A 56,336-nucleotide genomic window follows, 5' to 3' on the forward strand; every position below is an offset into this window, starting at 1 on the left:
CGGGAATGCAGCATGCTGGCCGGCGAAACCGACTTTCTGCTGAAGATCGTCGCCGCCGACTGGGACAGCTACCAGCGCTTCCTGACCACGAAGCTGACCGCGGCCCCCAACGTCAGCCACGTGAAATCGGCCCTGGCCATCCGCCAGTCCAAATACACCCCCGGTGTTCCCATCGACGTGGATGTGGGCCCCGAGGTGCTGGAGGATGAGGACGAGGAAGCATAATCCCGTCCCGCGTACCGTCCCCGTGATCGCCATGAAGAAAGGCCCCCGCCGGTTGTCCGGCGGGGGCCTTTCTTTAAGTGCCGTGATGCCTATGCCGGGGTGGCATGCCCGCGTCAGCGGAAGGCGATCTCGACGATCTCATAGCTCTTGGAGCCGCCGGGCGTCGTCACTTCGACATTGTCGCCGACATGCTTGCCGATCAGCGCGCGCGCCAGCGGGCTGGTGATCGACAGGAAGCCGTTTTTGATGTCGCTCTCGTCCGCGCCGACGATCTGGTACGTGGACTCCTCATCGGTGTCCTCATCCGCAAGGCGGATGGTGGCACCGAACTTCACGGCGTTGCCGGTCAGCTTGCTGACGTCGATCACCTCGGCCCGGCTGATCTTGTCCTCAAGCTCCATGACACGCCCTTCGATGAAGCTCTGACGCTCTCGGGCGGCGTGGTATTCCGCGTTTTCCGACAGGTCGCCGTGCTCGCGCGCCTCGGCGATGGCCTTGATCACGGCTGGCCGCTCGATGACCTTCAGATGCTTCAGTTCTTCCTGGAGGCGGGTGTAACCCGCAAACGTCATCGGGATTTTTTCCATAGCCTTCGATATTCCGTTACTCAGAACCCAGGGGCGTTGCCCCTGGGGCGAGCCCCTGGGGGCCGCATCGCGACAACGAGAAACCCTCCCGAGGGTGATCTTGATCCCGGGATGGCGGCCGGTCGGCCGTCATCCCCAGGTCGATCGATCACCCGCAGGTTAGTAAGTCCCGCTCAGATAGGACTGAAGCGGCGCAACCTCAAGGCTGCCGGTACGCAGCGCCGAGATGGCGTCCACGGCGGCGCGGGCACCCGCGACCGTCGTGTAGTAGGGAATGTTATTGACGAGTGCGGTGCGGCGCAAGCTGAAGCTGTCGGAGACGGCTTGCGCGCCTTCGGTGGTGTTGAACACCAGCTGGACCTCACCATCGATCATGGCGTCGACGATGTGGGGCTGGCCCTCCAGCACCTTGTTGATCTGGCTGACCGCAATGCCGGCCGCCGACAGCACCTTGGCGGTGCCGCAGGTGGCGACGATCTTGAAGCCCATGTCTACCAGGCGGCGGGCCACCGGAACCAGGGCCGGCTTGTCTCGTTCGCGAACCGAAATGAACACCGTGCCGGTGGTCGGCAGGGTCACGCCGGCGCCCAGCTGGGCCTTGGCGAAGGCCATGGCGAAGTTGGGGTCCAGGCCCATGACCTCACCGGTGGAGCGCATCTCCGGCCCCAGCAGGATGTCGACGCCGGGGAAGCGGTTGAAGGGGAACACCGCTTCCTTCACCGCCGTGTGCGGCGGGAAGGCGCCGCCCAGCTTGAAGTCCGTCAGCTTTTCGCCGGCCATGACGCGGGCGGCGATCTTGGCGATGGCGGTGCCGGTGGCCTTGGCCACGAAGGGCACGGTGCGCGAGGCGCGCGGGTTCACTTCCAGGATATAGATGTCCTGGCCGGCCGGGCCGTCGCCGTCGGGGTTCGCCTTGATGGCGAACTGGATGTTCATCAGGCCGACGACGTTCAGGCCATGGGCCAGCGCCTCGGCCTGGCGGGACAGCTCGTCCACCACCGGCTTGGGCAGGGTGTAGGGCGGCAGGGCGCAGGCGCTGTCGCCGGAATGGATGCCGGCTTCCTCGATATGCTCCATCACGCCGGCGACGTAGACCTGGGTGCCGTCGCACACGGCGTCCACGTCCACCTCGATGGCGTCCTGCAGGTAGCTGTCGATCAGCACCGGGTTCTTGCCCGACACCTTCACGGCATTGCCCATGTAGCGCTTCAGGCCGGCCTGGTCATGGACGATCTCCATGGCGCGGCCGCCCAGCACGTAGGACGGACGGATGACGACGGGGAAGCCGATCTGGTCGGCCACCTTCTCCGCCTCTTCCAGCGAGCGGGCCAGGCCGTTGGCCGGCTGGCGCAGGTTCAGCTTGTGCAGCAACTGCTGGAAGCGCTCGCGGTCCTCGGCCAGGTCGATGGCGTCGGGGCTGGTGCCCAGGATGGGGATGCCGGCCTCTTCCAGGTCGCGCGCCAGCTTCAGCGGCGTCTGGCCGCCCAGCTGCACGATGACGCCCAGCACCTCGCCGTTGGACTGCTCCGTCCGCACCAGCTCGATCACGTCCTCGGCCGTCAGCGGCTCGAAGTACAGGCGGTCGGCGGTGTCGTAGTCGGTGGAGACCGTCTCGGGGTTGCAGTTGACCATGATGGTCTCATAGCCGGCCTCGCGCAGGGCGTAGACGGCATGGACGCAGCAATAGTCGAACTCGATGCCCTGGCCGATGCGGTTGGGACCGCCACCCAGGATGACCACCTTCTTCTTGTCCGTCGGTTCGGACTCGCAGTCGCCGGGCACGCTGCCGTCACCCTCGTACGTGGAGTACATGTAGGGCGTCTTGCTGGCGAACTCGGCGGCGCAGGTGTCGATGCGCTTGAACACCGGGCGGATGTTGAAGGCCCGGCGCGCGGCGGCCACGGCCGCCTCGGTGCTGCCGGTCAGGGTGGCCAGGCGGGCGTCGGAGAAGCCCTGGGCCTTCAGCGCGGCGAAATCGCGCTTGGTCAGGCCGTTCAAACCCTTGGCTTTCACGCCAGCCTCGGCCTTGATGACCTCCTGGATCTGGCGCAGGAACCACGGGTCCACACGGCAAGCGGCGTGGATTTCCTCCACCGTCAGGCCGTGGCGGAAGGCTTGGGCGATGACCAGGATGCGGTCGTGCGTGGGCTTGGACAGGGCCGCGCGGATCTTCAGCGGGTCGACCACGCCGGTGCCGCCGGTCAGGTCCACCTCATCGAAGCCGGTCAGGCCGGTTTCCATGGAGCGCAGGGCCTTCTGCACCGACTCGGCGAAGCTGCGGCCGATGGACATGGCCTCGCCCACCGACTTCATCGAGGTGGTCAGCAGGGCGTCGGCGCCGGGGAACTTCTCGAACGCGAAGCGCGGCATCTTGGTGACGACGTAGTCGATCGTCGGCTCGAAGCTGGCCGGCGTGGACCCGGTGATGTCGTTGTCCAGCTCGTCCAGGGTGTAGCCCACAGCCAGCTTGGCGGCGATCTTGGCGATGGGGAAGCCGGTGGCCTTGGACGCCAGGGCGGACGACCGGCTGACACGCGGGTTCATCTCGATGACGACGACGCGGCCGTTCTCCGGGTTCACGGCGAACTGGACGTTGGACCCGCCGGTGTCCACCCCGATCTCGCGCAGCACGGCGATCGAGGCGTTGCGCATCAGCTGGTATTCCTTGTCGGTCAGCGTCAGCGCGGGCGCCACGGTGACGCTGTCACCGGTGTGGATGCCCATGGGGTCGATGTTCTCGATGGAGCAGATGATGATGCAGTTGTCGCGGCAGTCGCGCACAACCTCCATCTCATACTCCTTCCAGCCCAGCACCGATTCCTCGACCAGCACTTCGCTGACCGGGCTGGCGCGCAGGCCGCCGCGGACGATCTCGATGTACTCCGCCTTGTTGTAGGCGATGCCGCCGCCGGTGCCGGCCAGGGTGAAGCTGGGGCGGATGATGGCGGGCAGGCCGACAAAGGCCAGGGCGTCGGCGGCCTCGGCCTCCGACTTCACCATGCGCGACTTGGGGCTTTCCAGGCCGATCTTGTCCATGGCGTCGCGGAACAGCAGTCGGTCTTCCGCCTTCTCGATCACGTCGGCCTTGGCGCCGATCAGCTTGACCCCCAGCCGATCCAGCGTGCCGTCATGGAACAGCTTCAGCGCCGTGTTCAGCGCCGTCTGGCCGCCCATGGTGGGCAGCAGGGCGTCGGGGCGCTCCTTCTCCAGGATCTTGGCGACGACGGCCGGGGTGATGGGCTCGACGTAGGTGGCGTCGGCCAGGCCGGGGTCGGTCATGATGGTGGCGGGGTTGGAGTTGACCAGGATGACCCGGTACCCCTCTTCCTTCAGCGCCTTGCACGCCTGCACACCGGAATAATCGAATTCGCAAGCCTGGCCGATGATGATCGGGCCGGCGCCGATGATGCAGATGGACTTGATGTCTGTGCGTTTAGGCATGAGGGTCAGCCGCCATTTTTTTGAATTCTACCGCCCGGTCCGTCCGGCATCCGCAAGGGACGCTCCAAACTCCGGCCACACAAAACAATCCCCGGCCTGGAGTGATGGCGCGGGGGATTGTTCGGCTGAGCCGCTTATATAAAGGGGCGCCGCCCCGGGGGAAGCGCTGCATATGGGGTGGGGGGGTGCGCCTATCGCAACCCCAAGGCCGAAACCAGGGCTTGATCCGCGTCGAACCAGGGGCTTAGGGGGCTTGCGGGGGGCCGCCGGGGGGCGGGCTCGCGCCGGCCGGGTCCTTGCCATAGCCGCCGCCGGGCCCGTAGTACCAGGGCAGCAGCACGTCCTGCCGCGCGGTGTAGACGGTGCAGCGCGCCGTGTCCTGCTTGTCGAAGAAATAGACCGTGCCGGCCTCGCGCTTGCGGTCGGGGTCCACCAGGTTGATGGCCCAGGTGCCATAGGCCACGCCCAGCGGCGTCTCCTTGGGCCCGAAGGCGCGGTACAGCATGTTGACGCGCTGGGTGAAGCGACCCCGGCGGCAGGCGTCCGACAGCTCCCGCGACACCGTCATCATGCGCCCCGCCGGGCCGGCGAAGGCATAGACGATGCGCGGTTGGGTATAGCGCGGTGGCAGGGGCAGGGCGACCGCCGGCGGCGGGCTGGGGTCGTAGGGGCCGGCACCCATGTGGCCCGGCTGCGGCTGGGCCAGCTTCATCGGGTCGTGCGACGGGGTGGGGTGGACCATCCATTGCGCCGGGCTGCCGGACACGGGCGTCGCCTGCGGCATCGTCTGCGCATGGGCCATCGCCGCGGCCAGAAAGGCCGCCGTCAGGGCTACCGGTAAAAGACGAGAATAGACGCGCATCACTTAAGACTATCACCGATCGACCTTCGGCGGGAGTCGGCGCGTCAAATGATGAAAACTGTATTAGATGGATTTATTTAAAATTTTATCAGACTGCGTCAATCAACGGGACCGCAGATAGCGCGTCAGGAACCCCGCGACCTTCAGGCGGCGGGCCTCATCCAGGTTGACGAAGTTGATCTTGGCGTCCTTGCCCACCACCGCCGCCACCTGGCCATCGCAGATGAAGGCGATGTTTTCCTTGCTGTCCTTGAACGCCACCTTCATGCGGAAAGTGGCGCCCTGGCCCAATCCGCCGGCGCCGGTGGCGGTAAAGCTGTTCGCCGCCATGTTGTTGATGGCATAGGTTTTCGAGTTGATGACGACGCTGGCGGCCAACGCCGGCACCTTCACCTTCTCAATCACGTCCTTTTTCAGGAAGTCGAACACGCCCATTATTGGCCTCATGCCGCTGTCAAACGAAATTTATAGCAGCGGTTCGGAATTTTTACGAGGGGGTCGGGCGGGCGCAAAAGGTGAGGGCCGGTGAAGCTGGCTTCACCGGCCCCGCAACCCTAAACCCGTCAGTATTTCGGCCAGTATTGCCGGCTTAACGGGCGGCGATGTTCTCGATGAACCGATCGAACAGGTAATGGCTGTCCTCCGGACCGGGGCTCGCCTCAGGGTGATACTGGACGGAGAACACCGGCTTGTCCTTCAGGCGGATGCCCTCGTTGCTGCCGTCGAACAGCGACACGTGGGTCACCTCCACCGTGTCCGGCAGGCTTTCCGGCAGCACGACGAAGCCGTGGTTCTGGCTGGTGATCTCCACCCGGCCGGTGGCCAGGTCCTTCACCGGGTGGTTGGCGCCGCGGTGGCCCTTGTCCATCTTCGTGGTCTGGCCGCCCAGCGCCAGGGCCAGAAGCTGGTGGCCCAGGCAGATGCCGAACAGGGGCAGGCCGCTGGCCACGATCTGCTGGATCATGGGCACGGCATAGGTGCCGGTGGCGGCCGGGTCGCCGGGGCCGTTGGACAGGAACACGCCGTCCGGCTTGTAGGCCAGGATCTCCTCCGCCGTGGCGGTGGCGGGCACCACCGTCACGCGGCAGCCGGCATTGGCCAGGCAGCGCAGGATGTTGCGCTTGGCGCCGAAATCGACGGCCACGACGTGGTGCTTGGGCTCGGTCTGGCGGCCGTAGCCGCCGGCGATGGTCCAGGCGCTCTCATCCCAGGTGAAGGTCTGGCCGCAGGTCACGTCCTTGGCCAGGTCCATGCCTTCCAGGCCCGGCCACGCCTGGGCTTGTGCCACCAGGGCGTCCAGGTCGAACTTGCCATCCGGCGCATGGGCGATGACGCCGTTGGGGGCGCCGCCGTCGCGGATGCGGCGGGTCAGGGCGCGGGTGTCCAGGCCGCCCAGGCCCACCAGGCCGTGGCTCTTCAGCCAGGCGTCCAGGCCGCGCGTGGCGCGCCAGTTGGACGGCTCGGTGATGTCGGCGCGCAGGATCAGGCCGCGGGCCGCCGGGGTCACCGTCTCGATGTCCTCGTCGTTGGTGCCGACATTGCCGATGTGCGGGAAGGTGAAGGTGATGATCTGGCCGGCGTAGGACGGATCGGTCAGGATTTCCTGGTAGCCGGTCATGGAGGTGTTGAAGCAGACCTCGCCCACCGACTGGCCGGCGGCGCCGATGCCCTTGCCCCAATGGACGCTGCCGTCCGCCAGGACCAGCACGCCGGTGGCGCCCTCAGGCTGCGGGGGTCGGGTGGGGGCGGCTGCGGTCATCTCGTCAATCCATTCGCTGCGGGGCGCATTCCGGACGGCGGTCGTGGCAACCGCCCTTGAACGTGCCCTCTCAATCTCTTCCGGCTCGACCTTGTGGGCGCGCGTCTAGGCGGGGCGGGAACCGCCCCCTGGAGCGCGGGCATGCCCCATGGGCCGCCCCAATATCGTCGGAAATTCTCTGTGACATAAAGAAGGCGGGCGGCCGGGTCAAGCGATGGCCCCCATGCTTGCGGCGCGGGGGCGCCTCCGTCATCTGGGCGCTGGCGCTCAAGGGATAGGGCGGTTAAGGTTCGTCCTTCCCCATTGATTGGCTTCCGTCCCGTGCGCGCCCCGAACCAGGGTCACCGGGTGGGATGCCGGTTGCCGTGATGCCTCTTGAGGAAGCCGACCCATGCTGCGCGAACGTTTCACCCAGGCCATGAAGGACGCCATGAAGGCGAAGGACGCGCAGACGCTGTCCGCCGTCCGGATGATCATGGCGGAACTGAAGAAGCGGGACATCGATGCGCGTCCCAAGGGCCAGATGGACGGCATCCCCGAGGCCGAGATCGGCAGCATGCTGCAGAGCATGGTGAAGCAGCGCCGTGAGTCGGTGGCCCTCTACCGCCAGGGCGGCCGCGAGGAACTGGCCGCGCAGGAGGAGGCGGAGATCGCCGTCATCATGTCCTTCCTGCCCAAGCAGCTGACGGAGGAGGAGACCAAGGCCGCCGTCGCCCAGGCCGTCGCCGATACGGGTGCCGCCAGCGTGAAGGACATGGGCAAGGTCATGGCCGTGTTGAAGGACAAGTACACCGGGCAGATGGACTTCTCCACCGTCGGCCCGCTGGTCAAGGCCGCCCTGAACGGCTGAGTCCCGGCCGGGGCCGGCGGCATGCGTCCGGCCCCTTCCGACTCCTTCTGCTGATCAACGCAACATTTCCGGACCCGTCCACGTCCCATGGCCCTGCCGCCCCAATTCCTGGAAGAGCTGCGGAACCGGCTGACCCTGTCGGACGTGGTCATGCGGCGCGTGCGCCTGCAGCGGGCGGGGCGGGAATTCCGCGCGCCCTGTCCCTTTCACAACGAAAAGACGCCCAGCTTCTACGTCAACGACCAGAAGGGCTTTTTCCACTGCTTTGGCTGCGGCGCCCATGGCGACGTCATCGGCTTCGTCATGCGCCACGACAATCTGTCGTTCATGGAGGCGGTGGAGGCGCTGGCGCCCGACGCCGGCCTGACCGTGCCCAAGGCCAGCCCGCAAGAGCGGGAGCGGTTCGAGCGCGAGAAATCGCTGTACGACCTGGTGGAGCGCGCCACCCGCTGGTTCGAGGGGCAGCTGCGCGCGCCCGTGGGACGCCATGGCCTGGCCTACCTGCGGGGCCGCGGCCTGGATGACGAGGCCATGGCCCGCTTCCGCCTGGGCTATGCCCCCAGCGACGGCGCCGGCCTGCGGGCGGAACTGGTCACCGCCGGCTATACCGAGGCCGACATGGTGGAGGCCGGGCTGTTCAAGCGGCCGGACGACGGCCGCGCGCCCTTTCCCTTCTTCCGCAACCGGGTGCTGTTCCCGGTCACCGACCGGCGCGGCCGGGTGGTGGCCTTCGGCGGCCGCATCCTGGAGGGGGAAGGCCCCAAGTACATCAATTCCGCCGAGAACCCCCTGTTCCACAAGGGCGACATCCTCTACGGCATGAGCCGGGCGCGCCAGGCGGCGGCGGACGGCAAGCCGGTGATCGTCACCGAAGGCTACATGGACGTCATCGCCAGCGTCATGGCGGGGTTCGAGGGCGCGGTGGCGCCGCTGGGCACGGCGCTGACCGAGACGCAGATCCAGGCCCTGTGGAAGCTGGCGCCCGAGGGGCAGCGCCTGCCCATCCTGTGCTTCGACGGCGACAACGCCGGCCGGCGCGCCGCCTTCCGCGCGGTGGAGCGCGTGCTGCCCCTGCTGATGCCCGACCATTCCGTGCGTGTCGCCTTCATGCCGGAGAAGGAGGATCCCGACAGCCTGATCCGCGCCGGCGGGGCCGCCGCCTTCCAGGCGGTGCTGGACCGGGCGCGGCCGCTGACGGACGTGCTGTGGGACATGGAGGCGGCGGAGCGCGACCTAACCCAGCCCGACGCCCAGGCCGGCATGCAGGCGGCCCTGGAGGCGCAGCTGGAGCGCATTCCCGACGCCCGGGTGCGCAACGCCTATCACCGCGCCTTCAAAGATCGCCTGTACCAGTTGGGCCGTCCCGCCCGCCCGGCGTTCCAGCCGGGGGCGGGGGAGGCTACACGCGCGGGCAGCGCCCCGGCGCCCCGCCCTTCCCGGTGGCGCGGCAGTGGGACAAACGCTTCCGCACGCGTGTCGAGATCGGGTCGGCGCGCTGGCGCGAGCGCCTGCTGCTGGCCGTGGTGCTGAACCATCCCGTGCTGTTCGAGACCCTGGGCGAGACGCTGGCCATGATCAGTTTCGCCACCGAGGGGCTGGAACGGCTGCGCCAGGCCCTGGTCGAATGCCTGTCCCACGATTCGGGACTTGACGCGGCGGGTTTGCGACGCCACTTGTCAGCGTGCGGCTTTGCCGATGAACTGGATGAAACGTTGGGGGCGGACCTGCCCTCTTACGCCCGTCCGGAGGCGACGCCCGAGTCCGCCCGGGCGGGCTGGCAGGAGGTTTGGCTCAATTCCCAGGAGCTGGTGTTCCAGACCGAGCTGCGCGAGGCGGAGCGGCGCCTGGCCGAGGATCCGAGCGAGGAGACCCTGGCCCGGCTGATGGCCCTGAAACGGGAAGAGTTGATACGCCGGGGCCATGCCCTGGATCCGGAGGGTGAGGGCGTCTGACGCCGCCACCCGACGATTGTTTGATGTTGGCGCTGGGGAGCGACGATTACGCGAAAAGGCGATGCGGGTCCGGCCTGGACGGACGGTTAGGGATGTCGAGGGGGTGGCGTAACCGGGGATTTTGTCCGGTGCGGCGCCTTTTTTCGTCCCAAGCCCTGTTTTTGGTGGGAACGCGCGCTTTCTTTGGGTATCGGGTGTCCGCGGCATTGGCAGTGCCGGTTTCGTCGCCTTGTCGCGGCGACCGGCGCCGACGGGTTCAGGCCCTGGTTTCGAGTAAGGGGCCTGGTTTCGAGTAAAGGGTATGGGCCGGCGCCCATGAAGGCCGGCTGTCAGGGTTGAACCGGCGTTCAGTTGGTTTGCATTTCAGTTAGTCGGGGACATTGAGCGAATGGCCACGAAAGCAGCGCAGAGTGCGGACGTTTCCGAGGCGCGTGAGGAACAGTTGGACGGCCCGCTGATGGACGGCATGGGCCTCGCCTTCAAGAAGATGATCCAGCGCGGCAAGGAGCGGGGGTTCGTCACCATTGACGAACTGAACGCCGCCGTGCCCCCCGACCAGTCCTCATCCGAGCAGATCGAGGACACGATGGCCATGCTCAATGAGATGGGCATCAACGTCATCGAATCGGAGGAGCAGGACTCCGAGGCCGGCGGCGAAAGCGGCGGCGATGGCGAAGGCCGCGTCTCCGGCAACCTGGACGATGACGACATCGGCCGCACCGACGACCCCGTGCGCATGTACCTGCGCGAGATGGGCTCGGTGGAGCTGCTGTCGCGCGAGGGCGAAATCGCCATCGCCAAGCGCATCGAGGCCGGTCGCGAGATGATGATCGGCGCGATCTGCGAATCGCCCCTGACCATCCGCGCCATCATCCAGTGGCATGAGGCCCTGAACGAAGGGAAGATGCTGCTGCGCGACATCATCGACCTGGACGCGACCTATGGCGTCGATCCGGAGTCCGGTGAGCTGACCGAGGCCGTGCTGGGTGCCGAAGAGGCCCCGCGCGAGGAAGGTGCCGCCGAGGGTGGTGAGGGCGCCGGCGAGGGCGAGGGTGGTGAGCGTCCCGAAGGCGCCGAGGGCGGTGAATCCGGCGAGGGCGGCGAGGAAGAGGGCGGCATTTCCCTGGCCGCCATGGAGGCCGAGCTGAAGCCCATGGTGCTGGAGACCTTCCAGACCATCGAGGACACCTACGAGAAGCTGCACAAGATGCAGGAGCTGCGGCTGGCGGCCATCCAGCGCGGCGAGGATCCGGGCAAGGCCCAGGACAAGAAGTACGACAAGCTGAAGGCCGAGCTGACCGAGCTGGTCAACTCCGTGCGGCTGAACAACAGCCGCATCGAGGCCCTGGTCGAGCAGCTCTACGGCATGAACCGCCGCCTGATGGGCTTCGAGGGCAAGCTGCTGCGCCTGGCGACCGACTGCAAGGTCAAGCGCGAGGACTTCCTGCACCACTACTACGGTTCCGAGCTGGACCCGAACTGGCTGGACCGGGTGAAGGGCAACTCCAAGGCTTGGGCCAAGTTCGCGGAGCGCAGCGCCACCGAGATCGTGAAGGTCCGCGAGGGCATCAACGAGATCGCGGAAGGCGTCCGCCTGCCCATTGGCGAGTTCCGCCGCATCGTCTCCACGGTGCAGAAGGGCGAGAAGGAAGCCAGCCGCGCCAAGAAGGAAATGGTGGAGGCCAACCTGCGCCTCGTCATCTCCATTGCCAAGAAGTACACCAACCGCGGCCTGCAGTTCCTGGACCTCATCCAGGAAGGCAACATCGGCCTGATGAAGGCGGTTGATAAGTTCGAATACCGCCGCGGCTACAAGTTCTCGACCTACGCGACCTGGTGGATTCGCCAGGCCATCACCCGGTCCATCGCCGACCAGGCCCGCACCATCCGCATTCCCGTGCACATGATCGAGACGATCAACAAGCTGGTGCGCACCTCGCGCCAGATGCTGCACGAGATCGGCCGCGAGCCGACGCCGGAGGAATTGGCCGAACGGCTGATGATGCCGCTGGAGAAGGTCCGCAAGGTCCTGAAGATCGCCAAGGAGCCGATCAGCCTCGAGACGCCGATCGGCGACGAGGAAGACAGCCACTTGGGCGATTTCATCGAGGACAAGAACGCCGTCCTGCCGCTGGACGCCGCCATCCAGGCGAACCTGCGCGAGACGACCACCCGCGTCCTGGCCTCGCTGACCCCGCGTGAGGAGCGTGTGCTGCGCATGCGCTTCGGCATCGGCATGAACACCGACCACACCCTGGAAGAGGTGGGCCAGCAGTTCAGCGTGACCCGCGAGCGTATCCGCCAGATCGAGGCGAAGGCGCTGCGCAAGCTGAAGCACCCGTCCCGCTCGCGCAAGCTGCGCAGCTTCCTGGACACCTGATCCCCATCGGGGTTGGGCGCGTAAACGAAAAGGGCGGTCCCGCTGGGCCGCCCTTTTTGTATGCGACAAAATTAAATATGAATGCGGCTTCGCTTAGCTTAGGAACCTTCCAATAAGTCCCAATATGCCGGAGGCGATAAGATTCCCAACGGCGCCTTCACATGACGTACGGATCGATGCTAAGCTTTGTCGGATGAGGGAGCTATTAGGGCTCTGGGACTTGATCTCGGCCTCTATTGTGTTGAGCGCCGAGAGCGTGGGGGTTTGTATCTGATCAGGAAGTTGTTCTATTGATATTTTTATTTGTCTTATGGCTTCTGCGAGGTCGTTAAGGTCCGATGAATTGTAATTAGCGCTCTGGTTCGTGTGCACGTGCGATTTAGATACGTCTCCGAAGACCCCGATATTCCCATTTATATTATAAGTGTTGTTTGCCATATTTCGCACCTTCTCCTTTTCGTTTTGCGTAAAGCTCATTCCAATGCCCAATACACCGGCCTTCTCTAGCGATAAAGACCAATCTAATATTCTGTTCCTAACTGCATCAAGCAACCGAATCGCTGCTGAAATTGGAATGTGGACCTGGAATTGTGTATTAAAGCCAAACATATCTGACAAAATAAGCTGTTGTTGTTGATTTGGTGAATATGAGACGTATCCAATTCCCTTTTCTGTTCTTCTGATGGTATCTTCTATGGAGCTGATTGGTTCATTTGCTCGGCACGTTGAGACAATTTCTTCTAATCTTGAGTCTTGAATTACGGCTGGAATCCAGCCGCGGTATGGGTTTAAGGCTTTCAGGGTCCCGACCAGTCTTCGATATTCTGGCAAGTTGTTAAAGTCAGGGTATCCATTCATTTCGTGGTCTATCCACTCTCTAACATCAGCCAAGTCGAGCTTAACGGAGACTGTTTTCGCCATGCGAAGAAGGTCGGCAATCAGTGTCTCGCTATTCATTGCGGCAGCTTGTAGCTGTATGACGAGAGAATCCATGGGGGGCTCGCGATAAAGGGCGTCCCGCTAATAGTAGACGATTCTAATTTCGCTGCTAGATGGGTGTGGTCAACCTATGCGAAAACGACAAGTATTGCGGATGGTCCTACTCCAGCAGCATGTCCGCCAGGTTCTTCCTTTTCGCCGCCGCCGGTGCCCTGGCCTTCTTCGGCGCCTTGGCCGGCGCGCGCAGGGCGGCGTCGATCGCCAGGCGGGCCCAGCGTAGCAGCTCCTCGGGCTCGTCCATGGCGCCCTCGGGCGGGGTGTAATAGCCCAGCGAGCGGTGGGGCTTATCGGCCCAGGGGGCGAAGCGGATGCAGCCGGCGGCCTCGAAGGCCGGCTGGCTGACGGCGTCGGCCTTCAGGTACAGGGTGTCGTCACGGGTGATGAGGCCGAAGTTGCGGCCGTGCAAGGTCAGGCCCCGGCCGCCGAACAGGCGCGGCGCCTCGACCGGCCCTAACGGGGCAAGCAAGTCCAGGAGGTAGTCCAGGAAATCGGGGGAGACGGGCATTGGTCGCTGCTCCCCCGCGCAGGGCGGATTACTTCTTGCGGCCCTTACTTCTTACGAAACGCGTCCAGCGCCACGACGGTGCCGCCCTGCTTGGGCGCATCGTCGTCCTCCGCCGCAGGCGCGGCCTCTTCCTCGATGACCTCGTCCACCACCTCGTCCGCCTCCTCCTCATCGGGGGGCTGGAACTGCAGGGCGAAGTTGACCGAGGGGTCGGCGAAGGTGGTGATGGCGGCCATGGGCACGACCAAGCGCTCGTGACTGCCGTTGAAGCTCAGCGTCACCTCGATCCGCTCATCATTCACGTCCAGACCGTAGAACTGGTACTGCAGGACGATGGTGATCTCATCCGGGTATTTGGCGCGCAGGAATTCCGGCATGCGCACGCCCGGATACTGGGTGCGGAAGCTGATGAAGAAGTGGTGCTCGCCGGGCAGCCCATGCTCCTGCACTTCCTTCAGCGCGTCGCGCACGACCCGGCGCAGGGCGGCCTCGACCATACGGTCGTAGCGAAGGATATCGGTGGACATGGTAGGCAAAACGCTCCGATAGCGGGAAGACGACGCCACCAATAGACCCGCCCGGCGCGCGATTTGCAAGCCTGGGCGCGCGAACCGCCAGCGGCGGGGCCAGGGCGAGGCGATTGGTCGCCGATTCAGTGGGGGGCTTCTGTTGCCGGGCGCCCCCCGAACCCCGTTCTTAGCTTTCCGCTAACACCCCGTTGAGGGTATTAGGCGGCCATGCGAAGAGCAGGCGCCGAATTATCGTTGGCACCTATGAAACGGCCCGATAACGGCGGAACCATGCCGAGCGAAAACCATGCCTTTACCACGCACGTCGATCCTGATTCGCCCCCATGATGGTGGAGGCGCCGGGTACCGCCCCCGGGTCCGCAACGCTTATTCCGCAAGGCGTTTATCGCCATAGTCGGGCAAGCCCGACATTCCTAATATAGGGATGCCGCATCAAAAGTGAAAGCCCTTCGGGGAATGGCAGGGCCGCGCCCGGCCGGCCCCTGCCGTCACATGAGATATGGGGTTCCGGTGGCCCGGCCGCTCCATTATGTAGGGACACCGTTGATAGCCGGGCCGCCCGGCGCTCACCTGCGAGAGGGCCGCCATGGCGCATCCGGAACACCAGTACCTGTCGCTGCTGCGCCGCCTGATCGACCAGGGGGCGACGCGGGTCGACCGCACCGGCGTGGGCACCAAGGCGCTGTTCGGCGAGTTGATGCGCTTCGACCTGTCGGCCGGCTTCCCCTGCTAACCACCAAGAAAATTTTCCACCGCCAGGCCATCCACGAGATGCTGTGGTTCCTGTCGGGCGACACCAGCATCCGGCCGCTGCTGGCCAACAAGGTGCGCATCTGGACGGACTGGCCGCTGGCCAACTACCGCAAGAAGACGGGCGAGGACATCAGCCAGGAGGATTTCGAGGCCCGCGTGCTGGCCGATGACGCCTTCGCCGCCCAGTGGGGCGACCTGGGGCCCGTCTATGGCAAGCAGTGGCGGCGCTGGCAAGGGCCGGACGGCACGGTCATCGACCAGATCCAGGAACTGGTGGACGGCATCCGCACCAATCCTACCAGCCGGCGCCTGCTGTTCACCGGCTGGAACGTGGCCGACCTGCCGGCCATGGCGCTGCCGCCCTGCCACATGACCTATCAGTTCTTCGTGGCGGATGGAAAGCTGTCCGGCCTGATCTTCCAGCGCAGTGCCGACACCCTGCTGGGCCTCCCCTGGAACCTGTGCGAGGGCGCGCTGCTGATCCACATGCTGGCCCACCAGTGCGGCCTGGGCGTGGGCGACCTGGTGTGGCAGGGCGGGGACGTCCACCTCTACCTCAACCACATCCCCCAGGCGGAGGAGCAGCTGACGCGGGACCCGCGGCCTTTCCCCCAACTGGTGATCAAGCGCAAAGCCGACAGCCTGTTCGACTACCGCTTCGAGGATTTCGAAATCACCGGCTACGACCCCCACCCGCACATCAAGGCCGATGTGGCGGTGTGAGGGGGCGGTGTGAGGGCTGGCAGCCCGCCTCAGTGCCGGCTTGACGCGGCGCGCTGCGGCACCAGCACCAGGCAGGCGGCCACCAAGGCCAGCAGCAGGGCGGAGGCGGTGTAGCGGCTGAGGGCCAGCCCGCCCGCGTCCGCCGGCTTGTCCAGGAAATCGCCCACCACGGCGCCCAGGGGCCGGGTCAGGATGAAGGCCGCCCAGAACAGGGCGGTGCGCGACAGCGACGTCCAGGCAGAGGCGGCCGCCACCAGCGCCAGCAGGCCGGCGAACACCAGGATGCCGCCGCCATATCCCAGCCCCTCGCTGTCGGCCGCCCAATCGCCCAGGGCCGTGCCCAGCGTCTGGGAAAACAGGATGGTGACCCAGTAAAAGACTTCCGCCCGGGCGCCGGTGACGCTGGCGACGGAAACCGTGCCCAGCGCCAGCCGCCAGCCGGCAAGGCTGAGCGCCAGCAGGCCCGTCAGCAGCGCCGTGCCGCCGGCGTAGCCGATGCCCAGCGACCGGTCGGCGAAATCGGCCAGGGTGGTGCCCACCGTCGTCGTGGCCAGGATGGTCAGCCAATACAGGGCGGGATGGAAATGGCGGACGCGAATCTGCGCCGCCACGGCGGCGGCGAAGGCGACGGCGAAGAGGACGGTGCCCGCCAGATAGCCCAGGCCCATGGAGGTGGTGACGGCATCGCCCCCCGTTTCCCCCAGGGTGGTAGCGGCGATCTTGATGACCCAGAACATCAGGGTCACCTGCGGCACCTTGGCGCCGTCGTTTGTCTTGGGCATGGCGGTCACGGGCGGCGGCTTAGGCGGCGGTTATGGTTGCGCGCATGCAGCCTGAGCCCGGCGACCGGGACAAGGCCGGGGCAGGGGGTGCGGCATTTTAGCCTGCCGCGCGCCCGGCAATTTTTGCCCAGTGAAAGGGGCGGATTTTGCCGGCCCGACCTCATTTGCCCAGCCGGCTTCGCGTCTTGAAAGAGAGAACCGTCCCGTATTCCCCAGTGGGGCGGCGGGTCGCCGCCGTCTGGCACGGCGGGTGCTTGCACTTTTGTCATCACCGATAAAAAGGGGGCGAAAGTGACGGTCAGTTCGGTATCCAACCTGTACGCCGGCCTCGGTCAGATGGGTTTGGGCCAGATGGGCTTGGGCCAGATGGGCTTGGGCCAGATGGGCTTGGGTAAGGGGATGGTGCGGGGCACGCCGCTGGGCCAGGCGCCGGCGCAAAATGGCGCCGCGCCGGCCAGCGCGGCCCCGAAGGACGTGATCAGCCAGGACACGACAGCCGGCGGCGCCAAGACGGACGACAGCAAGGCCGTCGACTACCACCACATGACCCGCAAGCAGATGATCGCCGCCTCGAAGGAGCTGGCCAAGGCCGGCAAGATCGACCTGACCGAGCTGGGCATGCTGCAGATGGCCGGCCCCATCGGCAAGGTCGGCCCCAACGGCGAATTCGTCCCCTTCACCGCGGCGGAGCGCGCCCAGATCGACAACCAGCCTGTGGATTACGTCGATACGGCCCAGCAAGCCCTCAAGGGCCTGGAAAGCCAGGGGCGCAGGTCCGACCCCACGTCGGGTTATCAGGGATGGAAGCATATCCTGCTGGCCTTGCAGGAGGTCTGATCCGTTCGCTTTGTGTCCCGGGGCGGTCCGGGCGGATCGCGCCGGCCTTGGGGCCACCGGAGTGGCCCTCCGCACCCCGTCCCGCCCTTGCTAGCATGGTGTCCGCTGAGCGAACGATGCGGGGATGGATCATGTGCGCGAGGGTGGGGATCGCGGCGGTACTGCTGCTGGGGATGCCCATGGCGGGCCTGGCCGGCACGGGCAAGGCGGTGGTGGCTCCCAACCGGACGGCCCCGGCGCCTGCCATCGCCGATCCCCAGGGGACCCCGGTGGTGGCCGAGGTGGACGCCTTCCTGCAGGGCCAGATGCGGGCGCTGGGCATCCCCGGCCTGCAGGTGGCTGTCATCCAACAGGGGCGCCTGGTGCTGTCGCGCAGCTATGGCGTGGCCAACCTGCAGACGCCGGTGCCGGTGACGAACCAGACCATCTTCGCCGTCAACTCCATCACCAAGGCCTTCACCGGCGTGGCCGCGATGCGCCAGGTCCAGGCCGGGCGGCTGGACCTGGACGCGCCGGTGGGCCAGTACCTGGACGATCTGCCCGCCGCCTGGCGCCCCATCACCATCCGCCAACTGCTGACCCACATGTCCGGCCTGCCCGACATCAACCGCGCGCCGGGCGACCGGGATGAGCGGGTGGGGGGTGAGGCCATCTGGGCCTGGGTGCAGGCCCAGCCCCTGAAGTTCACGCCCGGGGAGCGTTTCGACTACTGCCAGACCAACTACACCCTGGTGCAGCGGGTGGTGGACAGGCTGACCGGCCAGGCGCCCGACACGCCCATCATCGACTGGGAGATCGAGGCGGCGGGCATGACCCACACCGCCTATGGCGACAGCAGCATGGTCACGCCCGGCAAGGCCGCCGGCTACCGCAACAGCTATGCGGCGGGGCCGGATGGCGCCCCGGTGGCGACACCCCACCCGGTCTATGAGCTGTTCCGGCCCATGCACCGCGCCTCCTCCGGCCTGGACAGCACGGCGGAGGATATGGCGCGCTGGATGATCGCCCTGTCCCAGGGCCAGCTGCTCGATGCCGACAGCCTGCGCCTGCTGTGGACGCCCGCCGCCTTCAACGACGGCCGCCCCGGCCAGTGGGGCCTGGGGTGGGAGGTGCTGGACCATGGCGGCCACCGCGCCCTGGGCATGACCGGCGGCGGCCGCTCCGCCTTCTTCCTTTATCCCGAGGATGACGTGGGCGTGGTCATCCTGACCAACCTGTCCGGCGCCTTCCCCGAGGACATGATCGACCAGGTGGCCGCCCTCTATGGCGCCAAGCTGGCCGGTCTGGCCGCCCTGCGCGTCGACATCCAGCGCCATGGCTTCGACCAGGTGCCAGCGCTCTACGCCGACCTGAAGGCGCGGGAGCCGGGCGTGACGCTGCCGGAGGCGGAACTGAACGACTGGGGTTACCGCCTGCTCAGCAACGGCCAACCCCGCAACGCCCTGGCCATCCTGAAGCTGACCGCCGACCTCTACCCCGACAGCGGCAACGCCCAGGACAGCCTGGCCGAGGCGCTGGCGGCCACCGGCGACAAGCCGGCCGCCATCCTGGCCTATCAACGTGCGCTGGAACTGGACCCGAAGAACAAGAACGCCGAACGGCGGCTGGGGACGCTGAAGGCGGGCGGCTGAGGATAAGTTCTTAGCTTGGGCGCGACCGGCTAATCAAATTTTGCACGACAGGTTGATAATTCTTAACAGATGGGTCTACAATGTTATTATACGACTGTCGCCTTTGTCGTTATTGATTCCTATACTCTATGTTGAGGCGCAAATAATTTTGGGAATAAATTCACCATGAATGAGTTAATTAGAATATTAATGAAGGCAACCGGTCGCGAATTTGCAATATATGCGGCATTCATTATTTTAATAACTGCCGCCCTAATCTATGGAGATAAAATAGGAAACGGAACAATTTCTATAATAATGGCATATGCTGGAATTATATTTGGCATTATTTTCTTTATAATTTTATTATATACTTATATGCAAAACGCGAGGAGGGAATCTATAAAAACCAGAGCCGTGTACACTATGACAGGTATTTCGTCTATCGATGGGGGTGGGGGGAGGTATATAGACCAAGAGAGAAGATTAAGAGATATTGAAAGCCATATGGGGAAATTTATTGAAAGATTCAATTCTTTTGAACGGGCTGCCAAAAATTTAGAAGATGGTATACCGAAAGAAATAGTTGAATCATTAGTAGATGAGATAAAGAAGATTTCTGCAGATAGTATATCGTCGGAGTTGGCGGATAGAATCGGGAAATCGTCCGTATTCGATAAATACATTGGACAGATAAGATTAATTTGTAGAAGCGCTATTTCTTCTCTTGAGGAGGAAATAGACTCCTTGAACTCTAGATCTAATTTGCAGATTGCTTCTGGCGCTACTATATCGGTAATTGGATTTTTGGTTCTTGGGTATTTCATATATAGCGCTGAGGGCGCTCCAAAAACATCGAATCTAGATTTGAGCCCAATGAGCTATATCATTCTGAGGGCTGGTTTGGTATTATTGATAGAGTTATTCGCCCTATTCTTCTTGAGGATGTATAGATATAGTGTTTTTGAGATAAAATACTTTCAGAATGAAATATCAAACATATACATGAAATCTATTGCTGTTGAGATGGCTTTCTCGTCAGGTGATGAAAAGCTGTTTTCTCAACTATCAAAGGAGCTGATATCGGCTGAGCGTAATATAATCATGAGAAAAGGCGATATTTCTCTTTCTCAATTGCGGGACATAGCTGAGCGAGACGGCGACGCTGTTTTAGTGAATTTCGTTAAATCGATACCTGAAAGCTTGGCGGGCTTATACCGGCAGCAAAGAATCAAATGATAAAATATTAGGACATGCCACTTAAGTCTGAACGGAGGGGCTAGCGCCCCGCCGGCTAACGCACCCCCGCCCCTTGATCTTCCGCATTCTCACCATCCCCCGTTTGCCGTAAAACCGCAGGCCTTGAGCGTTCATCAGCCAGGCTTTTTGATCCCATGCCCGAGTCCGCGCCCATTCCCTTGGCCCTCATCGCCGCCGTCTCCACCAACAACGTCATCGGCGTGGAGAACCGCCTGCCGTGGCGGTTGAAGGGGGATCTGAAGTATTTTAAGGAGATGACCCTGGGCAAGCCGGTGGTCATGGGCCGGCGGACGTGGGAGAGCATCGGGGCCAAGCCGCTGCCGGGCCGCACCAACATCGTCGTGACGCATAAGAAGGATTACCGCGCCCATGGCGGCGTGGTGTGTCACAGCCTGGAGGCCGCGATTGAGCAGGCCCGCCTGGTCGCGGCGGCCGACGGCGCGGCGGAGGTCATGGTCATCGGCGGGGAACTGCTGTTCGCCACCGCGCTGAAGACCGCGCACCGCCTGTACCTGACCGAGGTGCACGCCAGCCCGGAGGGCGACGCCTTCTTCCCCACTTTCGACCGCGCGGAATGGCGCGAGGTGTCGCGGCGTGACGTGCCCGCCCTGGAGGTGGAGGCCGACCCGGCCCCGGCGCACAGCTTCGTGGTGCTGGAGCGGGCATGATCCTCACCCCCATTCCGCTGGAGGAACTGCCGCCCATCCTGGCCGACCTGCGCGGCCGCCTGACGGGCGCCGACCCGCTGGTTGCCGAGGTGTTCGAGCGCATCGCCCGCACCCTGGACCTGGTGCCGCTGGGCGTGGACACGCCGCAGCATCGCGCCGACGGCATCGCGCTGGCCCATCGTTTTGGTATCGAAACCATCGATGAGCTGCCCATGCAGGCCTATAGCTGGGACGGCCGCGCCATCCGCACCCAGAGCGAGTCCTATGTGTTGATCCATGAGATTGGCCACTGGCTGGTGGCGCCGCCGGAGCGGCGCGGCCTGGTCGATTTCGGGCTGGGCGCCGGGCCCGAGACAGGCCGGGTGGATGAGGCCAACGCCGCCATCTGCGTCGACCAGGAAACCCAGATCGAGGAGGAGGCCCTGTCCTCCCTCATCGGCATCCTGTGGGAGGTGGAGCTGGGCCAGCCCGCCATCATGGCCTTCCTGGAGCAGAATTGGCTGGAAGGCTGGGACCGCGCCGCCTGCATCGACAATCTGGCCGAGAATCTAGCCACTTTGCATAGTCGCGGATTGATTGATGCGAATTACCGCCCAATTCCGCCAGAACATTTCGAAGTAAAGCGGCGCGTCGCAAGCTTGTAATATTTTGCGCTGCGGCAAAAGCAATAAGCCTTTCCGGCCGGCGTGATTGTGCCAGAGGTCTATACAGACGGGGGATTGCCAGCCCCCCGCCCATCGGTCACTGTTTTGCTTAACAAACAGACCGAGAGGGTTGCCCCATGTCGATCGCGCACGCGTCGTCCGCCCCCATTGCGTCAGTAGAGAACACCCCGGATGGCCCCGCCATCCTGTCCCTGATCGGCAACACGCCGCTGGTCCGCGTCACCAAGATCGATACCGGCCCGTGTGAGCTGTACCTGAAGCTGGAAAACCAGAACCCCGGCGGCTCCATCAAGGACCGCATCGGCCTCGCCATGGTGGAGGGGGCGGAGCGGTCCGGCCGGCTGAAGCCCGGCGGCACGGTGGTGGAGGCGACGGCCGGCAACACCGGCCTGGGCCTCGCCTTGGTCTGCGCGGCCAAGGGCTATCGCCTGGTGCTGGTGATCCCCGACAAGATGGCGGCGGAGAAGATCAACCACCTGCGGGCCCTGGGCGCCGACATCCATGTCACGCGCAGCGACGTGGGCAAGGGCCATCCCGACTATTACCAGGACATCGCCGAGCGGCTGGCGGCCGAGATCCCTGGCGCCGTCTACATGAACCAGTTCGCCAACCCCGACAACCCGGCGGCGCATGAGCGCTGGACGGGGCCGGAGCTGCTGCGCCAGATGGATGGGCGCCTGGACGCGATGGTGGTGGGCGTGGGCTCCGGCGGCACGCTGACCGGCCTGGGGCGCTATTTCCGGGAGGCCAGCCCGCGCACCCGCCTGGTGCTAGCCGACCCCCAGGGCTCCATCCTGCGTGACCTGGTGAAGACCGGCCGGCATGACGAGCCGGGCAGCTGGGTGGTGGAGGGCATCGGCGAGGACTTCGTGCCGCCCAACTGCGACCTGCAGTATGTGGCGGACGCCTACACCATCCCCGACGCCGAAAGCCTGAACGCGGCGCGGGAGCTGCTGCGCAAGGAGGGCATCCTGGGCGGCTCCTCCAGCGGTACGCTGTTCGCCGCCGCCCTGCGCTATTGCCGGGCGCAGACGACGCCCAAGCGCGTGGTCACCCTGGTCTGCGACACGGGCAACAAGTACCTGTCCAAGATGTTCAACGACGGCTGGATGGCCGACCAGGGCTTCCTGCCTAGCGAGCGCACGGGCGACCTGCGCGACCTCATGACCCGCCGGGTGGACAAGGGCCAGGTGGTGACCGTCTCCCCCGACGACACCCTGCTGACGGCGTACAAGCGCATGCGCATCTCCGACGTTTCGCAGTTGCCGGTGATGCAGGGCGGCCGGGTGGTGGGCCTGCTGGACGAGTCCGACCTGCTGCTGCATGTGGAGCCCGACCCCGCCCGTTTCCGCGAGGCGGTGCGCGCGGCCATGACCTCGCGCCTGGAAACCGTGCCGGTGACCGCCCCCATCAGCGCGCTGGACGCCATCTTCAGCCGCAACATGGTGGCCCTGGTCACGGAGGGGGACGCCTTCCTAGGATTGCTGACCCGCGTCGACCTGCTGAACCATCTGCGCCGGCAGCTGGGCTGACGCCCGCCGTCCTGCCCCGCGCCCCCGCTTCCATTCCCAAGGAATCCCTATGGCCGACCGCAGCCACAACCGTCCCCTCTCCAACCAACGGGCCTTCGCCACCCGCACCGTGCATGCGGGGCAGGAGCCGGACCCCAGCACCGGCGCCATCACCGTGCCCATCTACGCCACCTCCACCTATGTGCAGGAAAGCCCCGGCGTCCATAAGGGGTATGAGTACAGCCGCAGCCAGAACCCCACCCGCATGGCCTATGAGCGCTGCGTGGCGGACCTGGAGGGCGGGGCGCGGGGCTACGCCTTCGCCTCCGGCCTGGCGGCGGAGGCCACCATCCTGGAACTGCTGGACGCCGGCAGCCACATCATCGCCATGGATGACCTGTATGGCGGCAGCTATCGCCTGCTGGAACGGGTGCGCAAGCGCTCCATGGGCCTGACCTCCCGCTTCGTCGACATGACCGACCCCGCCAAGCTGGAGGCGGCGCTGACGCCCCAGACGCGGTTGCTGTGGGTGGAGACGCCGACCAACCCGCTGTTGAAGCTGGTGGATTTGGAGGCGGTGGCCGCCTTTGCCCGGCGGCATAACCTCATCTCGGTCTGCGACAACACCTTCGCCACGCCCTATGCCCAGCGACCCCTGGAGCTGGGCTTCGACATCGTCGTGCATTCGGCCACCAAGTACCTGAACGGCCATTGCGACATGGTGGGCGGCGTCGCCGTGGTGCGGGAGGAGGGGGAGCTGGCCGACCGCCTGGGCTTCCTGCAGAACGCCGTGGGCGCCGTGGCCGGCCCCTTCGACAGCTTCCTGGCCCTGCGCGGCCTGAAGACCCTGGCCTTGCGCATGGAGCGGCACAGCGCCAACGCCGCCGCCATCGCCGACTGGCTGGAGCGCCACCCGGCCGTGGCGGGGGTACGCTATCCCGGCCTGGCCAGCCATCCGCAGCACGCCCTGGCCAAACGCCAGATGCGCGGCGGCGGCGGCATGGTGTCCGTCAGCCTGAAGGGCGGGCTGGAGGCCGCCAAGCGCTTCCTGGAACGGACGGAGCTGTTCTCCCTGGCCGAAAGCCTGGGCGGGGTGGAAAGCCTGATCGAGCATCCGGCCATCATGACCCACGCCTCCATCCCGGCGGAGCTGCGGGCCGCCGCTGGCATCGACGACGGCTTGGTCCGCCTGTCGGTGGGCATCGAGGATGTGGACGACTTGATCGCCGACCTGGACGCCGCCCTCAGCACGACCCTGGTCTAATACCGGGGCCTAGACCTGTCGGTTGTGGCAGCCTAACCTTTTGCTACATGGCCTTTGCCGCGAAAACGCGGCATCCCATTGCGACATGGCTTTGTCATCGTGCCCATGAAATCGGCACTGGGAAATCGGCCCCGGGAACTCGGGAAGCCGTTCCAATGATTGGCAGTTTGGCTTGAGGTTAGGCGATGCGGCGTCTGTTCGGTTCTGATGCGAAGCGGGCCCCCGCTCATCGGGGCGCCTCCGGTGGGCGCGTGGCCAACCCCGCGTCCGACATCGATTACCTGCCCCTGGGCCTGACGGCGGAGCAGATCGCGGCGCTGGAGCAGGCCTTCCTGGAGGAGCAAGCCGCCACCCGCGCCACCGGCCGCAAGGCCGGCCTGTTCTGGGGACGGCGGGGGCGCTGAACCGAGCCTGTGTCTCGACACGGCATAGCGTCGATGCCATCTTCAGTGAGCTTGCATCATCTGGAGTATCGGCAATGACCCGCTTACTTGAACAAGCCGTTGAAGCGGTGCGCGTGTTGCCGGATGCGGTTCAAGACGAACTGGCCCATGTCCTTCTCCAACTTGCTGGTTTGGATCAGGCGGCGGTCGCGTTGACGGATGAGGAAATAGCGGGGCTGGAGGAGTCGTTGGCGCAGGCTGAACGCGGTGAGTTTGCCAGCGATGAGGAAATTCAGGCGATTTGGGCCAAGCACGGCCTATGAAGGTCCGTTATACGCGGGCCGCCAGCGCCGAACTCGCAGCCATACTGGATTACATTGACGAGCGCTCGCCATCGGGGGCCCGGAACGTCAAGCGCAGGCTTCAGGACATTGTCGCCATATTGGCGGCCCACCCCCACGTCGGGCGTCTCACGAAGCGTCCCGGCATTCGATGCGCGGTGGCCACGCCATATCCATACCTGATTCTGTATCAGGTCATGGGGGATGGTATCGTCATCCACGCATTCCGCCACACGGCGCGGCGGCCGAGCGAAGACTGAACCTACTCCGCCGCCGCCACGCGGCGCTGGGTGGCCGAGTTGTGGGCGTAGGTGTCCCAGGTGGGCTCATAGCTCTCGTCGGCCTGGTTGCCCCACACGGTCCATTTGGGACGGGCGCCGCGGGCGAACATCTCCAGATAGGGGCCGGGGCTGCAGGCCTCGATCAGGTCGTACTGCTCATCGGGCTTGCGCGAATGCTCGCGCTTGCGGGTGCCCAGGTAGTTCACCTGGGTGCGGCCGGGGTCGAGCGTGCGGGCGTTCTTGCCGCGCACGCCGAACAGGATCAGTTCAGTGACGTTGCGGAAGTAGAAGCCCACGCCCCGCCCGTCGGACCCGCCGTCCTTGCGCAGCTTGTGCCACACCAGGTTGGTCTTGTACTGGAAGCCCCAGGCCTGCATGACCTGCAGCCCTTCCGGCAAAAGGGCGTTGGGCACCCACAGGTACAGGTGCGCCGTGTCGGCCAGCACCTTGGACACCGGCAGGGCGCAAATCTCCTCCACCGACATTGTGCCATAGCGCGACAGGCGGTGATGCTCCGGCGCCATCTTGCCGGTGCGGTTCACGAATCGCCAGGGCGGGTCGGCCAGAACGGTGGCGAAGCGCTTCTTGCCGGCCACGGCCAACAGGTCGCGCGCCGGGTCCAGATCTTGCGCCGGGGACGGGGAGGAATGCTGCGGGGAAGTCATGGGGCCATGCTGCCAAGTGCGGTCCGGCCCGTCAATCACCGGCCTGGGAACATAGATAGAACATGAGGGCGGCGGAAACGCAAGGCCGCCCCGCTGGGCCGCCCCGCTGGGCCTTGCCCCCCTCAGGGGCGTGGCGGCAGAGCCCGCAGCTTCTCGCGCAGGGACAGCAGGTCCCGCCAGGTTTCGCGCTTGGCGCCCGGGTTGCGCAGCAGATAGGCGGGATGCAGCAGGGCCAGGGCGGGCAGGGGGCGGGTCAGGCCGGGGCTGCCGTAATCGAACCAGCGGCCGCGCAGGCGGGTGATGCCCTCCGTCTTGGCCAGCAGGGTCTTGGCCGAGATGCCGCCCAGGAAGACCAGGATGTCCGGGTCCGCGATCTCCACATGCCGCTGGATGAAGGGCAGGCAGGCGGCGATCTCGCTGTCCGTGGGGTTGCGGTTGCCGGGCGGGCGCCAGGGCAGGATGTTGCTGATATAGACCGCCTTCTCCGGCTCCTCGGCATGGCGGTCCAGGCCGATGGCCGCCAGCATCTTGTCCAGCAGCGCGCCGGCCGGCCCGACGAAGGGCTTGCCCTGCCTGTCCTCCTGCTCGCCCGGCGCCTCGCCGATCAGCATGACGCGCGCCTTGGGGTTGCCGTCGGCGAAGACGGTGGAACTGGCGGTCTGCCGCAGGGGGCAGCCGTCGAAGGCCAGCAGGGCCTTGTGCAAGGCCTCCAGCGTGGTGGCCGCCATGGCGGCGCTGCGGGCGCTGGCCCGGGCCTCGGTCACGCCCAGGGGACCGTCGGCCGCCAGGGCAGGCGAATTTTTTTCCGGGGGTGTGGCGGAACGGCCAGGGGCGGCGGCGGGCGGGGCGCTGGCCGGCGACCGGGCCGGGCCGGCCTCGCGCGCAGTAGGCGCCCTGCGGCTGGCCACCTGGGTCCAGTCCGTCGGCTGGTCGTTGATCGCTTCGTCGGCGCCGATCTCGACCAGCCAGGCCAGATCCGCGACGGCTTTTGCCGTGTCAATCATGATTTGACCCTACCATCGCCGTTGTGTTTCTTCATCAACCGCATGGGGCGGTCGCGCGCGAATAATGACGCGTCCCCCGGTTGGGACCCATCCCGCGCGGGTCCCCATCGAAACGCCACGGAAACTCCGCACCGGTAACCAGGGAAGAAGAAGGCGACAGGACATGGAACGGGAGTCGATGGAGTATGACGTCGTCATCGTCGGCGCCGGCCCCTCGGGGCTGTCGGCCGCGATACGGCTGAAACAGCTTGCCGCCGCCGCGGACAAGGATATCAGCGTCTGCGTCATCGAAAAGGGATCGGAGGTCGGGGCCCACATCCTGTCGGGCGCCGTCATCGACCTCATCGCGCTGAACGAGCTGATCCCCGACTGGAAGGAGAAGGGGGCGCCGCTCAACACCCCCGTCACCGACGACCGCTTCTACATCCTGACCGAGGTCGGCTCCATGCGCATTCCCAATGCGCTGCTGCCGCCCCTGATGAACAACCACGGCAACTACATCGTCAGCCTGGGCAACGTCTGCCGCTGGCTGGCGGGCCAGGCCGAAGAGCTGGGCGTGGAGATCTACCCCGGCTTCGCCGCGGCCGAGGTGCTGTACCACGACGACGGCTCGGTCAAGGGCATCGCCACCGGCGACATGGGCATCGGCAAGGATGGCGAGCCGACGGACCGCTACACCCCCGGCATGGAGCTGCACGGCAAGTACACCCTGTTCGCCGAGGGCGTGCGCGGCAACCTGTCGAAGGAGCTGATGGCCCGCTTCAACCTGCGCGACAGCGTGGACCCGCAGAAGTATGGCCTCGGCGTCAAGGAACTGTGGCAGATCGACCCCGCCAAGCATAAGCCGGGCCTGGTGCTGCACAGCCAGGGCTGGCCCCTGGACAGCAAGACCGGCGGCGGTTCCTTCATGTACCACCTGGAGGACAACCAGGTGGCCATCGGCTTCGTCGTCCACCTGAACTACACCAATCCCTACCTGTCGCCGTTCGAGGAATTCCAGCGCTTCAAGCAGCACCCGCTGATCCGCCCCTACCTGGAGGGCGGCAAGCGCCTGTCCTACGGCGCCCGCGCCATCAACGAGGGCGGGCTGCAGTCGGTGCCGAAGCTGACCTTCCCCGGGGGCGCGCTCATCGGCTGCGCCGCCGGCTTCGTCAACCTGCCCCGCATCAAGGGCAGCCACAACGCCATGAAGACCGGCATGCTGGCGGCCGAGGCGGCGTTCGACCGCCTGGTGGCGGGCAGCGAGGGCCATGACGAGCTGACGGCGCTGGAGGCCAAGTGGCGCCAGAGCTGGGTCTTCCAGGACCTGCACAAGGTGCGCAACGTTAAGCCCAGCCTGAAGCACGGCCTGTGGCTGGGCACGGCGCTGGGCGGCCTGCACATGTGGCTGAACGACCTGAAGCTGGGCTTCCTGGTGGGCTGGACCCAGCATCATGGCAAGCCGGACCACGAGAGCCTGGTGCCGGCGGCCAACGCCAAGAAGATCGTCTACCCCAAGCCCGATGGCGTCATCAGCTTCGACCGCCTGTCCTCGGTGTTCATTTCCAACACCAACCATGAGGAAGACCAGCCGGCGCACCTGAAGCTGAAGGACCCGACGGTCCCCATCGCATTCAACCTGCCCACCTATGACGAGCCGGCGCAACGCTATTGCCCCGCCGGCGTGTACGAGGTGACGCGCGACGACAATGGGCAGAACCCGCGCTTCGTCATCAACGCGCAGAACTGCGTGCATTGTAAGACCTGCGACATCAAGGACCCGACCCAGAACATCAACTGGACGGTGCCGGAGGGCGGCGGGGGCCCCAATTATCCCAATATGTAAGCCCGCTTCAGGAAAAGGCGCCCCGCACCGGGCGCCTTTTTCGTTTCCGCCCCGGTCCGCCCCAAGTCCGACCGGGGCGGTTGTTCCGGCCGCGTTTCCCGATTAGCTTGAGGGATCGGGACTTAAATAGACGGCGGCGATCTCGTGCGGTTCTTGCGGCGGACATCATCCGGATTGGTTTTGGCGGGCTTGCTGGCGACGGCGGCTCCGTATGGCTCCGCCTGGGCGGCCAAGGCGCCGGAACAGACGGGCGGGCCCGACCCGCTGGCCGCCTTCGTCGCCGGCAAGGTGGCGCAAGGGGCGGGGGACTGGACGGCGGCGGCCGATTTCCTGGCCCTCAGCCTCAAGTCCGACCCCGATGACCTGACCCTGCTGCGCCGCGCCGTGCTGATCAATGTCGGTCTGGGGCGCACCAAGGTGGCGCTGCCACTGGCCAAGCGCCTGGTGGCGGCCAAGGACGGCAACCCCGTGGCCCTGACCCTGCTGGCGGCCGACGCCGTCGCGGCGGGGGATGAGTCAGGCGCCCTGCACGCCATCGACCTGCTGCCCAAGGATGGCTTGGGCACGTTCATGCGCCCGCTGGTGACCGCCTGGGTCAAGGCGCGCAAGGGTGACTGGCCGGCGGCCAAGGCGGCCCTGGAACCCTTGGAGGCGCAGCCCAGCTTCCGCGCCATGGCGGCGCTGCACGCCGCCCTGATCGAGGATTTGGCCGGCCATGAGGAGGCGGCGCGCACCTGGTACGCCCAGGCGTCCGACGGCGGCCAGGTGCTGCGCGTGGCCATGCTGCGCGCCAATTTCGAGATGCGCATGGGCCATGCCGACCTGGCGCAGGCGGCGGTCGCGGCCATCCTGCAGGCTGATCCCAGGGGGCCCATGGGCGACGCCGCCCGCGCCCTGCTGTCCCGCCCGCACCCCGGCCGCATGGTGGCCAACGCCACCGAAGGCCTGGCGGAGGCGCTGTTCGACGTGGCGGCGGCCATCAACCAGGAAAAGGTGGCGGAGGTGGCCTTGCTCTACGCCCGCCTGGCCCTGCATCTGGACCCGTCGCTGGCCCCCGCCCGCATGCTGGCGGGTGAGACGCTGACGGAGCTGGGCCGCGATCCGGAGGCGGCGGCCGAATACGCCGCCGTGGTCGCCGACCTGGGCATGAAGACGGGGGACAAGGCGGATGTGGGCCTGCTGTGGGCCGCCCGCCTGCGCCAGGCCGACGCCCTGGCCCGCCTGCAAAAGACGCAGGAGGCCGCCGGCATCCTGCGGGCCATGGCGGCGGAGCGGCCCGACCGCAGCGACGCCCTGGTGCGCCTGGGCGACCTGCTGCGGGCCGACCGCAAGCTGCCGGAGGCGCTGGCCGCCTACAACCAGGCCATCGAACGCCTGGGCGGGCGTCCCGGCGGCGGCGACTGGTTCCTCTACTACGCCCGCGCCACGGTGCAGGACCAGATGGGACATTGGCCGGAAGCGGAGTCGGACCTGCTGCGCGCCCTGCAACTGCAGCCCAACCAGCCCGGCGTGCTGAACTACCTCGGTTACGCCTGGTCGGAGCGCGGGGAGAAGCTGGACCAGGCGCGCCAGTTGCTGGAGCAGGCGGTGAAGCTGCGGCCCAATGACGGCGCCATCATCGACAGCCTGGGCTGGGCCAAGTACCGCGCCGGCGACATCCCCGGCGCCGTGGACCTACTGGAGCGCGCGGCGGAGCTGAAGTCCCGCGACCCGTCCATCAACGACCATCTGGGCGACGCCTATTGGGCCACCGGCCGCCGGCTGGAGGCGCACTACCAGTGGCAGCGCGCCGCGCGGGAGAACCCGGAGGACAGCCTGAAGGCCGCGCTGGATGAAAAACTGAAGCGCGACCCCGCCGCCACGCAGTAAACCCCTGACACCCAAGATTTGTTACACCCAAGATTTGTTGAAGGACCAATCCCCGTGACCACGGTAAGTGCCGCCGCCGCCGCCAAGCTGAACCTGTACCTGCACGTCCTGGGCAAGCGGCCGGACGGCTATCACGAGCTGGACAGCCTAGTGGTGTTCGCCACCGCCCATGACCTGATCACCGTTACCGAGGCGCCGGGCTTCAGCTTGGCCATCGACGGCCCCTTCGGCAGCACCCTGGTGGCGGAAGGCACCGGCCGCAACCTGGTGTCGCGCGCCGCCCATGCCCTGGCGGAGGTGCTGGGCCGCGACCCGCATGTCGCCATCCGCCTGACCAAGAACCTGCCGGTGGCGTCCGGCATCGGCGGGGGCTCAGCCGATGCGGCGGCCACGCTGAAGGCGCTGGCCCAGTTGTGGGGCGTGGCGCAGGACGATTCCCGCCTGGTGGAGCTGGCGCCCACGTTGGGCGCCGACGTGCCCGTGTGCCTGTTCGGCCGCACCGCCTATTTCGGTGGGGCGGGGGAACAGGTGGTGGCGGGCCCGGCCCTGCCGCCGGCGGCCTTGCTGCTGGTGAATCCAGGCGTGCACATGCCCACCAAGGATGTGTTCGCCGCCCGCACCGGGGCCTGGTCCTCGGCCGGCCGGCTGGAGCGCGATCCCGTCGACGTCGTGGACTTCGCCCAGTTGCTGCGGGCGCGCGGCAACGACCTGGGGGCCGCGGCCGAAAGCCTGTCGCCCGCCATCACCGACGTGCTGGCGGCGCTGGATGCCACGCCGGGTTGCCTGCTGGCCCGCATGTCGGGCAGCGGCGCCACCTGCATCGGTCTCTATGCCGATGTCGAATCCGCGGCGGCGGCCGCGGCGCTGATCAACCGCGTGCGCCCCACCTGGTGGGTCAAGGCCACCGCGCTGCTGCCGGCGGTGCCGGCGGCCGAGGTCGTGGCCGACTGATCCCTCGGCATGTCAGCGGCGTCACCAACGCACCAGCCGCGCCAGCAGATCGCGGCTGGGCCAGCCGTCCGGCGGTGGCGCGGTTTCGTCCCACCGCGCCGGATGCGCCACCTGGTAGCCCAGGATGGCGTTGGCGGTGCGGGCGCCCATGCGGCCATCCGCCGGCCCCGTCAGATACCCGAGGTCCCGCAGGCGCCGCTGGATAAGGCGCAGGCCGTCCTGGTCGACGGCGGGGGGTGGTGTGCGCGGTTGCCCGGGGGCCTTTTGGGGCGGCGGCTTGGCGGTGGCCGGGTCCTGGGTCTGTGCCGCCAGGGCCACCCCCGCCAGTTCCGGGGGCCGTCCGCCCCGCTTCAGGCGGGCCAGGGCCTGGCCCGCCGCGACGTCGCCCTGGGCCGCCGCCCGGGTGTACCAGCGCGCGGCACTGGCGCGGTCGCCCGTCCGCTCCGCCAGCGCGCCCAGACGTTCCAAGGCCAGCACCAGGCCGCCCCTGGCGGCGCGGCGGTACCAGGCGCGGGCCCGGGCGCGATCCGCCGGCACGTCCACCCCCTCGTCATACAGCAGGCCCAGGGTGAACTGCGCCTGCACGTCGCCCAGCTTGGCGGCACAGCGGTACCAGGGCAGCGCCGCCGCCACGTTTTCCGGCCACCCCATGCCCCCGGCCTCGATCATGCCCAGGGCGGCGCAGGCCTGGCGGCGGATGGCGCCGTCCCGGGCGGCGGCCGCCAGGCGGTACCAGGCGCTGGCGCGCGCCACGTCGGCGGCCCGGTCGAACGGGATGTCGCCGTAGGCGTCGGCGAGGTCCAGCTGCGCCTGGGCGTCGCCGCTCCGGGCCCGGGTGTCCAGCGCCACCAGGGGGGCGTCGGCCTCCTTCGGCGGCGGTTCCGGCAGAGGTGGGGATGCCAGGGCCGCGCCCGCCAGCATCAGGGCCAGTAGCCCGGCGATGGCGGGTAGGGGGCGCCTCGCGGCGGGGCGGCCGGCTGGAAGGGGCGGGATGAACGGCATGGCGTGACCGACGGGGAAGGGGCCCGCCATACTGCCATGTCCTGGCCCGCGTGCCAGCGGTGACGCGCAGGGCGTTTTGGGGCGGGCGATTTTGGGGCGGGCGATTTGGGGCGTTGCGTCCGCCGGGCTTTCTGATTATGGTGCCGCCCTCCCTGACGGGAGGCCCGGTGATGGGGCGTCGCCAAGCGGTAAGGCAGCGGATTTTGATTCCGCCATGCGGAGGTTCGATCCCTCCCGCCCCAGCCATCTCCTTTTTGTTATCCAATCATGATGTGCGCGTGGCTTGTGCGCGCCACCTGCGGTGGCGTTACTGCCCCGCTGTCCGGCGACATTGACGCGGCCCCCTGTCATTACTCCGCCATTCTTTGAAAAGGCGGTGTGCTGGGCTTCCGCTGTCAGAATTTGTCAAATTTTATGTATCGCCTGCGCCTCTTCCAAAGTACTATTGCCGCAAGGATAGGTTTTCCCAGCGCGGGCGCCATCCCGAAGGGTAGCGGGATATTGAATTGGCACCGGTATCGGCCATGATATCCTGATAGGTAAGGTTGTGCGGCAACGGTCCGGGGATGGGACGGCGATGCGGTCCGGCCCCCGGTTCGCGGTGTTTTAAGCGGTTTTCATTGCTTGGGGCCCAGGCGCGTCGGCCCGTCCGTGGTGGAACAAGATGCGCGCGCTAGTTGTTGGCCGGGGCCTTGGGAGCCCATGGTTGCGGAGATGAAATGAATCGTCCGAATGCGCCAAAACGGGATTGGGTCCGGGTGAAGCCCGGCGAGCGCCCCGTGGCGTTGCCTGAAAAGCCGGAATACGACGATCAAAAGTTGCTGACCCTGCTGCAGTCCGCGAAGCGTGAACTGCAGGGCTTGCGCCTCATTCATCTGCATTTGTCCCTGTTGAAGGACAAGAGCAACCTCGACCTGCTGTCCATCAAGCGCGCGATGCAGGAAACGGCGGATAATTCCTCCTACCTGCAGGTCTTCAATCTTTCCAACGATGACGTCATCGTCCTGTACAAGGGCATCAAGTTCTCCCTGATCAGCGACGTGTGCTCGAAGATCGAGAAGCTGCTGCTGTCGCGCACGACGATGACGAAGCAGAACCCCTACCGGGAAGACAGCCTCTATTCGATCATGGAGCTGTCGCTCAACTTCGTGAACGTCATCCGCTTCATCGAGGGCCTGCAGAAGGGCGAGGGCGGCGACGCCCCGGTGGAGCAGACCAAGCCCCCCATCACGCTGGAGGAGCTGGGCAAGATCGAACGCGCCGTGCAGATGTTCGACCTGTCGCCCTTCATGCTGAACCAGCCGGTGGTGAACATCCAGAACCCCACCGAGAACGAGCACGAGTATTTCGAGCTCTACATCGCCATCAAGGCGCTGGAGGAGCGGCTGTCGCCCGGGTACGACATCACCGCCAACCGCTGGCTGTTCAGCTATTTCACCTCGCAGCTGGACCAATCGGTGCTGCGCGCGCTGAACTACGGGGTGGATTTCCTGCGGGGCAAGCGGCTGGGCCTGAACCTGAACCTGGCGACCATCCTGTCGGCCAGCTTCGTGAAGTTCGATGAGCGGCTGACCACGGACCTGCGCGGCAACGTCATCCTGGAAATCAACAAGACCGACCTGATCGAGAATGTCTCGATGTACAAGGAGGTCGTCGATTTCGCCGCCACCCGTGGCTACAAGATTTGCATCGATGGCTTGAACGACTTCTGGGTCACGCACATGGACCTGGAATACATGGCCTGCGACTACGCCAAGATCATCTGGTCCCCCGACATGGAAAGCATGAGCGAGGAGGAGATCGACGCGTTGCAGGAAAAGGTGCGGCAGCAGGAAAACTGCCGCTACATCCTGGCCCGTTGTGGCACCGTTTCCGGCCTGATCTGGGCGGAGAAGATGGGCATCAGCCTGGTGCAGGGGCGCGTCATCGACAACATCCTGCGCAAGGGCGTGCTCGTCCGCGACGCGCTGAAGACGGCGCAGGTGATGAACGACGACTGAGCCGGTCGGCCTCCGCAAACGTCCCGTTAAAACGAGATTATCGCCGCGCCGACGAATCTGTGTCACTTTCTGCCCGAAAGGGCGTCCGGTCGCGGCCGGCGGGCGAAGGCAAGCCCCCCGACGCCGTTAGACTAAAGGGCGCCCCCTTTGGGGCGGAACTGACCGGAGACGATGTTGGCCCGTGACTTCCCGGTGCAGGCGGTGGATGCGGAGCATGGCGCGGGCGACGGCACCATGCCGGCCACCGAGGCGCCCGCCGCCGCCGCAAGCGAGGCGCACGCCAGCCGCAGCACGCACTTCCTGTTCGAGAACAAGGTCTTTTCCGTACCGGGCGCCTTCTTCTCCTTCGCCCACGACAGCAACGAGGCGGTCTACAACGTCCAGCTGGGGGATGTGTGGGGCAAGATCGCGTTCCGCACCCTGCGTGAAGCCTTCGGCATCGACGACAACAGCGCCGACGCCGTGTTGCTGGGCGTGGTCGAGCGCAGCCTGAAATACGTGAAGACCATCCGTCCCGGCGACAGCATCCCGCGCGAGCTGCTGGACGGCACCGCGTCCTGGCGGGTGGAGGACAGCCATCTGCAGATCGCGCGCGGCCGCATCACCGTGCAGCTGGTGTCGTGGATCACGGGGAAGGAAACCCTGGTCACCGACCGTGGCCAGCTGGAACAGGTGGTGGAGGATCCGCAGACCAAGCAGCGGGCCCAGCAGGCTTTCAGCGAGCTGGCCCGCCGATTCGGCATCCCCGAGGAACGCAAGCAGGAGATCGTGGACAAGGTCGAGTCCATCGCCCGCGAGCTGTCCTACATCGAGGCCCTGCGCGACCGTTACCACAAGGTGCAGCAGATCATCACCAGCATGGGGCAGGCCGGGCGCATCTACAAGACCGACCGCCAGCTGCAGTCGGACCTGTCCCGCATGATGGCCCTGGTCAAGCAGCCCATCCTGGATTTCGAGGATATCTTCGGCCAGCTGGACGCCCAGACCGGCGAAATCATGGCGGTGCTGAAGTCCTACGACAGCCAGGTGTCCTTCATCCGCCGCATGCGCGACGAACTGCACACCCGCCTCATGCTGTGGGACGACGTGATCTATGCCTGGGATGGGGAACCGGTGGAGCGCGGCCCGGAACTGGAGGCCCGCCTGAAGAAGACCTACCATTTCCTGGCGCAGCATTTTCTGGTGACCAAGGTCTGGCAGCGGGGCGCGTGAGACCCCCGGTCCGCTCGGGCCGCCCGCCCCCGGCCGCCCGCTTCGGTGCCCTCACCGTCCCTCGCGCCGCCAGCCCAGCACCAGCAGGGCCGCCATCGCCAGCAGCGCGATCCAGGCAGGCACCAACGGCACGCGGGCCACGCCCGTGACGGTGTAGTCGCCGTTGGCCCGCAGGCCCAGCCAGCCGCTGCCGGCGGCGCTCTGCCCGGGGTCCACGCGGCGCAGGTCGGGCAGGCCGCCATTGCCGGCGGACCCATCCACCAGCCAGAAGACGCCCCCGCCCGTGGCCTTGGCCAGGGGCGCCAGGCGGTCGGGCGTCGTGCGCATGTCGGCCAGCTCCGGCGGGTTCAGCGCGCCGACCACGGCGAGCGCCGTCCGCTCGCCGTCCTTCACCCGCCACAGTCCGGGCTCCGTCGCCTCCAGGCTGCCGCGCGCTACACCATCGGGGCTGTCCACCAGCGGCAGGCTGGTGACGGCATCGCTGGGCGAGCGCACCTCCACCGGGTCGGCGTCCGGCTTCAGGGAGCGGCGTTCCACGACCAGGCGGTCGCCATCCACATGGGCCTTGAGGTCCTCCTCCTCCAGCGCCGGTTCCTTCATCAGCCAGTGGGCCAGGCGGCGCAGCAGTTCCGCCGCCGGGCCGCCGCCCTCGAAGCCGCGCGACCACAGCCACATGTGATCGGACGCGATTTGGGCCACGCGGCCCTTGCCGACGCGGTCCAGCACCACCAGCGGCTGGTTATTGGCGCCGGTCATGACCACCGTGCCCTGGCGCGGCACGATGTCGATTTGCCGGAACCACCGGCCCCAGGGCGCCTTCTGCTGTCCGGCCTGCGCCGGGGCCATGTCGCCATAGCCGTCCAGGCCAGCGGTGACCGGGTGGCGCCGGCCGGCATCGGTCAGGGTGGGGATGAAGGGCTGCTCCGTCACCGTGCCCGTGGGCTCGCCCGGCAGGATGGCGCCCAGGGGGGTGCGGTATAGCGACAGCGGCGTGGCATAGGCGGGGCCGCTGGCCTCCAGGAAGGCGCCGCCGTTGCGCACATACTCCGCGATGTTGGCCAGGTAGCCCATGGGCAGGACGTTGCGCTGGCGATAGCGGTCGAAGATGACGAGGTCGAAGTCGTTCAGCTTCACCTCGAACAACTCGCGGATGGGGAACTGGATCAGCGACAGCTCGCGGATGGGCGTGCTGTCGGATTTCTCCTGCGAGCGCAGGATGGTGAAATGCACCAGGTCCACGGCCGGGTCGGCCTTCAGCAGGTCGCGCCAGGTGCGCTCACCGGCGTGGGGCTCGCCCGAGACCAACAGCACGCGCAAGCGGTCGCGCACGCCGTTGACGATGAAGGCGGTGCGGTTGTTGGCCATGGACAGCTCGGCCGGGCCGGCACTGACCGACAGTTCCAGCAGGTTCGGGCCGCCATGGCCCACGGTGACGGTCAGGGGCACATCCTCCCCCACCGGCACCGGCACCTGCCGCTCCGGCTGGCCGTCCTGGCGGATGGTCAGCAGGGCGCTGTCGGCCCCCTTTCCCGCCGGCAGATCCTCCACCCGCACGGTGGCCGTGACCGTCTTGCCGACGATGCCGTAACTGGGGCCGCGCACCAGCACCAGTCGGCGGTCGCCCTCGCCATGCTCGCCCGTCAGCAGGGTATGGACGGGGCCCAGGTCGGCCAGGCTGTCCGGCTTTTCCGGCACGTCGTGCACCTGCCCGTCGGTCAGCAGGATGGCGCCGGCCAGCCGCCGCCGGGGCACGTCGGCGACGGCCTGGGTCAGGGCGTCGATGGCGCGCGTCTCCTCCCCCTTGCCGCCAGCGGTGGAGGTGCCGGTCTCCACCACCCGCAGGTCCAGGTCGGGCACCTGGGACAGCTTGGCCTTCAGTGCGGCCAGCGCGGCGTCCGTGCGCTCCTGCCGGTGGCCCACCTTCTGGCTGGCGGAGGTATCGACCACCACCACGGCCACGTCCTTCAGCGGATGGCGGTCCTCCCGCACCAGGGCGGGGTCCAGCAGCAGCAGGACCAGCGCCGCCAGCGTGGCCACGCGCCAGGTCAGGCCGCGTGCCCGGCGCCACGCCATGAGGCCCAGGCCCATGAGCGACAGGCCGCCCAGAAGGATCAGCAGCCAGGGGGGCAGCAGCGGCTGGAAACTGACGCTGAGGCCGGAAAACAGGTTCATCATTGGCCCAGCCGCTCCAGAATCGCCGGCACATGGACCTGGTCGGCCTTGTAGTTGCCGGTCAGGGCGTACATCACCAGGTTGATGCCGAAGCGGTAGGCCATCTCACGCTGACGCTCACCTCCCGGCACCACGGCGTTCAGGGGCCGTCCCTGGCCGTCGATGGCCCAGGCGCCCGCCCAGTCGTTGCCGCCCACCAGCACTGGCGACACGCCGTCGTTCACCCGCCCCTCCGACGCTTCCGCCCACACCTGGCCGCCGGCCTGCCGGCCGGGGAAGTCCTGCATCAGGAAGAAGGTCCGGCTCAGCACATGGTCCGGGCCCACCGGGGCCAGGGGCGGCACGTCCAGGCCGTGGGTCAGGTCGCGCAGCCGCGCCTGGACGGCGCTGTCGGGCGCGCCCTGGTCGCGGGTGTCGAACAGGATCATGCCGCCGGCGTGCAGGTATTGGTTCAGCTTGGCCACCGCCGCGTCCGACAGCGACGGCTGGCCCGCCGTCACCACCCAGTAGAGCAGGGGGAACAGGGCCAGGTCGTCCTTCTCCACATTCACGCTCATGGCCCCGGCCACCTCCACCGCCGTGCGGCGGTTCAGTTGCTCACCCAGGCCCAGCAGGCCGGCCTTGGTGGTGGCGTCGGCGGTGCGGTCCCCCGTCTCGACATAGGCCAGCCAATTGGCGGTGGTGGCCTTCACGATCTCATTGTCCGGCGTGGCGGCCTGTCCGCGCGGGGCCGCCAGCACGGTCGCCAGCGCCAGCACGGCCGCCGTCACCCCCCGGCGCCAACCGCGGCCGGGAGGGAACCGCAGCGAGGTGGGCAGCATGCCGCGCACCAGCAGTGACAGGAACAGGTCCGCCACCCACAGCGCCGCCGCCGCGCCCAGGAACCAGGGGCGCAAATCCGTCTCCCGCATGCCGCCGAAACCCTGGTAGGTGACCCCGGCCAGCGTGGGCATGGGCACCAGTGGCGCCACCGCCCCGGCCAGGTTCAAGGCGCGGCGGCGATCGCCCACGCCGTAGTACCCCGGCGGGTGCAGCGGGCCCACCTGGACCTCCGCCCCATCCTTGCCCTCCGGCTCCAGCGGTTGGGCCAGGGCGGAGGGGGCGACCAGCCGGCCCTGGCCGTCCAGCAGCATCAGCGGGGGCAGGGCGCCGCCCGCATTGCCGCCGATGCCGCCCGGCAGGCCGTCGCTGAGCGCCACCAGACGCCGCAGCATGTCGACATACAGGCCGGACAGGGCCAGGTTGGACCAGGCGGGATCGGCGCTGGTGTGCACCAGGACCAGCCAGCCCTTGCCCCGCCGCTCGCCCGTCACCAGGGGCGTGCCGTCCTCCAGCCGGGCCCAGACCTTGTCGCCCAGGTCGGGGCCGGGCTCGGCCAGAACCTGGCGGCTGACGGTCACGTCGGGCGGCACCTCCAACCCGGCGAAGGGGCTCTTGTCATCGAAGGGAGATAGGTGGGCGGGGGTGGTCCACGACAGGGCGCCGCCCAGCGAGCGGTCACCGCCGCGCAGGCGGACGGGCAGCAGGGTTTCGGCGCCGATGGGTTCCTGCTCATGGGCCAGGCGCGTGCCGCCGAAGCGGACCAGCACGCCGCCCTGGTCGATCCAGCGGCTGACGCGGTCCGTGTCGCTGTCGCTCAAGGCCCCGGTGTCGGGCAGCACCAGCACCGACACGCCGCCCTCCAGCAGGGCGGGGATGGTGCCGCGCCGCACCTCGGCATACGGCGCCAGCGCCCGATCCAGGTAATAGAGGCTTGATAGCAGCGGCTGGCTGTCGCCGCCCGGCCCGGCGGTGGCCAGGCCCACGGGCCGGCGGCGCCAGCGGTCGTCCAGCAGCAGGCTGGCGCCCACGCCGGTGCGCTCTTCCAGATGCAGGCGGACGGCGGCGTTGCGCAATTCCCCCGGCAGGGTCAGGGGCAGGGTCAGTTGACGTGCGCCTGGGGCGAAGATGCCTTCGGCCCGGCCCAGGGCGCGGCCATCCTCGCCCAGCGCCTTCACGGCGATGGGCTGGGCCTGCGCACCCTCCGCCCGTTCCACCGGCACCATCAGGGCGCCGCCATCGCTACGGGCATCGCCGTTGGGCGCCCGCAGCAGCAGGGGGCCGTGGTCGGCGCCGGCGGTCAGCATGGTGACGCGGCCCAGGGCGCGCAACCGGCCCGCCAGGGCTTCCACGCTGCCGTCGTTCAGGCCATCGGCCAGCCAATAGCTGTCGGCGGCCAAGCCCGCCAGCGGCCCGGTCTTCTGGGCCGCGTCCAGGGCGGCCAGGGCCGCCGCGCGGTCGCTGGGCCAGGGCTGCGGCGCCAGGGCCTGCACCAGGCGGCGGGCCGCCGTGGCGCTCATGGGGCCCTGCACCTGGGGCGCCTGCCCATCGGCGCCGGCGGCGGTGGGCAGCAGCAGGACCGGGCGGTCCTGGCGTTCGGCCTGGGTCACCAGCCGATCCAGCGCCTGTTGCCGCTCCGGCCAGTCGCGGCCGGCGGCCCAGCCGGTATCGACCACCAGCAGCATGGGGGCGCTGCCGGGGGCCGGCGCCGCGTCGGGATGCAGCAGGGGACGGGCCAGGCCCACGATCAGCAGGGCGCCCAGCGCCAGGCGCAGCACCAGCAGCCACCAGGGCGTGCGCGCTGGCGTCTCCTCCTTGGCGGTCAGGCCCAGCAGCAGGCGCAAGGCGGGGAAGGTGACGCGCTTGGGTGCCGGCGGTGTCAGGCGCAACAGCCACCACAGACCCGGCAGCAGGACCAGGGCCCACAGCACCAGCGGACTGGCGAAGGCCATCAGACGCCCCCTTCATTCATGTGCGCCACGCCGGAATGGGCGGCGGCACTGCGCATGCTTTCCTGGGACAGGGCGCCCCACAGGCCCAGCAGGGCGGCCTGCGGCGGCGTGTCGGTGCGGTGCAGGGAGAAGGACCAGCCGCTGGCGCGGGCGATCTGGGCCAGGCCGGCGCGGTGGGCGGCCAGCCTTTCCCGGTAGGCGTCGCGCAGGGCGTCCACCCGGGGCACCAGCAGCCGCCGGTCACCCTCGGCCGCCCCCGCCACGGACTGGAACTCCACCCGCCCGTCATAGGGCAGCGTCTCCTCCGCCGGATCGAGAATCTGCAGAAGGTGGCCGCGCACGCCATGGCCGGCATGGAAATCCACGGCGGCCTGGATGTCCTCCAGCGGCGCCAGCAGGTCGCCCATCACCACCAGCCGCGCATGGCGGGCCAGCGGCAGGGCGGGCGGCACCGGCGGTGGCGGCGCGGGCTGGGCCCGGGTCAAGGCCAGGGCCAACGGTTCCAGCGCCGGGCGGCCGGGCAGGGGACGGGGACCGCCCATCAGGCCCACCCGCTCCCCACCGCGCACCAGCAGGCAGGCCAGCGCCAGGGCCAGCAGGTCGGCGCGCTCGCGCTTCAGCGGCAGCTCACGGTCCGACCGCCAATCCATGGAGCGGCCGGCGTCGCGCCACAGCCAGACGGTCTGCGCCGCCTCCCACTCGTTTTCGCGGACATAGACATGGTCGCCCTTGGCCGACTGGCGCCAGTCGATCTGGTCGGTGTCGTCGCCCTGCTGATAGCGGCGGAACTGCCAAAACGCCTCGCCCGTGCCGACGCGGCGGCGGCCGTGCAGGCCGGGCGACACCGTGGCCGCCACCCGTTCCGCCGCCACCAGCAGCGGCGGCAGGCGCTGGGCCAGCGCGTCGGCGCGGTCGCGCAGCCGGCTGGCCGCCGGCGCCGGATTCGCCCGCACGGGATTTTGGGGGGCCTTTGGGGGGCGGCGGACATCAGGCCAGCGGCGCGCACAGGCGGTCGATGACGGCGTCCAGGGTGATGCCCTCGGCCCGCGCGCTGAAGTTCAGCGCCATGCGATGGCGCAGCACCGGCTTGGCCAGGGCCACCACGTCGTCCCGCGACGGGGTGTAGCGCCCGTCCATCAAGGCGCGGGCGCGGCTGGCCAGCATCAGGGCCTGGGCGGCGCGTGGGCCGGGGCCCCAGGCCACATGCCGCCGCACCTCCGCCACGTCGCTGGTCTCGGGCCGGCCGCTGCGCACCAGGTCCAGGATGCCGTCGACCACGCTGTCGCCCACCGGCACCCGGCGCACCAGCTCCTGCGCCGCCTGCAACTCCGCCGCCGTCAGCACCGGCCGCACGGTCGCGGACGCCGCACCGGTGGTGGCGATCATCATCAGCCGCTCGGCGTCGCGCTCGGGATAGGTCACGTCCACCTGCAACAGGAAGCGGTCCAGCTGCGCTTCCGGCAGGGGGTAGGTGCCCTCCTGCTCCAGCGGGTTCTGGGTCGCCAGCACATGGAAGGGGCGGGGCAGGGGGTGGTACTGCCCGGCCACGGACACGCGCCCCTCCTGCATCGCTTGCAGCAGGGCGGACTGCGTGCGCGGGCTGGCGCGGTTGATCTCGTCGGCCATCAGCAGTTGGGCGAAGACCGGGCCGGGGATGAAGCGGAAGGCGCGGCGGCCGTGCTCCCCCTCCTCCAGCACTTCGGAACCCAGGATGTCGGCCGGCATCAGGTCGGGGGTGCACTGCACCCGGCGCTCATCCAGGCCCAGCACGGTGCCCAGCGTTTCCACCAGCCGGGTCTTGGCCAGGCCGGGCACGCCCACCAGCAACAGGTGGCCGCCCGCCAGCAGGGTCACGAGGCTAAGGTCGATCACCTCTTCCTGGCCGAAGATGGCCTGGCCGATCATGGCGCGCACACTGGCCAATTTCAGGCCAGTGTTCTCGATGTCCAAGGCCAGGCTCGCATCCGGGTAAACATGGTCACGGGGCAGGTCGGTGATGCTCAACACGGGGTCTCCCAGGGAATGGTTCACCAGCAATGCCAAAAACGCCGGCTCCGGGCCTGTATGCCAGCCCCCTTTATGCTAGCTTTGTGGCCGAAATCGGAAAATTTTCCGGTCCACCCCCGTCGGCATATAGGCCGAGGGGGTGGCCCATTCGGCTTGATGGTTGATTGCGTCATGACGGAAAGCAAGCCCGATGCCGGTTCCCAGGCCGGCCAGCAGACGGCCGGCACGGCCGTGCCCGCCGCGGAAGGCCCCGCCGATCTGGCCGGCTTGAGGGCGGCGGCGACCCCCGACGGCGGCGCCCCGGATACCCGCCCGGACGAAGGCTACGATATCCGTATCGCCCGGGACGGCACCTGGTTTTACCACGGCAGCCCCATCGGCCGGCTGTCCCTGGTCAAGCTGTTCGCCACGGTTCTGCGCCGGGACGAGGCCGGCGACTATTGGCTGATCACCCCGGCGGAGCGCGGCCGCATCCGGGTGGACGACGCGCCCTTCGTGGCGGTGGAGATGCGGCGGGAGGGGGAGGGGCCGGCCCAGGCGCTGTCCTTCCGCACCAACCTGGACCAATGGGTGACGGCGGGGGCGGAGCATCCGATTCGGGTGGCCATCGACCCGGACACGGGGGAGCCCGGCCCCTATATCCACGTGCGCGGCGATATCGGCCGCGGGCTGGAGGCGCGGCTGAACCGGCCCGTCTTCTACGAACTGGCCGATCTTGCTCTGGCTGGTGCCACGGAGGCGGGAGGGGGCGAAGGACCGGCGGGGGTATGGAGCCGGGGCGTGTTCTTCCGCCTGGAGGCGGCGTGACCACGGCGGCGGCGATCCGCCGCGCCTTCGCCGGGCGCTGGCACGGGGCCTTCGCGTTCGAGGGGCCGGGCATCAACGCCCGGGGCGACCGCGACGGCAACACCCCGGACGCCGTGTTCGATGTGCCGGCGGTGCGCGATGCCGCCGTGCTGGTGCCCCTGGTTGATCGGCCTGACGGCATGACCGTGCTGCTGACCCAGCGCACCGCCCACCTGGCGGCCCATGGCGGCCAGATCAGCTTCCCCGGCGGGCGGGTGGAGCTGGAAGATACCGACGCCGTCGCGACCGCCCTGCGCGAAACGGAGGAGGAGGTGGGTTTGCCGCCCACGCAGGTGGAGGTGGTGGGGCGCCTGGACACCTATCACACCCGCACGGGTTTCCGCGTGGTGCCGGTGGTCGGGCTGGTCCAGCCGCCCTTCTTCCTGCAGCCCGACCCGTCCGAGGTGCAGGAGGTGTTCGAGGTGCCGCTGGCCTTCATTCTCGACCCCGGCAGCCGGCAGCGCCAATCGCGGGAGTTCAAGGGAGCGCTGCGGCACTTCTGGGTCTTCCCCTACAATGAGCGCTACATCTGGGGCGCCACGGCGGGGATGCTGGTGAACCTCTGCGACGTGCTGGGCGTGCCCGGCTGATCCCGCATCGCGCCCGGGGCGCCGGCGGAGCGTTGCCCCGCGATTGTCTGCTTGCTAAACTACCACCGAAATACAACTCTTAGGCGTCATGACTTCCGTCCGCTCCCTGGTGCCCGCCGGCCCCTTGGCCTCCGTGGCCAGCCGCCGTGTCCTGCAATCGCTCATGCGCACCGGGCAGGAGGCGCGATTCGTCGGCGGCTGCGTGCGCGATTGCCTGCTGGAAGTCCAGGCGGCGGACATCGACATCGCCACGCCCCTGCCGCCGGAGGAGGTGATGCGCCGCCTGAAGGCCGACGGCATCCGCGTCATCCCCACGGGCCTGAAGCATGGCACCGTCACCGCCATCATCGGCAACGAGACGTTCGAGATCACCACCCTGCGCCAGGATGTGGAGACCTTCGGACGCAGCGCCCGGGTGGCCTTCACCGACGACTGGCTGGCCGACGCCGCCCGCCGCGACTTCACCTTCAATGCCCTGTCGCTGACGGTGGATGGGGAGCTGTACGACCCCTTCGGCGGCGTGCCCGACCTGACGGCCGGGCGTGTGCGCTTCATCGGCGACGCCGAGACCCGCATCCGCGAGGATGTGCTGCGCCTGCTGCGCTTTTTCCAATTCTACGCCCGCCTGGGCAAGGGCCCGCCGGACGCGGCCGCGCTGGACGCCTGCACCCGCCTGGCGCCCCTGGTCAGCGGCCTGTCCGGCGAGAGGGTGCGGGAAGAGGTGCTGAAGCTGCTAGCCACCGACCGCGCCGCCGACGTCTGGCGCATCATGGTCGACCAGGGGATCATGGAGCACGTCCTGCCCCAGGCCGTGGCGGTGGACCGGCTGGCCGCGCTGGACCGCCTGGAATGGATGGTGGGGGAGACGGAGCCGCTGGCCCGCCTGGCGGCCCTGCTGCCCGCCGGTCCCTTGGCCCACGGTGCAGCCGAGGCGGTGGCGGACCGCCTGCGCTTTTCCAACTTCCAGCGGGAACGGCTGAAGGCCATCGCCGCGCCGACGGTGGACGTCCATCCGGAGCTGCCCTTCAAGTCGCGCCGGATCGCCCTGCACCGCCTGGGCCCGGAAGTCTACCGCGCCGTGCTGCTGCTGTCGGCGGCGGGCACGGGCACCCCGGCCTTCGAGCTGTTCGAGCCCCTGGCCGAGGCCTCCGCCTGGCGGGAAATCCCCTTTCCCTTGCGGGGGCAGGACATCCTGGACCGGGGCTTGCCGCCGGGGCCGGAGGTCGGTCGCCTGATGGCTGAGCTGGAACGCTGGTGGATCGCCCACGATTTCCAGCCCGACCGCGATGCCTGTCTGGCGGAGCTGGAGCGGCGGTTGGCCTCCGCCCCACCCCCCGCGAAGCAATGAGGGTGAAGGCGGCAGGATCGGCGTCGCCGGGTCCCGCCGCCGGAACGTCATCTAGGGAACCGTCACCTGGCCGCCTTCACGTCCGCCGCTGTGACCGCGTCGGTGTAGTGATTGCCGAAGTGGGTGCGGACATAGTTCACCACCGCCGCCACTTGCTCATCGTCCAGAAATTCGCCGATGGGCGGCATGGCGCGCTGGCCGTGCACCACCATGGCGACGGGGTAGCCCGCCGCCTCCAGGTTGGGATTGCCGGCCAGGGCGGGGTAGGTGCCGGCGCCGGTGGCGCCCTTGGCGTCCGGCATGTGGCAGCCCTGGCAGATGGCCTGGTACAGCGCGGCGCCGTCCTTCTGGCCGAAATGGCGGGGGCTGGCGAAGGCGGCGGAACTGGCGTCCGACGCCTGGGCGCGGGCGGCGTGGGGCAGGATGCCCGCCGCCCCATAAAGGCCGGTCAGCAGCGCCGTCAGGCCGGCCGCCTTCACCGTGAAAGACTTGAAGATCGTCATGGATTGTCTCTCGGGATAGGGGGGCGTCAGGCCGTCACGACCCGTTTGTGCAGGCGGGTGATGGCGTCGAGGGAGGACAGGACCGCCCCCTCCTGCCAGCCGGTGATGTAGCTGGCGTGCTCACCCGCCAGGGCGATGCGCCCGTCCACCTGGCACAGGTCCTGGTAGTGCGCAGCCCGCGTCTCATCCGTCCAGGCGGCGTGGCAGCCCAGGGTCCAGGGCACGCGGTGCCAGCCCACGGCCACGCCGGTGTCGAACTCCTTGGTGTATTGCGGGTGGATCTGGGCGCCATAGGCCAGGGCGCGCTTCACACGCTCCTCCGGCGGCATGGCGGTGTACTCCATGGCGTAGGGACCGAAGACGTAGGTGCCCAGCAGCACCCCCTTGCCCGGGCTGCCATAGCCGCTGTTGGGATAGCCGATCATGGCGATGGGCAGGTCGGTGAAGCTGATGCCGCCGTAGATGGCCTCGTCCTGTTCCCAGAAGCGGCGCTTGAACTGCAGGCCCACCTTGGCCGCGGCCTCGTAGGGCACGGCGTTGATGGCGTTGGCCATCTTGGCGCCGACGTTCAGCTTGATCTGGCTCAGCACCGTCAGGGGGATGGTGCACAGGCACCAGTCGGCCTTGGCCGTCTGCGGCGCCCCGCCCTTCACGGTGTCGGTGTAGGTGACCGTGACGCCGTGGTCGTCCTGCCTGATCTCCGTCACCTTGGTGTTGTAGCGGATCAGGTCCTTCACCTGCCGCGCCAGGGCGGCGGGGAACTGGTCCATGCCGCCCACCGGCTGGAAGATGGTGGACTGGAACTCGTCGCGCATCCCCATGCCCAGGAAGCGCCACAGGCCGCCCTGCATCACGTCGCTGAGGCTGGCGGGGGTGGAGGGGACCGGCGCGCCGTTCACGCCGCCACCGGGCGCCTTCTCATAGCCGCGCACATTGCTGGACTCCAGGCCGGCGGCATAGGCGTAGTTCTTGTCCAGGCCGCCCCAGGCGCGCAGTGACTCCAGCAGCTTTTCCTGGTCCTCCTTGCCCACCGTTCCGTCCAGCGCCCGCTGGTTGGTCAGCTTGGCCAGCAGCTCCGCCACATGGCCGTGGTAGTCGGCCTGGATCTCGCGGAAGCGCTGCGGCTTGCCGCCGTAGGCTTTGCTCGAATGAAGATAGGCGTTGTAATTGACCTGGTTGAACGGCTCCAGCGCCACGCCGTAGCGGTGGCAGTAATCCAGCACGGCGCGGTGGTGATAGGGAATGCGCCAGGGACCGGGGTTGATGTACAGCCCGGGATCGAAGCCCACCGTCTGCTTGAAGCCGCCCAATTCGGTGTAGGTGTCGCCGCCACGCAGGGACCAGCTGCGGCCGCCCGCCTTTTCCCGGTATTCCAGCACCTGGACCTTGTAACCCGCCTTGCGCAGCTCGATGGCCGCGACCAGGCCGGCCACGCCGGCCCCCAGGATCAGGATGGAGGCGCCCTTGGCGTCGCCGTCCAGCTTGATGGGGCCGGTGTAGGTGGTCTCCGCCGCCAGGCCCAGGCTGGTGGCCGCCTGATACATCACGGCGCTGCCCGCCACCGTGCCGATCATGGCCAGCAGGTCGCGCCTTTTCATGTCCCTAAAACCCATGCCCGTTCCGCCTCCGTTATTTTGGCAAGGCGGCGAGTCTCCCTGTTTATTTTTGCCCCGGCGGCAAGGTCGCCTGGTTACCCAAACCCCTCGTGGGGGCCAGGACGCCAGCGGCCGAACGCGATGGGAAGCGCCGGGTTGGATGGTTCATTTGATTGGATGAACTGCCCGGTTCACCCCGCTTCCATGGAATTTCCCTGACAGGCCGCCGACCCCGGTGAAACCGCGTCCAACGGCGGGTTTCAGCGTTGCATGGGCCGGCGGGGCTGTCAACGGATGGTGCCGATGCGGATGGCGCCGATTCCGGGCTTACTCGGTCAGGGTGGCGGCGTAGCTTTGGATACCGCCGCTGGCCGGCTGATAGATGCCGATCAGCGTGTTCTCCAGGATGGAATTGGCGGTGCAGAGGCCGGTGGTGGCGGGATTGGTGCTGGCGAACCAGCGCGCGGGCCCGAAGCCGCCATCCTTCAGACGCTCGACATGGGCGAAGGCCGCCCCGGCGTCGCCGGTGGCCGCCAAGGCGAAGCCGCCGGGGACGCCGGTGATGCCCTCGAAATGGGTGATGAGGCCGGGCTTGCCCTCATAGCTCAGCTTCGTGATGTTGCTAAGGGCGCCGGTGGTCGGGTCGTAATCGGCCAGCAAGCCCACGTTCACGCCCGTGCCGTCCTTGTAGCCGCCGGCCACCGTGTAGGCGGCGGGGCCCTCGGCGCTGTTTTGCCAAATACCGTACAGCGTGGCCAGGGCGCCAATGTCCAGCACCTGAACGGCGCCGGTCTTCAGATTGTAGATGAAGCCGTTGCCCGAGCCCGGCTGGCCCGCCAGGTCATAGTTGCCCACGACCAGGTCGCCCATGGTGCTGTGGGGAATGGTGTTGGACACGGTGCCGCCGGCCACGTCCGAAGGCACCGTGATCTGGGTCCAGGCGCCGGACCCGTCCGTGGCGCCCTGGTACATCATGCCGTGGTCGGCCTCGCCGCCCGCGCTGTACTTGTAGCTGCCCACCGCCCGGATGTCGCCCTTGCCCAGCGTGGGGTCGAACAGGGGGGTGTTGGGGCCGTAGAAAATGGATGAGGTGACGGTCTGCCCCGCAAAGGTGGGCGTCAGGAAGATGTAGCCGTCGCTGTCGGTGGGGGACAGCGGCCCGCGGTACAGCAGGCCTTGCGGCGGTGCGCCCGCGCTGGTCTCATAGCTGCCGGTGATGACGACCGGATGGCCGTCACCGCCGTCCTGACGAATGCCAGTGACGGAGTAATTGGGGGCGAAGATATCGGTGTAGGTGACGGTCGGCGTGCTCATGGTGGGCGTCTCTCGTCATGGTTGTGGCGCTGGCGCCTATATACACGAGCGCACACCTAAAACTTTTTCTCTTTAGGATAGAAAACCCAAATCCGAGACGCGTGAGAAATTCAGGCTTGCAAATGAGAATGACTATCATTATTGATGGTGCCACACGCTGACGGACGCGGCTTAGGGGACTGGACGCCGCCGCGATCGCCAGTGTCGAGGTCGCGGTCTAACGCCCCGCCGTCCTCGGCGATGCCTGCCTTCCCGCCTGTGACTGCCCAAGGATTTCCGTCATGGCCTCCACCCGCAGCGCCTTAACCCGAAGCTCGGCCCGTTTTGCCGCGACCGCTCTGGTCGGCGCCGCCTTCCTGGCCAACGGTGTGGCCCGCGCGGCGTCCCACGACATCGCCAGTTTCATCAAGCAGCATGACCGCGATGGCGATGGCGTGGTCACCGCCCAGGAATACCAGGCGGTACGGGACCAGCAGTTCGCGGCGCTGGACGCCAACGGCGACGGCTGGGTGAGCGAGGCGGAATACACCGCCGAGTTCGAGGCGCGCCTGACCAAGGAAAACGTGCCGGCGGAACGCAAGGCCCAGCAGCTGAAGCAGACCCATATCCGCTTCGTCGCCATCGACCTGGACGGGGACCAGAAGATGTCGCGGGAGGAGTTCATGGCGTCGGGCTGGCGCATGTTCGGCTTCCACGACAAGAACGGCGACCAGAAGGTGGACCGGGCCGACGTTGCCCTGGCGGCGGCTTTCAAACCCCTGCTGGATCAGGCCCAGTCTGACAAAGCGGCGGCCGACAAGACGGCGGAGGCGGCCAGCAAGGCGCCCTGAATGTGTTTCTGAGTTCCTATCGGTGCCTGGGGCCTGGACGATGCGGAGTCCACGCCCCCGTTTAGACAGGGCACCGACCAGCCGGTCGGCGGCGTGCTAGTCGTGTGGCGCGACGGGCGGAATGGCGGCCTCCTTTCCCCTTCCGTCGACCGGCTCTTTTTATCGGGTCCTGGGATCATCTCCCAGGGCCCCATTGCCTGACACTTGCAAGCCCCGAAGCCGTATGAGCCTGAAAACGCATCGGGAGAGGCCCATGACGAAAAGCGGGAGGCCTAATATCGCGAGAATGACGGGCAGAGGCGTCCTGCCGACCAGGGGCCAATTCGGTTGGCCGGCAACGAGCCAGGCGAGGGCGCCAAACGGCCAGACGACGAAAACCACCGCAATCATATCCGCCAGCGTCTTCACGATCGCTCCGGTGTAAAAAGTCAGCGGCAGACCGAATAGAGTCAGCAGGATTCCACCAAGGATGGCCACGATGGGGAGTGGCAGCGAGCCGGCCATGGGCCAGTTGGGGGCGACGGCCATGAGCCAAGCCAAAGCCAAAAGCGGCGACAACATAAAAATCGCCGATAGCCAATTCACTGCCGTCTTCATGGTTGGCCCGCCGGGTCCATCCGCCTTTTTCTTTTAATCGAGGGGCATCAAGGCCACTTCACCTCGGGCGGCAGGCTCATCAGGATGGCCTCGATGTTGCCGCCGGTCTTCAGGCCGAAGAGGGTGCCCCGGTCGTGGAGCAGGTTGAACTCGACATAGCGGCCCCGGCGCACGAGCTGGTGGTGGCGCTGCGCCTCGGTCCAGGGCAGGTGCATGCGGCGGCGCACGATCTGGGGATAGACCTCCAGGAAGGCCTGGCCCACGGCCTTGGTGAAGGCGAAGTCGGCTTCCCAGTCGCCGGTGTCGTGCCGGTCGTAGAAGATGCCGCCGATGCCGCGCGGCTCATTGCGGTGGGGCAGGAAGAAGTAGCGGTCGCACCACTCCTTGAAGCGGGCGTAGTAGTCGGCGCCATGCGCGTCGCAGGCCGCCTTCAACGCCGCGTGGAAGGTGGCGGCGTCCTCCGCCGTTTCGGCGCTGTCCAGGAACATGGGCGTCAGGTCTGAGCCGCCGCCGAACCAGGCCTCCTGCGTCACCAGGTGGCGGGTGTTCATATGGACCGCCGGCACCAGGGGGCTGCGCATGTGCGCCACCAGGCTGATGCCGCTGGCCCAGAACTGGCCGGTGGCCCCGGCCCCAGGAATCTGGGCGCGGAATTCCTCGCTGAAGGTGCCGTGGACGGTGGAGATGTTGACGCCCACCTTCTCGAACACCCGGCCGCGCATCAGCGACATGACACCGCCGCCGCCCTTGGTCTGGCCATCCGCATCCGGGCGGTCCCACGACTTGCGCTCGAACCGTCCAGGCGCGCCCTCGCCATAGGCGGGCAGGTCGGCCGCCTCATCCTCGATGGCCTCGAAGGCGGCGCAGATGCGGTCGCGCAGGTCCTGGAACCAGGCGGCGGCCCGCGCCTTGCGCTGCTCGGCGAGGGGGGCGTCGCCCGCCTGCGCGTGCGGGGACAGGGGGCTGGCGGACAGAGGGATGTCGGTCATCGGTCGGGGTTCCGGAGTGGGTCAGCGGGGCCAGGCGTCCAGCTGGCGTATGGCCTCACCCACCACCATGGCGGCGGCCATGGCGACGTTGAGGGAGCGCAAGCCCGGGCGCATGGGAATGGCGAGGCGCGCGTCGGCGGCGGTGTGAACCTCCTCCGGCACGCCGGCCGATTCCCGGCCCAGCAGCAGGATGTCGTCCGACTGGAAGACGAAATCGGTGTAACACACGGCGGCCCGGGTGGTCAGCAGCAGCAGGCGCGGCATGAGCGCACCCTGTGCCGCACCCTGCTTGGGGCGGGGCTGCCCTGCGTCACCCCCGGATTGACCGTTCGCCCGCCGACGGGTCTCGAACGCCGCCCAGGACGTGTGGCGCACCAGGTCCACACCCTCTAGGTAGTCCATGCCCGACCGGCGCAGGCGTTTATCGTCCAAAACGAATCCACACGGCTCGATGATGTCGATGCCCACATTCAAGCAGGCGCCAAGGCGCATCAAGGTTCCGGCGTTCTGGGGGATGTCAGGTTGGTAAAGGGCGATGCGCACGGGAAAGTAGTCCGGTAAGGTGTTGGAAAGACTAGCTCTTCGGCCGCCAAACCTTTCGTTTGTGCAGCTAAGAATAGAGCCGGGGCTGCATTCACACGCTTCCCAAGCCACGGGGGCGCATGTATATGGATTTACCGCGACCGGACAAGACGCCGGCCGTCAACCTTATTCTCGGGTGCACCTGCGCAAGGCAGGTTCGCTCAGCATAAGGTTATAACAATATTGGGAAACCCTTGTGAGGCGGGCGCCGGGGCGTTTTCAGGTGCCCCTGACTTCGAGGAGAAGCTTGGTATGGCGGACACGACCCAAACGGCCGGTCACGGGCCGGGGAGCGGCTCTCACAGCGGCGGGGATCCTACACGTCGCGACTTTATCTATCTTGCTGCCGCCGCGACCGGTGTCGTGGGCGCCGCCGTCACGGCTTGGCCCTTCATCGACAGCCTGAATCCCGCGGCGGATACCCTGGCCCTGGCCAGCACCGACGTGGATCTGACGCCGGTGCAGGTGGGCCAATCCATCACCGTCACCTGGCGCGGCAAGCCGGTGTTCATCCGCCACCGCACGCCTGAGGAAATCAAGTCGGCCGTGGACGTGAACGTCTCCGAATTGCGCGACCCCCAGACGGACGCCTCCCGCGCCAAGAAGCCGGAATGGCTGATCGTCGTCGGCATCTGCACCCACCTGGGCTGTATCCCGCTGGGCCAGAAGAATTCCGATCCCCGTGGCGAGTACGGCGGCTGGTTCTGCCCCTGCCATGGTTCGGTCTACGACACGTCCGGCCGCATCCGCAAGGGTCCCGCGCCGCGTAACCTGGAAGTGCCCAGCTACGCGTTCAAGACCGACACTTCGATCCGTATCGGCTAAGCCGGACCCCCAGGGAGCGAGAAATGGCTCACGGCCCTTCATCCTCTTTCAAAAACCCGGTGGTCAACTGGCTCGACCAGCGGCTGCCGATCTTCACCATGATCCAGAAGGAATACGGGGTGTTTCCCACCCCGCGTAACTTCAACTACTTCTGGAACTTCGGTGCCATCGCCATGATCATGCTGGTGACGATGATCGTCTCCGGCATCGTGCTGGCGATGCATTACACGCCCAACACCAACCTGGCCTTCAACTCCGTCGAGCGCATCATGCGCGACGTGAACTTCGGCTGGTTGATCCGCTACATCCACATGAACGGCGCGTCGTTCTTCTTCATCGCCGTTTATATCCACATCTTCCGCGGTCTCTACTACGGCTCCTACAAGAAGCCGCGTGAGCTGCTGTGGATGATCGGTGTGGTGATCTTCCTGCTGATGATGGCCACGGCCTTCATGGGGTACGTGCTGCCGTGGGGCCAGATGAGCTTCTGGGGCGCCACCGTCATCACCAACCTGTTCTCGGCCCTGCCGCTGGTGGGCCAGGACATCGTGACCCTGCTGTGGGGCGGCTTCTCCGTCGACAACCCGACGCTGAACCGCTTCTTCGCCCTGCACTACCTGCTGCCCTTCGTCATTGCCGCGGTCGTGTTCCTGCACGTCGCGGCCCTGCACATCACCGGGTCCAACAACCCGCTGGGTGTGGAGCCCAAGGGCCCGCAGGACACGCTGCCCTTCCACCCCTACTACACGGTGAAGGACAGCTTCGGCACGGTGGTGTACCTGGCCATCTTCGCCGCCTTCGTCTTCTACGCCCCCAACTTCTTCGGCGAGCCGGACAACTACATCCAGGCGAACCCGATGGTGACCCCGCCGCACATCGTGCCGGAGTGGTACTTCCTGCCCTACTACGCGATCCTGCGCTCCATCACCTTCGACATCTCCATCCCCTTCACCGGGTTGAAGCTGATCGAGGCCAAGCTGGGCGGCGTCATCGCCATGTTCGGCTCCATCGCCATCCTGTTCGTCCTGCCCTGGCTGGACACCTCGCCGGTGCGCAGCGCCCGCTTCCGTCCCATCTTCAAGAAGGGCATCCTGGCCTTCCTGGTCGCCTTCTTCCTGCTGATGTACGTGGGCGCCCAGACGGCCGACGCCGCCTGGCACCTGGGGGGCCTGGAAATCCCGCTGGTCTATGTCGGCCAGTTCGCCACCCTCGTCTACTTCGGCTTCTTCCTCTCGCTGCCGTTCGTCGGCCTGATCGAGAAGCCCCTGCCGCTGCCGGCCAGCATCGCCAAGCCCGTCCTGGGTGGTGGGGCCACCGCCGCCGGTGCCGCCGCCAAGCCGATGGAGAAAGCCTGATGCGTCGTCTTCGGTCCCTGATCCTTGCCGGTCTCGTCGCCGTCGCTGCGGCCGCCCCCGCGGTCGCCAGCGAAGAGATGGAGTACCCGAAGAACGAGTGGAGCCACGGTGCCGTCACCCGCGGTTTCAGCAACATCTTCGGCACCTTCGACCGCAAGGCGCTGCAGCGCGGCTTCCAGGTCTACAAGGAAGTCTGCTCCGCCTGCCATTCCATGAACCTGCTGTCGTACCGCAACCTCAGCGCGCTGGGGTACAACGAGGCGGAGATCACCGCCATCGCCGCCGGCTACGACATGACCGACGGGCCCAATGACGAGGGTGAGATGTTCACCCGCAAGGGCGTGCCGGCCGACCACTTCAAGGCCCCGTTCCCCAACGAGAAGGCCGCCGCCGCCGCCAACGGCGGCAAGGCCCCGCCGGACCTGTCGCTGATCGTGAAGGCGCGCAAGGGGGGTGAGGATTACATCGTCGCCCTGATGACGGGCTTCGAGCCGGCCCCGGCCGGCTTCACCGTCCCGTCGGGCGGCAACTACAACAAGGCCTTCCCCGGCCATGTCATCGCCATGCCGCCGCCCCTGTCGGACGGTGGCGTTACCTTCGCCGACGGCACCAAGGCCACGGTGGAGCAGCAGGCCAAGGACGTGGCCACCTTCCTCGCTTGGGCCGCCGAGCCCAACCTGGAAGCCCGCCACGAAATGGGCCTGAAGGTCATGATCTTCCTGATCGTGCTGGCCGGCATCCTCTATGCCGCCAAGCGCGCCGTGTGGGCGGACCAGCACTAAGCCGGTCCCCTGATGGGAAAGTGAAAAGGGCGCCTCGGGATGACCGGGGCGCCCTTTCTTATTTGGCGGGGAATCGATCAGATCTTGGCCGGGCAGGCGGCGTCGAAGGGGCGCAGCCGCTCCTCCGTCATGGGGTGGGATCTCAGCCAGCTTGGGATGGCGCCATCCCCGCCCGCCCCCTTCACTGCGGGACTGGCCACGATTTTGCGCAAGGCGCGGGCAAAGGCGCAGGGGCTGCGCCCATCCCGCGTCAGCCAGGCGAGGGCTGCGGCGTCCGCCTCCGCTTCGAAGCCCCGGGTGTAGTGCAGCGTGGTCAACAGCACCGGCGTCGCCAGCAGAAGCTGACCTGCGCTGCCCATGTCGCCCAGCGTGGCGGCGGCCAGCACGGACATGCCACTGGCGCGCAAGGCCATGCGCAGGCCGTGGCGATGCTGCACATGACCCACCTCATGTGCCAGCACGGCCGCGATTTCCTCGTCATCCAGCAGGTCCACCAGTTGGTCCGTGACGACGATGTCGCCGCCGGGCAAAGCGAAGGCGTTGGGGCCGATGATGGGGGAATTCAGAAAAGACAGCCAGTAATGGGCTGCGTTATCCGGGCCCACCATTGCGGCCAGGGTGCGCTGCAACGCCTTCTGCCGCTCCAACGGCACCTTGGTGTCCGTATCCTTGCCTTGCAGGAGGAGTTGCAGGGCCTGGTCGCTGATGCTCCGCTCCACTTCAAGCGGGACCATGTCGGCAACTTGGTCGGCGGCCAGGGGCACGCCCCAGAACCAAGTGGCAGCGCCGGCCGCCAGGATGACCGGCAGGGACAGGAGTGCGACGCGCCATGACTTTTCCAACCGGTCGCGCCAACCTTCGCGGTGGCCCAGTGTCTCGGCCAGCACCCGTCCCCCATCGAGCATTTCAAGCACGCGGCCGTCAGCCAGCCGGAAGCGCCAGCAATTGCCGCCCACAGGCGGTACGATGGTGATTACAGGCGCGGGTATGAACTCCATTCCCAGATGCAGGCCCTCGGCGCTGGCGGTTACCGGTACCGTCACCGCGCGGGAGGAGCCGGCGACGACCAAGCGGCCGGTGAATTGGGGCGGGGTTTCCGCCATGGCAGGCTGCGTCAAAATCCGATTCCCACGTCGATGTCGAACAGGGACGAGACTTGGTCGCCCACAGCGTCGGGTGTCTTGCCGGTGCTGTCTGTGAAGTGATTCAAGCCGTTGGGTGCCCGCAGGGTGATGCGTTCCAGCATGTAACGGGCGGTACGGCAACGCACCCAGGGATAGGCCAGCCCCACGGTGCAACCCAACAGCAGGACGTTGGTGAGGTAAAGCCCCAGCAATTCCGCCCGCTCCCAAGCTACGTCGACATGCACGGCGTCCGCCCCGCTGCCCAGCGTCGTGTTCGCGTACGCCGTCTTGTGCATGAGCGCGCCGCCCAGCGCGACCAGGATGACGCCGGCGCCATAGGTGAAGGGCAGGCTGGCGAGCGGCGCCAGCTGTGGTCCCAGGATATTGACCAACACCAGGATCGTCAGAAC

Annotated in this window: 51 protein-coding genes, 1 tRNA gene, 1 other RNA gene and 1 pseudogene (2 of these 54 running past the window's edge); 30 read left to right on the forward strand and 24 right to left on the reverse strand. The window is 67.2% G+C overall.

Features of this window, described 5'->3' with window-relative positions; all coding sequences use genetic code 11:
- A protein-coding gene (locus ULB03_RS09495) for an Lrp/AsnC family transcriptional regulator (protein ID WP_322482918.1) crosses the window boundary here: on the forward strand, positions 1–225 show its 3' end. 291 nt of this gene lie to the left of the window's left edge; 225 of the gene's 516 nt are visible here — the last part of the coding sequence; its start codon lies off the left edge, out of view; its stop codon occupies positions 223–225.
- A gap of 113 nt (positions 226–338) precedes the next feature.
- On the opposite strand, the gene greA is transcribed toward ULB03_RS09495, so the two are convergent.
- The 5 genes from greA to carA form a co-directional block, all read right to left on the reverse strand.
- Positions 339–812 (reverse strand): transcription elongation factor GreA, encoded by a 474-nt coding sequence (gene greA, locus ULB03_RS09500; protein WP_145617113.1) that lies wholly within the window; start codon positions 810–812, stop codon positions 339–341.
- Positions 813–971: 159 nt separating this feature from the next.
- Positions 972–4,253, reverse strand: a complete 3,282-nt coding sequence (carB, locus tag ULB03_RS09505; RefSeq protein WP_322482919.1) for a carbamoyl-phosphate synthase large subunit — start codon at positions 4,251–4,253, stop codon at positions 972–974.
- A 244-nt stretch (positions 4,254–4,497) separates the two neighbouring features.
- The gene (locus tag ULB03_RS09510; RefSeq protein ID WP_322482920.1) at positions 4,498–5,055 is read right to left on the reverse strand and encodes a hypothetical protein; all 558 of its coding nucleotides are present in this window, start codon (positions 5,053–5,055) and stop codon (positions 4,498–4,500) included.
- Between the two features lie 162 nt (positions 5,056–5,217).
- A complete protein-coding gene (locus ULB03_RS09515) occupies positions 5,218–5,550 on the reverse strand; it encodes a hypothetical protein (RefSeq protein WP_322482921.1) in 333 nt (110 codons plus the stop codon).
- Positions 5,551–5,704: 154 nt separating this feature from the next.
- Positions 5,705–6,874 (reverse strand): glutamine-hydrolyzing carbamoyl-phosphate synthase small subunit, encoded by a 1,170-nt coding sequence (gene carA / locus ULB03_RS09520; protein ID WP_322482922.1) that lies wholly within the window; start codon positions 6,872–6,874, stop codon positions 5,705–5,707.
- A gap of 391 nt (positions 6,875–7,265) precedes the next feature.
- Here carA and ULB03_RS09525 point away from each other — a divergent pair, with 391 nt between their 5' ends.
- The 4 genes from ULB03_RS09525 (at position 7,266) to rpoD (ending at position 12,056) form a co-directional block, all read left to right on the forward strand.
- The gene (locus ULB03_RS09525; RefSeq protein ID WP_322482923.1) at positions 7,266–7,724 is read left to right on the forward strand and encodes a GatB/YqeY domain-containing protein; all 459 of its coding nucleotides are present in this window, start codon (positions 7,266–7,268) and stop codon (positions 7,722–7,724) included.
- Positions 7,725–7,811: 87 nt separating this feature from the next.
- Positions 7,812–9,254, forward strand: a complete 1,443-nt coding sequence (gene dnaG / locus ULB03_RS09530; protein ID WP_322482924.1) for a DNA primase — start codon at positions 7,812–7,814, stop codon at positions 9,252–9,254.
- Positions 9,164–9,676: a hypothetical protein gene (locus tag ULB03_RS09535; RefSeq protein WP_322482925.1), complete on the forward strand. Its 513-nt coding sequence runs from the start codon at positions 9,164–9,166 to the stop codon at positions 9,674–9,676. Before dnaG ends, ULB03_RS09535 begins: the two co-directional genes overlap by 91 nt.
- A gap of 388 nt (positions 9,677–10,064) precedes the next feature.
- Positions 10,065–12,056: an RNA polymerase sigma factor RpoD gene (rpoD, locus tag ULB03_RS09540; RefSeq protein WP_322482926.1), complete on the forward strand. Its 1,992-nt coding sequence runs from the start codon at positions 10,065–10,067 to the stop codon at positions 12,054–12,056.
- 93 nt (positions 12,057–12,149) lie between these two features.
- Here rpoD and ULB03_RS09545 read toward each other — a convergent pair whose 3' ends face one another.
- The 4 genes from ULB03_RS09545 to ssrA form a co-directional block, all read right to left on the reverse strand.
- Positions 12,150–13,049 carry an AbiTii domain-containing protein gene (locus ULB03_RS09545; RefSeq protein WP_322482927.1) on the reverse strand — a complete coding sequence of 300 codons (900 nt, stop codon included), beginning with the start codon at positions 13,047–13,049 and terminating at the stop codon, positions 12,150–12,152.
- Between the two features lie 106 nt (positions 13,050–13,155).
- Entirely contained in the window at positions 13,156–13,560 is a 405-nt protein-coding gene (locus tag ULB03_RS09550; RefSeq protein ID WP_322482928.1) for a TfoX/Sxy family protein, read from the reverse strand.
- Positions 13,561–13,604: 44 nt separating this feature from the next.
- Positions 13,605–14,087: an SspB family protein gene (locus ULB03_RS09555; protein ID WP_322482929.1), complete on the reverse strand. Its 483-nt coding sequence runs from the start codon at positions 14,085–14,087 to the stop codon at positions 13,605–13,607.
- A 127-nt stretch (positions 14,088–14,214) separates the two neighbouring features.
- Positions 14,215–14,538, reverse strand: a transfer-messenger RNA (tmRNA) gene (gene ssrA / locus ULB03_RS09560).
- Positions 14,539–14,676: 138 nt separating this feature from the next.
- Here ssrA and thyA point away from each other — a divergent pair.
- Positions 14,677–15,566 (forward strand): annotated as a pseudogene (gene thyA / locus ULB03_RS09565) (thymidylate synthase).
- 29 nt (positions 15,567–15,595) lie between these two features.
- On the opposite strand, the gene ULB03_RS09570 reads toward thyA, so the two are convergent.
- Positions 15,596–16,348 (reverse strand): COG4705 family protein, encoded by a 753-nt coding sequence (locus tag ULB03_RS09570; RefSeq protein ID WP_322482930.1) that lies wholly within the window; start codon positions 16,346–16,348, stop codon positions 15,596–15,598.
- A gap of 291 nt (positions 16,349–16,639) precedes the next feature.
- Here ULB03_RS09570 and ULB03_RS09575 point away from each other — a divergent pair, with 291 nt between their 5' ends.
- The 10 genes from ULB03_RS09575 to ULB03_RS27400 all read left to right on the forward strand — a co-directional run bounded on the left by ULB03_RS09575 (position 16,640) and on the right by ULB03_RS27400 (position 25,147).
- Entirely contained in the window at positions 16,640–17,185 is a 546-nt protein-coding gene (locus tag ULB03_RS09575) for a hypothetical protein (RefSeq protein WP_322482931.1), read from the forward strand.
- A gap of 131 nt (positions 17,186–17,316) precedes the next feature.
- On the forward strand, positions 17,317–18,816 hold the full coding sequence (locus ULB03_RS09580) for a serine hydrolase (protein WP_322482932.1): 1,500 nt from the start codon (positions 17,317–17,319) through the stop codon (positions 18,814–18,816).
- Positions 18,817–18,981: 165 nt separating this feature from the next.
- The gene (locus tag ULB03_RS09585) at positions 18,982–20,034 is read left to right on the forward strand and encodes a hypothetical protein (RefSeq protein WP_322482933.1); all 1,053 of its coding nucleotides are present in this window, start codon (positions 18,982–18,984) and stop codon (positions 20,032–20,034) included.
- A 155-nt stretch (positions 20,035–20,189) separates the two neighbouring features.
- Complete coding sequence (locus ULB03_RS09590; RefSeq protein ID WP_322482934.1) at positions 20,190–20,723, forward strand: dihydrofolate reductase; 534 nt, start codon at positions 20,190–20,192, stop codon at positions 20,721–20,723.
- A complete protein-coding gene (locus ULB03_RS09595; RefSeq protein ID WP_322482935.1) occupies positions 20,720–21,367 on the forward strand; it encodes a hypothetical protein in 648 nt (215 codons plus the stop codon). The genes ULB03_RS09590 and ULB03_RS09595 overlap by 4 nt, the downstream gene beginning before the upstream one ends.
- A 137-nt stretch (positions 21,368–21,504) precedes the next feature.
- The gene (locus tag ULB03_RS09600; RefSeq protein WP_322482936.1) at positions 21,505–22,920 is read left to right on the forward strand and encodes a pyridoxal-phosphate dependent enzyme; all 1,416 of its coding nucleotides are present in this window, start codon (positions 21,505–21,507) and stop codon (positions 22,918–22,920) included.
- Between the two features lie 49 nt (positions 22,921–22,969).
- Positions 22,970–24,163 carry a cystathionine gamma-synthase gene (locus tag ULB03_RS09605; protein ID WP_322482937.1) on the forward strand — a complete coding sequence of 398 codons (1,194 nt, stop codon included), beginning with the start codon at positions 22,970–22,972 and terminating at the stop codon, positions 24,161–24,163.
- 251 nt (positions 24,164–24,414) lie between these two features.
- The gene (locus tag ULB03_RS09610; RefSeq protein WP_186455592.1) at positions 24,415–24,567 is read left to right on the forward strand and encodes a hypothetical protein; all 153 of its coding nucleotides are present in this window, start codon (positions 24,415–24,417) and stop codon (positions 24,565–24,567) included.
- A 74-nt stretch (positions 24,568–24,641) separates the two neighbouring features.
- On the forward strand, positions 24,642–24,869 hold the full coding sequence (locus ULB03_RS09615) for a hypothetical protein (RefSeq protein WP_322482938.1): 228 nt from the start codon (positions 24,642–24,644) through the stop codon (positions 24,867–24,869).
- A complete protein-coding gene (locus ULB03_RS27400; RefSeq protein WP_416211099.1) occupies positions 24,866–25,147 on the forward strand; it encodes a type II toxin-antitoxin system RelE/ParE family toxin in 282 nt (93 codons plus the stop codon). The genes ULB03_RS09615 and ULB03_RS27400 overlap by 4 nt, the downstream gene beginning before the upstream one ends.
- A 2-nt stretch (positions 25,148–25,149) precedes the next feature.
- On the opposite strand, the gene ULB03_RS09620 is transcribed toward ULB03_RS27400, so the two are convergent.
- Positions 25,150–25,833, reverse strand: a complete 684-nt coding sequence (locus ULB03_RS09620; protein WP_322482939.1) for an MT-A70 family methyltransferase — start codon at positions 25,831–25,833, stop codon at positions 25,150–25,152.
- 122 nt (positions 25,834–25,955) lie between these two features.
- Positions 25,956–26,837 (reverse strand): uracil-DNA glycosylase, encoded by an 882-nt coding sequence (locus ULB03_RS09625; RefSeq protein ID WP_322482940.1) that lies wholly within the window; start codon positions 26,835–26,837, stop codon positions 25,956–25,958.
- A 163-nt stretch (positions 26,838–27,000) separates the two neighbouring features.
- Here ULB03_RS09625 and ULB03_RS09630 point away from each other — a divergent pair, with 163 nt between their 5' ends.
- The 3 genes from ULB03_RS09630 to ULB03_RS09640 all read left to right on the forward strand — a co-directional run bounded on the left by ULB03_RS09630 (position 27,001) and on the right by ULB03_RS09640 (position 31,482).
- A complete protein-coding gene (locus tag ULB03_RS09630) occupies positions 27,001–28,662 on the forward strand; it encodes an electron transfer flavoprotein-ubiquinone oxidoreductase (protein WP_322482941.1) in 1,662 nt (553 codons plus the stop codon).
- 180 nt (positions 28,663–28,842) lie between these two features.
- Positions 28,843–30,531 (forward strand): tetratricopeptide repeat protein, encoded by a 1,689-nt coding sequence (locus ULB03_RS09635; RefSeq protein WP_322482942.1) that lies wholly within the window; start codon positions 28,843–28,845, stop codon positions 30,529–30,531.
- Between the two features lie 54 nt (positions 30,532–30,585).
- Entirely contained in the window at positions 30,586–31,482 is an 897-nt protein-coding gene (locus ULB03_RS09640; RefSeq protein ID WP_322482943.1) for a 4-(cytidine 5'-diphospho)-2-C-methyl-D-erythritol kinase, read from the forward strand.
- A 21-nt stretch (positions 31,483–31,503) separates the two neighbouring features.
- Here the strand turns inward: ULB03_RS09640 and ULB03_RS09645 are convergent, their stop codons facing one another.
- A complete protein-coding gene (locus tag ULB03_RS09645) occupies positions 31,504–32,514 on the reverse strand; it encodes an SEL1-like repeat protein (protein ID WP_322482944.1) in 1,011 nt (336 codons plus the stop codon).
- Between the two features lie 141 nt (positions 32,515–32,655).
- Here ULB03_RS09645 and ULB03_RS09650 point away from each other — a divergent pair.
- The 3 genes from ULB03_RS09650 to ULB03_RS09660 all read left to right on the forward strand — a co-directional run bounded on the left by ULB03_RS09650 (position 32,656) and on the right by ULB03_RS09660 (position 35,696).
- A tRNA-Gln gene (locus tag ULB03_RS09650) sits at positions 32,656–32,730 on the forward strand.
- Positions 32,731–33,242: 512 nt separating this feature from the next.
- Entirely contained in the window at positions 33,243–34,484 is a 1,242-nt protein-coding gene (locus tag ULB03_RS09655; RefSeq protein WP_322482945.1) for an EAL domain-containing protein, read from the forward strand.
- A gap of 171 nt (positions 34,485–34,655) precedes the next feature.
- Entirely contained in the window at positions 34,656–35,696 is a 1,041-nt protein-coding gene (locus ULB03_RS09660; RefSeq protein ID WP_322482946.1) for a hypothetical protein, read from the forward strand.
- A gap of 51 nt (positions 35,697–35,747) precedes the next feature.
- Here ULB03_RS09660 and ULB03_RS09665 read toward each other — a convergent pair whose 3' ends face one another.
- From ULB03_RS09665 to ULB03_RS09680, 4 genes are read right to left on the reverse strand one after another with little or no spacing between them, the layout of a single operon-like run.
- Positions 35,748–37,871 carry a hypothetical protein gene (locus ULB03_RS09665; RefSeq protein WP_322482947.1) on the reverse strand — a complete coding sequence of 708 codons (2,124 nt, stop codon included), beginning with the start codon at positions 37,869–37,871 and terminating at the stop codon, positions 35,748–35,750.
- Positions 37,868–40,639: a DUF4159 domain-containing protein gene (locus tag ULB03_RS09670; RefSeq protein ID WP_322482948.1), complete on the reverse strand. Its 2,772-nt coding sequence runs from the start codon at positions 40,637–40,639 to the stop codon at positions 37,868–37,870. The genes ULB03_RS09665 and ULB03_RS09670 overlap by 4 nt, the downstream gene beginning before the upstream one ends.
- Positions 40,639–41,592, reverse strand: a complete 954-nt coding sequence (locus ULB03_RS09675) for a DUF58 domain-containing protein (protein ID WP_322482949.1) — start codon at positions 41,590–41,592, stop codon at positions 40,639–40,641. Before ULB03_RS09675 ends, ULB03_RS09670 begins: the two co-directional genes overlap by 1 nt.
- Before the next feature lie 34 nt (positions 41,593–41,626).
- A complete protein-coding gene (locus ULB03_RS09680; RefSeq protein ID WP_416211147.1) occupies positions 41,627–42,589 on the reverse strand; it encodes an AAA family ATPase in 963 nt (320 codons plus the stop codon).
- A 228-nt stretch (positions 42,590–42,817) separates the two neighbouring features.
- On the opposite strand from ULB03_RS09680, the gene ULB03_RS09685 reads away from it, so the two are divergent.
- The 3 genes from ULB03_RS09685 to ULB03_RS09695 all read left to right on the forward strand — a co-directional run bounded on the left by ULB03_RS09685 (position 42,818) and on the right by ULB03_RS09695 (position 45,430).
- Positions 42,818–43,453, forward strand: a complete 636-nt coding sequence (locus ULB03_RS09685) for a DUF1285 domain-containing protein (protein ID WP_322482950.1) — start codon at positions 42,818–42,820, stop codon at positions 43,451–43,453.
- Positions 43,450–44,082 (forward strand): CoA pyrophosphatase, encoded by a 633-nt coding sequence (locus ULB03_RS09690; RefSeq protein ID WP_416211100.1) that lies wholly within the window; start codon positions 43,450–43,452, stop codon positions 44,080–44,082. The genes ULB03_RS09685 and ULB03_RS09690 overlap by 4 nt, the downstream gene beginning before the upstream one ends.
- Positions 44,083–44,170: 88 nt before the next feature.
- Positions 44,171–45,430, forward strand: a complete 1,260-nt coding sequence (locus tag ULB03_RS09695) for a CCA tRNA nucleotidyltransferase (RefSeq protein WP_322482951.1) — start codon at positions 44,171–44,173, stop codon at positions 45,428–45,430.
- 62 nt (positions 45,431–45,492) lie between these two features.
- Here the strand turns inward: ULB03_RS09695 and ULB03_RS09700 are convergent, their stop codons facing one another.
- From ULB03_RS09700 to ULB03_RS09710, 3 genes are all read right to left on the reverse strand, one after another.
- Complete coding sequence (locus ULB03_RS09700) at positions 45,493–45,933, reverse strand: c-type cytochrome (RefSeq protein WP_322482952.1); 441 nt, start codon at positions 45,931–45,933, stop codon at positions 45,493–45,495.
- Positions 45,934–45,959: 26 nt separating this feature from the next.
- Positions 45,960–47,531 carry an NAD(P)/FAD-dependent oxidoreductase gene (locus ULB03_RS09705; RefSeq protein ID WP_322482953.1) on the reverse strand — a complete coding sequence of 524 codons (1,572 nt, stop codon included), beginning with the start codon at positions 47,529–47,531 and terminating at the stop codon, positions 45,960–45,962.
- Between the two features lie 324 nt (positions 47,532–47,855).
- On the reverse strand, positions 47,856–48,842 hold the full coding sequence (locus ULB03_RS09710) for a hypothetical protein (RefSeq protein WP_322482954.1): 987 nt from the start codon (positions 48,840–48,842) through the stop codon (positions 47,856–47,858).
- A gap of 281 nt (positions 48,843–49,123) precedes the next feature.
- Between ULB03_RS09710 and ULB03_RS09715 the strand changes: the two genes are divergently transcribed.
- Both ULB03_RS09715 and ULB03_RS09720 read left to right on the forward strand, forming a co-directional pair.
- The gene (locus ULB03_RS09715; protein ID WP_322482955.1) at positions 49,124–49,672 is read left to right on the forward strand and encodes an EF-hand domain-containing protein; all 549 of its coding nucleotides are present in this window, start codon (positions 49,124–49,126) and stop codon (positions 49,670–49,672) included.
- Between the two features lie 469 nt (positions 49,673–50,141).
- On the forward strand, positions 50,142–50,306 hold the full coding sequence (locus ULB03_RS09720; RefSeq protein WP_322482956.1) for a hypothetical protein: 165 nt from the start codon (positions 50,142–50,144) through the stop codon (positions 50,304–50,306).
- A gap of 10 nt (positions 50,307–50,316) precedes the next feature.
- Here the strand turns inward: ULB03_RS09720 and hemF are convergent, their stop codons facing one another.
- Both hemF and ULB03_RS09730 read right to left on the reverse strand, forming a co-directional pair.
- On the reverse strand, positions 50,317–51,258 hold the full coding sequence (gene hemF, locus ULB03_RS09725; RefSeq protein WP_322482957.1) for an oxygen-dependent coproporphyrinogen oxidase: 942 nt from the start codon (positions 51,256–51,258) through the stop codon (positions 50,317–50,319).
- 21 nt (positions 51,259–51,279) lie between these two features.
- Complete coding sequence (locus tag ULB03_RS09730) at positions 51,280–51,801, reverse strand: tRNA (cytidine(34)-2'-O)-methyltransferase (protein WP_322482958.1); 522 nt, start codon at positions 51,799–51,801, stop codon at positions 51,280–51,282.
- A 291-nt stretch (positions 51,802–52,092) separates the two neighbouring features.
- Here ULB03_RS09730 and petA point away from each other — a divergent pair, with 291 nt between their 5' ends.
- From petA to ULB03_RS09745, 3 genes are read left to right on the forward strand one after another with little or no spacing between them, the layout of a single operon-like run.
- Positions 52,093–52,665 (forward strand): ubiquinol-cytochrome c reductase iron-sulfur subunit, encoded by a 573-nt coding sequence (petA, locus tag ULB03_RS09735; RefSeq protein ID WP_322482959.1) that lies wholly within the window; start codon positions 52,093–52,095, stop codon positions 52,663–52,665.
- Positions 52,666–52,688: 23 nt separating this feature from the next.
- Positions 52,689–54,020: a cytochrome b gene (locus tag ULB03_RS09740; RefSeq protein ID WP_322482960.1), complete on the forward strand. Its 1,332-nt coding sequence runs from the start codon at positions 52,689–52,691 to the stop codon at positions 54,018–54,020.
- A complete protein-coding gene (locus ULB03_RS09745) occupies positions 54,020–54,802 on the forward strand; it encodes a cytochrome c1 (RefSeq protein ID WP_322482961.1) in 783 nt (260 codons plus the stop codon). Before ULB03_RS09740 ends, ULB03_RS09745 begins: the two co-directional genes overlap by 1 nt.
- Positions 54,803–54,879: 77 nt before the next feature.
- Here ULB03_RS09745 and ULB03_RS09750 read toward each other — a convergent pair whose 3' ends face one another.
- Positions 54,880–55,920, reverse strand: coding sequence for a M48 family metallopeptidase (locus ULB03_RS09750; protein WP_322482962.1), 1,041 nt, complete (start codon positions 55,918–55,920; stop codon positions 54,880–54,882).
- Positions 55,917–56,336, reverse strand: the 3' portion of a protein-coding gene (locus ULB03_RS09755; RefSeq protein ID WP_322482963.1) for a YjgN family protein. Its footprint extends 657 nt past the window's final position; 420 of the gene's 1,077 nt are visible here — the last part of the coding sequence; its start codon lies beyond the right edge, outside the window; the stop codon is at positions 55,917–55,919. Before ULB03_RS09755 ends, ULB03_RS09750 begins: the two co-directional genes overlap by 4 nt.

The sequence above is a fragment of the Nitrospirillum goiasense genome (assembly GCF_034427435.1).
Taxonomy (GTDB): domain Bacteria; phylum Pseudomonadota; class Alphaproteobacteria; order Azospirillales; family Azospirillaceae; genus Nitrospirillum.

What these genes read in the sequence shown, in the direction of transcription:
- ULB03_RS09600 (WP_322482936.1), top strand. Translation starts at nt 21,505, where the DNA reads ATGTCGATCGCGCACGCGTCGTCCGCCCCCATTGCGTCAGTAGAGAAC.
- ULB03_RS09645 (WP_322482944.1), bottom strand. Translation starts at nt 32,514, where the DNA reads ATGGCGGGCCCCTTCCCCGTCGGTCACGCCATGCCGTTCATCCCGCCC.
- ULB03_RS09715 (WP_322482955.1), top strand. Translation starts at nt 49,124, where the DNA reads ATGGCCTCCACCCGCAGCGCCTTAACCCGAAGCTCGGCCCGTTTTGCC.
- hemF (WP_322482957.1), bottom strand. Translation starts at nt 51,258, where the DNA reads ATGACCGACATCCCTCTGTCCGCCAGCCCCCTGTCCCCGCACGCGCAG.
- dnaG (WP_322482924.1), top strand. Translation starts at nt 7,812, where the DNA reads ATGGCCCTGCCGCCCCAATTCCTGGAAGAGCTGCGGAACCGGCTGACC.
- ULB03_RS09705 (WP_322482953.1), bottom strand. Translation starts at nt 47,531, where the DNA reads ATGAAAAGGCGCGACCTGCTGGCCATGATCGGCACGGTGGCGGGCAGC.
- ULB03_RS09710 (WP_322482954.1), bottom strand. Translation starts at nt 48,842, where the DNA reads ATGAGCACGCCGACCGTCACCTACACCGATATCTTCGCCCCCAATTAC.
- ULB03_RS09685 (WP_322482950.1), top strand. Translation starts at nt 42,818, where the DNA reads ATGACGGAAAGCAAGCCCGATGCCGGTTCCCAGGCCGGCCAGCAGACG.
- ULB03_RS27400 (WP_416211099.1), top strand. Translation starts at nt 24,866, where the DNA reads ATGAAGGTCCGTTATACGCGGGCCGCCAGCGCCGAACTCGCAGCCATA.
- ULB03_RS09695 (WP_322482951.1), top strand. Translation starts at nt 44,171, where the DNA reads ATGACTTCCGTCCGCTCCCTGGTGCCCGCCGGCCCCTTGGCCTCCGTG.
- ULB03_RS09720 (WP_322482956.1), top strand. Translation starts at nt 50,142, where the DNA reads ATGGCCACGATGGGGAGTGGCAGCGAGCCGGCCATGGGCCAGTTGGGG.
- ULB03_RS09605 (WP_322482937.1), top strand. Translation starts at nt 22,970, where the DNA reads ATGGCCGACCGCAGCCACAACCGTCCCCTCTCCAACCAACGGGCCTTC.
- ULB03_RS09525 (WP_322482923.1), top strand. Translation starts at nt 7,266, where the DNA reads ATGCTGCGCGAACGTTTCACCCAGGCCATGAAGGACGCCATGAAGGCG.
- ULB03_RS09585 (WP_322482933.1), top strand. Translation starts at nt 18,982, where the DNA reads ATGAATGAGTTAATTAGAATATTAATGAAGGCAACCGGTCGCGAATTT.
- ULB03_RS09740 (WP_322482960.1), top strand. Translation starts at nt 52,689, where the DNA reads ATGGCTCACGGCCCTTCATCCTCTTTCAAAAACCCGGTGGTCAACTGG.
- carA (WP_322482922.1), bottom strand. Translation starts at nt 6,874, where the DNA reads ATGACCGCAGCCGCCCCCACCCGACCCCCGCAGCCTGAGGGCGCCACC.
- ULB03_RS09570 (WP_322482930.1), bottom strand. Translation starts at nt 16,348, where the DNA reads ATGCCCAAGACAAACGACGGCGCCAAGGTGCCGCAGGTGACCCTGATG.
- ULB03_RS09510 (WP_322482920.1), bottom strand. Translation starts at nt 5,055, where the DNA reads ATGGCCCATGCGCAGACGATGCCGCAGGCGACGCCCGTGTCCGGCAGC.
- ULB03_RS09660 (WP_322482946.1), top strand. Translation starts at nt 34,656, where the DNA reads ATGTTGGCCCGTGACTTCCCGGTGCAGGCGGTGGATGCGGAGCATGGC.
- ULB03_RS09670 (WP_322482948.1), bottom strand. Translation starts at nt 40,639, where the DNA reads ATGGCCTTCGCCAGTCCGCTGGTGCTGTGGGCCCTGGTCCTGCTGCCG.
- petA (WP_322482959.1), top strand. Translation starts at nt 52,093, where the DNA reads ATGGCGGACACGACCCAAACGGCCGGTCACGGGCCGGGGAGCGGCTCT.
- carB (WP_322482919.1), bottom strand. Translation starts at nt 4,253, where the DNA reads ATGCCTAAACGCACAGACATCAAGTCCATCTGCATCATCGGCGCCGGC.
- ULB03_RS09515 (WP_322482921.1), bottom strand. Translation starts at nt 5,550, where the DNA reads ATGGGCGTGTTCGACTTCCTGAAAAAGGACGTGATTGAGAAGGTGAAG.
- ULB03_RS09545 (WP_322482927.1), bottom strand. Translation starts at nt 13,049, where the DNA reads ATGGATTCTCTCGTCATACAGCTACAAGCTGCCGCAATGAATAGCGAG.
- ULB03_RS09580 (WP_322482932.1), top strand. Translation starts at nt 17,317, where the DNA reads ATGTGCGCGAGGGTGGGGATCGCGGCGGTACTGCTGCTGGGGATGCCC.
- ULB03_RS09595 (WP_322482935.1), top strand. Translation starts at nt 20,720, where the DNA reads ATGATCCTCACCCCCATTCCGCTGGAGGAACTGCCGCCCATCCTGGCC.
- ULB03_RS09590 (WP_322482934.1), top strand. Translation starts at nt 20,190, where the DNA reads ATGCCCGAGTCCGCGCCCATTCCCTTGGCCCTCATCGCCGCCGTCTCC.
- ULB03_RS09745 (WP_322482961.1), top strand. Translation starts at nt 54,020, where the DNA reads ATGCGTCGTCTTCGGTCCCTGATCCTTGCCGGTCTCGTCGCCGTCGCT.
- ULB03_RS09620 (WP_322482939.1), bottom strand. Translation starts at nt 25,833, where the DNA reads ATGACTTCCCCGCAGCATTCCTCCCCGTCCCCGGCGCAAGATCTGGAC.
- rpoD (WP_322482926.1), top strand. Translation starts at nt 10,065, where the DNA reads ATGGCCACGAAAGCAGCGCAGAGTGCGGACGTTTCCGAGGCGCGTGAG.
- ULB03_RS09625 (WP_322482940.1), bottom strand. Translation starts at nt 26,837, where the DNA reads ATGATTGACACGGCAAAAGCCGTCGCGGATCTGGCCTGGCTGGTCGAG.
- ULB03_RS09555 (WP_322482929.1), bottom strand. Translation starts at nt 14,087, where the DNA reads ATGTCCACCGATATCCTTCGCTACGACCGTATGGTCGAGGCCGCCCTG.
- ULB03_RS09615 (WP_322482938.1), top strand. Translation starts at nt 24,642, where the DNA reads ATGACCCGCTTACTTGAACAAGCCGTTGAAGCGGTGCGCGTGTTGCCG.
- greA (WP_145617113.1), bottom strand. Translation starts at nt 812, where the DNA reads ATGGAAAAAATCCCGATGACGTTTGCGGGTTACACCCGCCTCCAGGAA.
- ULB03_RS09630 (WP_322482941.1), top strand. Translation starts at nt 27,001, where the DNA reads ATGGAACGGGAGTCGATGGAGTATGACGTCGTCATCGTCGGCGCCGGC.
- ULB03_RS09665 (WP_322482947.1), bottom strand. Translation starts at nt 37,871, where the DNA reads ATGATGAACCTGTTTTCCGGCCTCAGCGTCAGTTTCCAGCCGCTGCTG.
- ULB03_RS09700 (WP_322482952.1), bottom strand. Translation starts at nt 45,933, where the DNA reads ATGACGATCTTCAAGTCTTTCACGGTGAAGGCGGCCGGCCTGACGGCG.
- ULB03_RS09550 (WP_322482928.1), bottom strand. Translation starts at nt 13,560, where the DNA reads ATGCCCGTCTCCCCCGATTTCCTGGACTACCTCCTGGACTTGCTTGCC.